Source organism: Blastococcus sp. OS1-29 (genome assembly GCF_057628075.1).
Genome location: NZ_JBXXJK010000002.1, coordinates 343,905 through 400,758, shown reverse-complemented (window position 1 = coordinate 400,758; position 56,854 = coordinate 343,905). Strand labels below are relative to the sequence as shown.

At 73.4% G+C, this 56,854-nt stretch carries 52 protein-coding genes (2 of these 52 only partly in view); 28 read left to right on the top strand and 24 right to left on the bottom strand.

Annotation, left to right across the window (positions count from 1 at the left end):
* From AC2H4J_RS06615 to AC2H4J_RS06590, 6 genes are all read right to left on the bottom strand, one after another.
* On the bottom strand, positions 1-783 hold the 5' portion of the coding sequence (locus tag AC2H4J_RS06615; RefSeq protein WP_487464056.1) for a Rieske 2Fe-2S domain-containing protein. Its footprint begins 474 nt before the window's first position; only the first 783 of its 1,257 coding nucleotides appear in the window; the start codon lies at positions 781-783; the stop codon falls past the left edge of the window.
* Positions 784-873: 90 nt separating this feature from the next.
* The gene (locus AC2H4J_RS06610; protein WP_487464055.1) at positions 874-2,682 is read right to left on the bottom strand and encodes a PEP-utilizing enzyme; all 1,809 of its coding nucleotides are present in this window, start codon (positions 2,680-2,682) and stop codon (positions 874-876) included.
* 88 nt (positions 2,683-2,770) lie between these two features.
* Positions 2,771-3,883: a PEP/pyruvate-binding domain-containing protein gene (locus AC2H4J_RS06605; protein ID WP_487464054.1), complete on the bottom strand. Its 1,113-nt coding sequence runs from the start codon at positions 3,881-3,883 to the stop codon at positions 2,771-2,773.
* A 2-nt stretch (positions 3,884-3,885) separates the two neighbouring features.
* Complete coding sequence (locus tag AC2H4J_RS06600; protein ID WP_487464053.1) at positions 3,886-4,956, bottom strand: histidine phosphatase family protein; 1,071 nt, start codon at positions 4,954-4,956, stop codon at positions 3,886-3,888.
* Positions 4,957-4,966: 10 nt separating this feature from the next.
* Complete coding sequence (locus tag AC2H4J_RS06595; RefSeq protein ID WP_487464052.1) at positions 4,967-5,863, bottom strand: catechol 2,3-dioxygenase; 897 nt, start codon at positions 5,861-5,863, stop codon at positions 4,967-4,969.
* 14 nt (positions 5,864-5,877) lie between these two features.
* On the bottom strand, positions 5,878-6,957 hold the full coding sequence (locus AC2H4J_RS06590) for a catechol 2,3-dioxygenase (protein WP_487464051.1): 1,080 nt from the start codon (positions 6,955-6,957) through the stop codon (positions 5,878-5,880).
* 100 nt (positions 6,958-7,057) lie between these two features.
* On the opposite strand from AC2H4J_RS06590, the gene AC2H4J_RS06585 reads away from it, so the two are divergent.
* From AC2H4J_RS06585 to AC2H4J_RS06565, 5 genes are all read left to right on the top strand, one after another.
* Positions 7,058-7,717 (top strand): hypothetical protein, encoded by a 660-nt coding sequence (locus AC2H4J_RS06585; protein WP_487464050.1) that lies wholly within the window; start codon positions 7,058-7,060, stop codon positions 7,715-7,717.
* A complete protein-coding gene (locus AC2H4J_RS06580; protein ID WP_487464049.1) occupies positions 7,714-8,493 on the top strand; it encodes an IclR family transcriptional regulator in 780 nt (259 codons plus the stop codon). Before AC2H4J_RS06585 ends, AC2H4J_RS06580 begins: the two co-directional genes overlap by 4 nt.
* A complete protein-coding gene (locus AC2H4J_RS06575; RefSeq protein ID WP_487464048.1) occupies positions 8,490-8,897 on the top strand; it encodes a Rieske (2Fe-2S) protein in 408 nt (135 codons plus the stop codon). The genes AC2H4J_RS06580 and AC2H4J_RS06575 overlap by 4 nt, the downstream gene beginning before the upstream one ends.
* A 401-nt stretch (positions 8,898-9,298) precedes the next feature.
* Positions 9,299-9,739, top strand: a complete 441-nt coding sequence (locus AC2H4J_RS06570; protein ID WP_487464047.1) for a MarR family winged helix-turn-helix transcriptional regulator — start codon at positions 9,299-9,301, stop codon at positions 9,737-9,739.
* 107 nt (positions 9,740-9,846) lie between these two features.
* A complete protein-coding gene (locus AC2H4J_RS06565; protein WP_487464046.1) occupies positions 9,847-11,391 on the top strand; it encodes an MFS transporter in 1,545 nt (514 codons plus the stop codon).
* Positions 11,392-11,446: 55 nt separating this feature from the next.
* On the opposite strand, the gene AC2H4J_RS06560 is transcribed toward AC2H4J_RS06565, so the two are convergent.
* Positions 11,447-12,187 carry an IclR family transcriptional regulator gene (locus AC2H4J_RS06560; RefSeq protein ID WP_487464045.1) on the bottom strand — a complete coding sequence of 247 codons (741 nt, stop codon included), beginning with the start codon at positions 12,185-12,187 and terminating at the stop codon, positions 11,447-11,449.
* A gap of 73 nt (positions 12,188-12,260) precedes the next feature.
* On the opposite strand from AC2H4J_RS06560, the gene AC2H4J_RS06555 reads away from it, so the two are divergent.
* The 9 genes from AC2H4J_RS06555 (at position 12,261) to AC2H4J_RS06515 (ending at position 22,605) form a co-directional block, all read left to right on the top strand.
* Positions 12,261-14,156 (top strand): FAD-binding monooxygenase, encoded by a 1,896-nt coding sequence (locus tag AC2H4J_RS06555; RefSeq protein WP_487464044.1) that lies wholly within the window; start codon positions 12,261-12,263, stop codon positions 14,154-14,156.
* 78 nt (positions 14,157-14,234) lie between these two features.
* Positions 14,235-15,308, top strand: coding sequence for an alpha/beta fold hydrolase (locus tag AC2H4J_RS06550; protein WP_487464043.1), 1,074 nt, complete (start codon positions 14,235-14,237; stop codon positions 15,306-15,308).
* A 133-nt stretch (positions 15,309-15,441) separates the two neighbouring features.
* Positions 15,442-16,197: a hypothetical protein gene (locus AC2H4J_RS06545; RefSeq protein ID WP_487464042.1), complete on the top strand. Its 756-nt coding sequence runs from the start codon at positions 15,442-15,444 to the stop codon at positions 16,195-16,197.
* Entirely contained in the window at positions 16,194-17,198 is a 1,005-nt protein-coding gene (locus AC2H4J_RS06540; protein WP_487464041.1) for an LLM class flavin-dependent oxidoreductase, read from the top strand. Before AC2H4J_RS06545 ends, AC2H4J_RS06540 begins: the two co-directional genes overlap by 4 nt.
* A gap of 10 nt (positions 17,199-17,208) precedes the next feature.
* Positions 17,209-17,922, top strand: coding sequence for a class I SAM-dependent methyltransferase (locus tag AC2H4J_RS06535; RefSeq protein ID WP_487464040.1), 714 nt, complete (start codon positions 17,209-17,211; stop codon positions 17,920-17,922).
* A gap of 28 nt (positions 17,923-17,950) precedes the next feature.
* Entirely contained in the window at positions 17,951-19,642 is a 1,692-nt protein-coding gene (locus AC2H4J_RS06530) for an ABC1 kinase family protein (RefSeq protein ID WP_487464039.1), read from the top strand.
* A gap of 90 nt (positions 19,643-19,732) precedes the next feature.
* Complete coding sequence (locus AC2H4J_RS06525; protein ID WP_487464038.1) at positions 19,733-20,374, top strand: trimeric intracellular cation channel family protein; 642 nt, start codon at positions 19,733-19,735, stop codon at positions 20,372-20,374.
* 177 nt (positions 20,375-20,551) lie between these two features.
* Positions 20,552-21,946 (top strand): sensor histidine kinase, encoded by a 1,395-nt coding sequence (locus AC2H4J_RS06520; protein ID WP_487464037.1) that lies wholly within the window; start codon positions 20,552-20,554, stop codon positions 21,944-21,946.
* Positions 21,943-22,605: a response regulator gene (locus AC2H4J_RS06515; protein ID WP_487464036.1), complete on the top strand. Its 663-nt coding sequence runs from the start codon at positions 21,943-21,945 to the stop codon at positions 22,603-22,605. The genes AC2H4J_RS06520 and AC2H4J_RS06515 overlap by 4 nt, the downstream gene beginning before the upstream one ends.
* A gap of 1 nt (position 22,606) precedes the next feature.
* On the opposite strand, the gene AC2H4J_RS06510 is transcribed toward AC2H4J_RS06515, so the two are convergent.
* Positions 22,607-23,467: an EamA family transporter gene (locus AC2H4J_RS06510; protein ID WP_487464354.1), complete on the bottom strand. Its 861-nt coding sequence runs from the start codon at positions 23,465-23,467 to the stop codon at positions 22,607-22,609.
* Positions 23,468-23,654: 187 nt separating this feature from the next.
* On the opposite strand from AC2H4J_RS06510, the gene AC2H4J_RS06505 reads away from it, so the two are divergent.
* Both AC2H4J_RS06505 and AC2H4J_RS06500 read left to right on the top strand, forming a co-directional pair.
* Complete coding sequence (locus AC2H4J_RS06505; RefSeq protein ID WP_487464035.1) at positions 23,655-24,539, top strand: LysR family transcriptional regulator; 885 nt, start codon at positions 23,655-23,657, stop codon at positions 24,537-24,539.
* 10 nt (positions 24,540-24,549) lie between these two features.
* The gene (locus AC2H4J_RS06500; protein WP_487464034.1) at positions 24,550-26,016 is read left to right on the top strand and encodes an MDR family MFS transporter; all 1,467 of its coding nucleotides are present in this window, start codon (positions 24,550-24,552) and stop codon (positions 26,014-26,016) included.
* Here the strand turns inward: AC2H4J_RS06500 and AC2H4J_RS06495 are convergent, their stop codons facing one another.
* The gene (locus AC2H4J_RS06495) at positions 26,017-26,256 is read right to left on the bottom strand and encodes a hypothetical protein (protein ID WP_487464033.1); all 240 of its coding nucleotides are present in this window, start codon (positions 26,254-26,256) and stop codon (positions 26,017-26,019) included.
* Positions 26,257-26,478: 222 nt separating this feature from the next.
* On the opposite strand from AC2H4J_RS06495, the gene AC2H4J_RS06490 reads away from it, so the two are divergent.
* Positions 26,479-27,435: a hypothetical protein gene (locus AC2H4J_RS06490; RefSeq protein WP_487464032.1), complete on the top strand. Its 957-nt coding sequence runs from the start codon at positions 26,479-26,481 to the stop codon at positions 27,433-27,435.
* Positions 27,436-27,438: 3 nt separating this feature from the next.
* Here AC2H4J_RS06490 and AC2H4J_RS06485 read toward each other — a convergent pair whose 3' ends face one another.
* Positions 27,439-29,514 (bottom strand): SpoIIE family protein phosphatase, encoded by a 2,076-nt coding sequence (locus AC2H4J_RS06485; RefSeq protein WP_487464031.1) that lies wholly within the window; start codon positions 29,512-29,514, stop codon positions 27,439-27,441.
* A gap of 294 nt (positions 29,515-29,808) precedes the next feature.
* Between AC2H4J_RS06485 and AC2H4J_RS06480 the strand changes: the two genes are divergently transcribed.
* The 4 genes from AC2H4J_RS06480 to AC2H4J_RS06465 all read left to right on the top strand — a co-directional run bounded on the left by AC2H4J_RS06480 (position 29,809) and on the right by AC2H4J_RS06465 (position 32,754).
* Entirely contained in the window at positions 29,809-30,150 is a 342-nt protein-coding gene (locus AC2H4J_RS06480; RefSeq protein ID WP_487464030.1) for a hypothetical protein, read from the top strand.
* Between the two features lie 104 nt (positions 30,151-30,254).
* Positions 30,255-31,241 (top strand): M12 family metallopeptidase, encoded by a 987-nt coding sequence (locus AC2H4J_RS06475; protein ID WP_487464029.1) that lies wholly within the window; start codon positions 30,255-30,257, stop codon positions 31,239-31,241.
* A 24-nt stretch (positions 31,242-31,265) separates the two neighbouring features.
* Entirely contained in the window at positions 31,266-31,574 is a 309-nt protein-coding gene (locus AC2H4J_RS06470; RefSeq protein ID WP_487464028.1) for a hypothetical protein, read from the top strand.
* Positions 31,575-31,590: 16 nt separating this feature from the next.
* Positions 31,591-32,754 (top strand): hypothetical protein, encoded by a 1,164-nt coding sequence (locus tag AC2H4J_RS06465; RefSeq protein ID WP_487464027.1) that lies wholly within the window; start codon positions 31,591-31,593, stop codon positions 32,752-32,754.
* On the opposite strand, the gene AC2H4J_RS06460 is transcribed toward AC2H4J_RS06465, so the two are convergent.
* Genes AC2H4J_RS06460 through AC2H4J_RS06450 form a run of 3 tightly spaced genes read right to left on the bottom strand, consistent with a single transcriptional unit; the run spans position 32,730 to position 36,528 of the window.
* Positions 32,730-34,193, bottom strand: a complete 1,464-nt coding sequence (locus tag AC2H4J_RS06460) for a protein adenylyltransferase SelO (protein WP_487464026.1) — start codon at positions 34,191-34,193, stop codon at positions 32,730-32,732. The two genes, AC2H4J_RS06465 and AC2H4J_RS06460, sit on opposite strands and share 25 nt — an antisense overlap.
* 38 nt (positions 34,194-34,231) lie before the next feature.
* Positions 34,232-34,900 (bottom strand): response regulator, encoded by a 669-nt coding sequence (locus AC2H4J_RS06455; protein WP_487464025.1) that lies wholly within the window; start codon positions 34,898-34,900, stop codon positions 34,232-34,234.
* Positions 34,897-36,528, bottom strand: coding sequence for a sensor histidine kinase (locus tag AC2H4J_RS06450; protein WP_487464024.1), 1,632 nt, complete (start codon positions 36,526-36,528; stop codon positions 34,897-34,899). Before AC2H4J_RS06450 ends, AC2H4J_RS06455 begins: the two co-directional genes overlap by 4 nt.
* Before the next feature lie 184 nt (positions 36,529-36,712).
* On the opposite strand from AC2H4J_RS06450, the gene AC2H4J_RS06445 reads away from it, so the two are divergent.
* The 3 genes from AC2H4J_RS06445 to AC2H4J_RS06435 all read left to right on the top strand — a co-directional run bounded on the left by AC2H4J_RS06445 (position 36,713) and on the right by AC2H4J_RS06435 (position 39,402).
* Entirely contained in the window at positions 36,713-38,104 is a 1,392-nt protein-coding gene (locus AC2H4J_RS06445) for a cation:dicarboxylate symporter family transporter (RefSeq protein WP_487464023.1), read from the top strand.
* Between the two features lie 270 nt (positions 38,105-38,374).
* The gene (locus AC2H4J_RS06440) at positions 38,375-39,142 is read left to right on the top strand and encodes a ParA family protein (protein ID WP_487464022.1); all 768 of its coding nucleotides are present in this window, start codon (positions 38,375-38,377) and stop codon (positions 39,140-39,142) included.
* The gene (locus tag AC2H4J_RS06435; RefSeq protein ID WP_487464021.1) at positions 39,139-39,402 is read left to right on the top strand and encodes a hypothetical protein; all 264 of its coding nucleotides are present in this window, start codon (positions 39,139-39,141) and stop codon (positions 39,400-39,402) included. Before AC2H4J_RS06440 ends, AC2H4J_RS06435 begins: the two co-directional genes overlap by 4 nt.
* An 18-nt stretch (positions 39,403-39,420) precedes the next feature.
* Here AC2H4J_RS06435 and AC2H4J_RS06430 read toward each other — a convergent pair whose 3' ends face one another.
* From AC2H4J_RS06430 to AC2H4J_RS06410, 5 genes are read right to left on the bottom strand one after another with little or no spacing between them, the layout of a single operon-like run.
* Positions 39,421-40,386, bottom strand: coding sequence for an NAD-dependent epimerase/dehydratase family protein (locus tag AC2H4J_RS06430; RefSeq protein ID WP_487464020.1), 966 nt, complete (start codon positions 40,384-40,386; stop codon positions 39,421-39,423).
* Positions 40,383-41,051: a methyltransferase domain-containing protein gene (locus tag AC2H4J_RS06425; protein WP_487464019.1), complete on the bottom strand. Its 669-nt coding sequence runs from the start codon at positions 41,049-41,051 to the stop codon at positions 40,383-40,385. Before AC2H4J_RS06425 ends, AC2H4J_RS06430 begins: the two co-directional genes overlap by 4 nt.
* A complete protein-coding gene (locus AC2H4J_RS06420) occupies positions 41,048-41,887 on the bottom strand; it encodes a ChbG/HpnK family deacetylase (RefSeq protein ID WP_487464018.1) in 840 nt (279 codons plus the stop codon). The genes AC2H4J_RS06425 and AC2H4J_RS06420 overlap by 4 nt, the downstream gene beginning before the upstream one ends.
* The gene (locus AC2H4J_RS06415) at positions 41,884-42,633 is read right to left on the bottom strand and encodes a glycosyltransferase family 2 protein (protein WP_487464017.1); all 750 of its coding nucleotides are present in this window, start codon (positions 42,631-42,633) and stop codon (positions 41,884-41,886) included. Before AC2H4J_RS06415 ends, AC2H4J_RS06420 begins: the two co-directional genes overlap by 4 nt.
* Positions 42,630-43,928 carry a hypothetical protein gene (locus tag AC2H4J_RS06410; RefSeq protein ID WP_487464016.1) on the bottom strand — a complete coding sequence of 433 codons (1,299 nt, stop codon included), beginning with the start codon at positions 43,926-43,928 and terminating at the stop codon, positions 42,630-42,632. The genes AC2H4J_RS06415 and AC2H4J_RS06410 overlap by 4 nt, the downstream gene beginning before the upstream one ends.
* Positions 43,929-44,105: 177 nt before the next feature.
* Between AC2H4J_RS06410 and AC2H4J_RS06405 the strand changes: the two genes are divergently transcribed.
* The gene (locus tag AC2H4J_RS06405; RefSeq protein ID WP_487464015.1) at positions 44,106-44,933 is read left to right on the top strand and encodes a hypothetical protein; all 828 of its coding nucleotides are present in this window, start codon (positions 44,106-44,108) and stop codon (positions 44,931-44,933) included.
* Positions 44,934-44,939: 6 nt separating this feature from the next.
* Here AC2H4J_RS06405 and AC2H4J_RS06400 read toward each other — a convergent pair whose 3' ends face one another.
* Positions 44,940-46,598, bottom strand: a complete 1,659-nt coding sequence (locus AC2H4J_RS06400; protein WP_487464014.1) for a bifunctional 3'-5' exonuclease/DNA polymerase — start codon at positions 46,596-46,598, stop codon at positions 44,940-44,942.
* Positions 46,599-46,680: 82 nt separating this feature from the next.
* Between AC2H4J_RS06400 and AC2H4J_RS06395 the strand changes: the two genes are divergently transcribed.
* On the top strand, positions 46,681-47,055 hold the full coding sequence (locus AC2H4J_RS06395) for a VOC family protein (protein ID WP_487464013.1): 375 nt from the start codon (positions 46,681-46,683) through the stop codon (positions 47,053-47,055).
* Position 47,056: 1 nt separating this feature from the next.
* On the top strand, positions 47,057-48,667 hold the full coding sequence (locus AC2H4J_RS06390) for an acyl-CoA synthetase (protein WP_487464012.1): 1,611 nt from the start codon (positions 47,057-47,059) through the stop codon (positions 48,665-48,667).
* Here AC2H4J_RS06390 and AC2H4J_RS06385 read toward each other — a convergent pair whose 3' ends face one another.
* Complete coding sequence (locus tag AC2H4J_RS06385; protein ID WP_487464011.1) at positions 48,668-49,516, bottom strand: SGNH/GDSL hydrolase family protein; 849 nt, start codon at positions 49,514-49,516, stop codon at positions 48,668-48,670. It abuts the gene before it with no gap.
* Positions 49,517-49,590: 74 nt separating this feature from the next.
* Positions 49,591-50,310, bottom strand: coding sequence for an SIMPL domain-containing protein (locus AC2H4J_RS06380; protein WP_487464010.1), 720 nt, complete (start codon positions 50,308-50,310; stop codon positions 49,591-49,593).
* 73 nt (positions 50,311-50,383) lie between these two features.
* Here AC2H4J_RS06380 and AC2H4J_RS06375 point away from each other — a divergent pair, with 73 nt between their 5' ends.
* A complete protein-coding gene (locus AC2H4J_RS06375) occupies positions 50,384-51,925 on the top strand; it encodes an ATP-dependent DNA ligase (RefSeq protein ID WP_487464009.1) in 1,542 nt (513 codons plus the stop codon).
* Between the two features lie 62 nt (positions 51,926-51,987).
* Here AC2H4J_RS06375 and AC2H4J_RS06370 read toward each other — a convergent pair whose 3' ends face one another.
* From AC2H4J_RS06370 to AC2H4J_RS06360, 3 genes are all read right to left on the bottom strand, one after another.
* Positions 51,988-52,452, bottom strand: coding sequence for a hypothetical protein (locus AC2H4J_RS06370; RefSeq protein ID WP_487464008.1), 465 nt, complete (start codon positions 52,450-52,452; stop codon positions 51,988-51,990).
* A gap of 99 nt (positions 52,453-52,551) precedes the next feature.
* Positions 52,552-53,787 (bottom strand): HNH endonuclease signature motif containing protein, encoded by a 1,236-nt coding sequence (locus AC2H4J_RS06365; protein WP_487464007.1) that lies wholly within the window; start codon positions 53,785-53,787, stop codon positions 52,552-52,554.
* A 102-nt stretch (positions 53,788-53,889) separates the two neighbouring features.
* A protein-coding gene (locus tag AC2H4J_RS06360) for an ATP-binding protein (protein WP_487464006.1) crosses the window boundary here: on the bottom strand, positions 53,890-56,854 show its 3' portion. The gene runs 2,519 nt beyond the window's last position; the window shows 2,965 of its 5,484 coding nt (coding positions 2,520-5,484); its start codon lies off the right edge, out of view; its stop codon occupies positions 53,890-53,892.

Genomic DNA, 56,854 nt, shown 5'->3' with positions numbered 1-56,854 from the left:
GATCGGCACCCGGATCTGCATCTGGTCGATCCACATGCCGCCGACGCGCATCCCGTACGGGAACATCAGCGGGTGGCCGATGGCCCAGTCGTCGTTGTCCTCGCCATGACCCTCGAGCACGCGGCGCTTGATGATGCCGTACTCGAACTCGTCGAACGCCACCTTGATGTGCTTCTTCTGGAAGGACTTGGGGGCCTCGAAGCCCTGGGTCTGACCGAGGAACTCGAAGTAGTAGCCGTGCAGCCACTCGACGTGGTGCGGGTCCACGGAGTTCTCCATGATCTGCAGCCAGTTGCACGGCAGGGTCGCGGTGCCCACCTCGCGGATGCCGTCGAGGACGTAGACGTCGAACCGCGGCAGTTCCGGCACCGGACCGGGGCCGACGTAGACCCAGACCATCCCGCCCATCGTCTGCGCGGACCCCGCCTTGGCCTTGATCTTGTCGCGGAACGTGGTGTTGTCGTTCTCGGCCGGCTGCTCCACGCACTGGCCGGTGAAGTCGTACTTCCAGCCGTGGTAGCCGCAGCGGATCCCGTCCTCGTGCACGACGCCGTAGGTCAGCGACGCGCGGCGGTGCGGGCAGGACTCGCCGATGATCCCGTACCGACCGGACGGCGTCTTGTAGAGCGTCCAGTTCTCTCCCAGCAGCCGCACCGTCTTGCTGGGCTTGACGTCGAAGTCCGCTTCGAACGCGATGGGGTACCAGTACCGGCGGAGGAGCTCTCCCATCCTGGTGCCCGGGCCGACGCTGGTCAGCTCCTCGTTCTGCTCCACGGTGAGCATCTGTTCGTTCTCCTTCTCTGCCTGGACCCTGGTGACGATCCGGGCGGTCGGGCGGGCCCCGCGACGCCGACGGTCGCGGGGCCTCGAGGGCTACAGGATGGTGACGGTGCCGGTGTTGCCGTCGACCCGGATCATCTGGCCGGTCGTGATGTTCTTCGTCCCGAACGCCGTGCCGGTCACGGCCGGCAGGCCGTACTCCCGGCAGACGATGGCGGCGTGACTCATCATTCCGCCGACATCGGTGACCGTGGCCTTGATCTTGCCGAAGACCGGAGCCCAGGACGGCGCGGTCAGCGGGGCGACGAGGATCTCGCCGTCCTCGATCTGCCCGATCTGGTCGGCGGAGGAGATGACCCGCGCCGGACCCTCCACGAGGCCCGGTGAGGCCGCGAACCCGGTGAGCACGCCGTCCTTCCCCGCGTCCCCCGTGTTGAGCCACGCCGTGACCGAGTCGGAGGTGATGCCCCAGAGCATCACCGTGAACGGCTCGGTCACGACCTCCGGCGGAACGCCGAGCGCGGGCGGCCCCGACCACTGCTTGAGCGCCTCGTGGATGGCACGACGCCGCTCGATCTGCTTCGGCCAGTAAGCGGGACCGCGCGCGGGGGCACCCACGGCCCAGGCGGAATAGAGGTCCCACAGGACGTCGGCCAGCTCGTTGCGCCGGAACATGAAGACGTCGTCGACGTCGACGATGAAGCCCGCGGCCTGCAGCACCCGGCCCAGATCACGCATCTTGCGCCACAGGACCGAGTGCGCCCAGTGCTCGACGTAGAAGTTGTGGTTCTCGACGTACGGGAACACCGTCCGCGACAGACCCAGCTTCGCGTCGAAGGCGGCGCGGTCCTCCTCGGAGTCGAGCAGGTCGCGGTACTCGCCGACGACACGGTCGCGCTCGGCGTGCAGCGCCGCGACCGGCCGGTCGAGGTCGACGCCGTCCTTGACCTTCGCGATGTAGTCGGTGATGTACCCCAGCGGCACCTCGACGTTCTCGATCCAGATCTTGTCCGAGTGGTAGAAGCCGGAACCGGTGGAGAAGTTGAACCAGGGCTCGGCGGACTTCTCCCACTCGGCGATCCACGACCGCCCGACCTCGTCGGACTCGAGCTTCTCCCAGACCTCAGGCACGCCGCCGGCGGTGAACCGGTCGTCGATCCCGCTGCTGACCGCGAGACGCGCGAGCTTCTTGAGCTCGTCGTCGGGGCGGAACAGGTCGACGTCGACGCCGGCGACCATCTTCGCGATCGCCAGGTCCGGGATGGAGGGGAAGGCGGCCTTGCAGAATCCGAAGAAGTCCAGGTAGGCGGCGTACCCGAGGTTCAGGAACTCGAAGTGGTACTGCCAGAGGGTCATCCCGAGGTCGAGCAGCCGGTGGTAGGTGGCCAGGAGATCGTTGCCGGACCCCTTGCCGGCCCCGGACGTGATCACCTCCAGGTCCTCCATCGCCGGCAGCGGGGCGAACCGCAGTTCGGTCATCTCCTTGACGAGGCTCCGGATCTTGACCAGCCAGTCGTCGTAGAGCCGATCCCAGTTCTGGAAGTAGAACCCCGCGCGCTCCATGAAGAGGGGAACCCGAGCCTCGATCTCCTCGGCCGGGGCCGGGACGGGGCTGAGGTACACGTAGCCGTTGAGGATGCGGTAGTCGACGCCGTAGGCCGGCGGTATGATGTAGTGCCGCGTGTTGTACTGCGACAGCCCCCCGAAGGCGAACTCGAGGAACGTGGTGTCCCACGGAGTCAGGGCCTCGGGCCAGTGGACGCCGTCGTGGAACCAGAAGCCGCCGTCCTCGTAGTCGCGGCGCTCCTCGGAGAAGAGCGTGGAGTAGGAGTAGAGCTCGTGCCACCCCTCGGCCCCCGCGGGGGTCTCGATCTCGAAGGGGCTGGGGAATCGGTCGGCCACTGCAGACCTCCTGTTTAGGTCGTGTGACGAGGGACGGGTTGGCTGTGCCGCCCGTGTTCCGCACGGGCGCGGTGTTACCTGACCCGGGTCAGGCCGGCTGGGCCGGCCGACTCCCCCTCCGGGCGTACAGCGGATTGACGAGCGTGTCCACGATCGAGGACACGAGGTCGGACGTGGCGCTCACCTTGTGTGTGCGCTTGCTCCACACCGTTTCGGGCCGGGCCTGGAGCAGCACGACGTCGCGGCCGGCCGGCAGGTCGTCGTCGACGGCCCACTCGATGTCCTGCGGGCAGCCGTAGTGCTTCTCCGCGGTGCGAGCGAGCCGGGCGATCGCGACGATCTCCTCGTCGGTGAGCGACGGCACGTCCACCTGGTGCTCGGGCAGGGGGACGCGCTCGACCCTCGGGCACTCCGGCGTCCCGTCCTCGACGAGCAGGTGCGCATGCGTCTTCGGGCTGATCGTCCGGCGGCTGATCGACCACATGACCTTGTCGACGAGGAAGTTGTCCGGCGTCACGTCACCGGACACCACGCCCTCACCGAACCCCCAGGCGGCGTCGATGCAGATGCCTGAGCGGTCCCCGTTGGTCGGGTCGAGGGTAAACGCCACACCGGCGGTGCGGGGGCGCACCATCTTCTGCACCGCCACGGCCATGTCGACCTTGTCGTGGTCGTACCCCTTGTCGATGCGGTAGGCGATGGCCCGCTCGGTGTAGAGGCTCGCCCAGCAGGCCCGGATCTTGTCGAGGACGGCGTCGGCGCCGCAGACCCACAGGTAGGTGTCGTGTTCACCGGCGAACGAGGCGTCCGGGGAGTCCTCCACGGTGGCCGACGATCGGACCGCCACCGGCACGTCCTCGACCCCGCACTCGGCGCAGAGGTCGGCGTACATGCGCCGGATGCGGCCCTCGTGCACCTCCGGCAGGGGCCAGCTGCGCACCAGCTCCCGGATCTGCTCGGCGATCCTCGACAGGCTCGCCGAGTCGGTCAGGTCGACGTAGTCGAAGAGCTCATGGATCCGGGGCGGTAGGCCCGACGCCTGCTTGGCCTCCGCGAACACCTCGGTGGTCACCGCGAAGCCGGGCGGGACCGGCAGGCCGGCCTGGCTCATCGTGGCGAGCGAGGCGCACTTGCCGCCTACCAGCGTGTGGTGCTCGGTGGTGAGCCGGTCGAAGGGGATGGCGGTGAGGCGATCGGTCATCGTCACTCCTGGAAGCGGGGGTCGGAGTTGGGCGGCAGGGCGTCGAGGTCGGGTACCGCGACCTCCTGGACCCGGTTGCGGTAGAGGACCAGCGCCGTCGCCCCTCCGGCCAGGAGGCGCACACGGACGAACTCGGTGTTGAACGGCTCGCCCGGGTCGTAGCCCATGGCGGCGGTCGCGAAGGCACGGATCGGGCCGGAGTGGGTCGCGACGACGATCTGCTTGGCCCGGGTGTTCTCCCGGATGGTCGCCATCCCGCGCCAGAACCGGCGGACGCAGGAGACCGGCGGCTCGAAGTGGAGCATCGGCATGGTGAGCCAGTGGGTGATCGGATCGCCCCCGCCCTGCTGGATCCCCCAGAAGCGGTCGACGTCGACCAACCAGCCGGGCCGCTCGCCCAGACCGACCCTCTCGTACTTCTCCAGCTCCCGGTGGTAGACCCGGAAGGCGCTGGTCACGTCTCGGGGGCCCGCGGGAGTGGCGACCTCGAAGTTGCGGAAGTTGGAGTCGTCGTGGATGTCGCCGATGGACGCCTCACGACCGAACATGCGCACGTTGTCGAGCAGGCCCCGCCGCAGGTGTTCCGCGGTCTGCCGGGCACGGTTGGTCGGGGCGCAGAGCACCTCGACGGCCGTGCCGTCGGTCACCCGGCGCGCGAGCTCCTGGCCGCGACGGTGCGCCTGCCAGGACCCGAGCGGCGTGAGGCCGGACTCCGAGGAATACCCCTGGGTCTCGCCGTGCCGCACCAGGTAGACGTCGCAGTCGACCGCCGCGATCTGATCCCGCCTCTCGGGCACGATCTCCTTGGTCCGGGTGACCTCGGCCCAGGCGCGGGAGGAGCCCACCACGTCGCCGTCGTACATCACCGGGTCGCTGCGGTGGTCGCGCTCGCGGAACCGCCTCAGGTACAGCGGAACGTCGTCGTCGGTCTCCCCGGCCGGCTGCACCGGCGCCGCGCGGCGGGAGAGATGACGGGTGAGGTAGCCGGGCGGATCAGGACGCTCCGTCCGCGGCAGGGCGGGCGGAAGTCCCTCAGCGGGGACGGGCGGACCCGTACGGTCCTCGACGGTCATCTGCCCGGCCTCAGCTGTGCACCGTGAGGAACTTCTGGTTGACGACGCCGTCGTAGTAGAACATCGCCCGCCCCATCTCGGCCTCGGTCCACGTGATGGGCTCCGAACCGGGGTCGACCCAGTAGCCGCCCGTGAACATCTCGTTCCGGTTGCCGACGGGGTCGAAGAAGTACAGGCACTGACCGCGGGTGGCGCCGTGCCGGGTGGGATTGGTCTCCACGTTCACGCCGTGGTAGACGCACACGTCGGCGGCGTTGCGGAGGTCGTTCCAGCCGTCGACCCAGTAGGCGAAGTGGTGCAGCCCACCGTTGGGTCCGGTGATGAAGGCGATGTCGTGCGACCGGTGGGACACCTCCAGCCAGCTCGCGATCTGGTAGCCGTCGTCGCCGAGAACCTGCTCGGTGAGCCGGAAATCGAGGTTCTCGCAGAGGAACCGGGTGTTGGTGTCCACTTCCTCTGCGGTCAGGAAGACGTGGTCGACGCGGGGCGGAGCGATTCCGACCAGCCCCATCGGGCGCGGCGGGGGGTTGGTCTGCGGCAGCAGGTTGCCGACCTGCTGCATCCCGTGGACGAGTTCCATGTCGTGCCCGCTCGGCAGGGAGAACCGGATCGCCGCGCCGTGACCCGGAGCCCACTCGTCGGGGGCGTACCGGCGCACCTCGACGCCTGCGGTCTTCAGCCGGAGCTCGTAGTGATCGAGGTCTTCTGCGTCGGTGACCTTGAACCCGAAGTGGTTCAGCCCGTGGGTGGGCTCGAGGGTGAGGACGACGCTGTGGTGCTGGTGCTCGTCCCAGCACTTTAGGAAGACGCGCGAGGCGTCGCGGCCCGTCTCCACCATGCCGACCACCTCGGAGTAGTAGGCGGTCGCGAGCTCGAGGTCGGGAACGCGGATCTCGACGTGGGACATGCGCAGGATCGTCATCAGGTGTGCACTCTCATGAAGCGGTCGTTGAGCTCGCCCTCGTAGTAGAAGACGGCTCGGCCGATGTTGTCCTCGGTCCAGGTCAGGGTCGGGAAGTCCGGGTCGGGGCGGTAGCCGCCGGTGAAGACTTCGTTGCGGGTGCCGAGCGGGTCGAAGAAGTAGATGGTGGAACCGCGCGTGACGCCGTGACGGGTCGGTCCGACGTCCACCTGGATGCCGTTGAAGGCCAGGACATCCGCGGCGTCGCGGACGTCGTCCCAGTCGTCGAGCCAGAACGCGAAGTGGTGCAGCCCGCCGTTGGGGCCGTGCACCACGGCCAGGTCGTGCGGCGAGTGCGACCGCTCCAACCACGTGCCGAGCTGGTGCCCGTTCCCGTCGAGGAGCTGCTCGGTGATCCGGAACCCGAGGACGTCCATGTAGAACTGCGTGGAGTCCCCGACCTCCTCGGCCGTGATGAGCATGTGGTCCATGCGCGGCGGCGCGATCCGGTCGCGCGGGGACGAGTCGTGACCTCCGCCGATCGGGTCGCGCCGGCTCGGCCGCGTCGTGCCCACCTTCTCCACGTCCGCCACGAGTTCCATGACGTGCCCGCTCGGTGTGGAGAACCTGATCGACTCACCCTGGCCCAGGCACTCACCGCGACTGACCCGTTCGACGGGGAAGCCGAAGCGGGAGACCTTCCGCTCGAGGTCCGCGAGGTCGTCCTCGTGGTGGACCTTGAAGGACATCAGATCCATGCCGACCCGGGGCGCGTAGCGCAACCGGAGGGAGTGGTGGTCCTCCTCGTCCCAGCACTTGAGGTACACGGAGTCATCGGTGCGAGCCGTGACATCCATGCCCATCACCTCGGTGTAGTACGCCGTGGTGAGGTCCAGGTCGGTCACCGTCACGTCGACGTGGCCGAGACGCAGGATCCCGCGTGGCGGGCCGGCCACCGTGCTGCGGCGCGCCTGACGGGTGTCCGACGGATCGAACCGTGCGCCGTCCGGTGGGGCACCCGGCATCGTCGTCCGGGTGGTGCCGGGCGGTGTGCCCTCAGCCAGGTCACCCTGGGCTGTGACACCGTTCACAGGAGGCATGTGGGAGAACGTAGGGGACGGCCGAGCCGCCGGTGGGACTCTGTTCCGCTGTCCGGAACAGGTTCTTGCGGCGGTGCGATCGACCGGCCACGCTGCACCTGTGCCGGCCCCCGCTGCTCACGACGGTCCCGAGGCGATGCGCGAGATCGTCCGGGACTACGTCCGTGCCGTACACGGGGCGTACCTGGACCAGGCGCGGCAGCTGCCGCCGGCCGAGCAGGGGGCACTGCCGCTGCTGGCCGCGTCCGGTCTCACCGTGGTCGCTGCGGCGGGTCGGCGCCTGCACCTCGTCGCGACGACCGACCGACTCCCGCGGCCCCGGGGCCAGGAGGTCGAGCTCTCCGACGAGTACGAGGGGACGGCCTGGACCGTGCGCTTCTACGACCCGTCCGTGCTTCCCGAGCTCGGCGTCCTCGCCGAGGACACGCCCGAGGCGGTGCGCCGGGCGCTCGGCATCAGCGACGCCGTGTACCACCTGACCCTCGACATCGGCGGTGCGCTCTCCGGGCACCACGCGCAGCACTCGGGAGTCGCCCTCGTCAACCAGCACACCCGGATCGCCCGCGACCTCGCACGCCTGCGGCGGGCGTACCCGGGCCGACTCGCACTGATCGACGAGCTGGCCGTGTGTGCCCGGATCGGCCTGGAGCGCGCGGCGGCTCTCCTGACCCACGAGCTCACGTCGGGCCGGGTCGAGCCGGCGGCCGGGCGGCCGGCGGCGGCGTGCGTCGCGGCCGCGGTCGAGGACATGGGCAGATGACCGCCGCCGCGCGACCGCATCCCGAGACGCTGACGGGCGTGGCCAGCGCCGCCCGGATCCTCCGTGAGTTCGGCAAGCACGACACCCAGCTCGGCGTCAGCCAGCTCGCCCGCCGCGTCGGGGTCGGCAAGAGCACCGCGCATCGCATCATCTGGACACTCGTCGAGGAGGGTCTGCTCGAGAAGGTCCACGAGACCGGGCTCTTCCGGCTGACCGCGACGATGCGCTCGCTCGGGGCCAGCGCCGAGACTGCCCAGCGGTTGCACGAGGCCGCGACGATCCCCCTCGACCACTTGCGCACGCTCACCGATGGCACCCTGCACGTCGGCATCCTCGACGGCGCCGACGTCCTCTACGTCGAGCGGCGTGAGGGCCCGGGCGCGATCTCCGTCTTCCGCTCCGTCGGTGCTCGCAACTCGGCGCACCTGACCTCGAGCGGCAAGGTCCTCCTGGCGTACCTTCCCCCCGACCAGCAGCAGGGCCTGGTGGCCGGCATGCGCCTGACCGCCAAGACGCCGCGGACGATCACCTCGCGGTCGGCCCTGGTCGCCGAGCTCGGCAGGGTCCGTCGCCAGGGATACGGGGAGAACCGCGGAGAGTCGCAGCCCGGGATGTGCTCGATCGCCGCCCCGGCGCGCGACCCGCTGGGCCGGGTCGTCGCCTCGGTCTCGGTGGCGAAATACGTCGACGACGTCGATGCGGGGATCGGGTACCTGGCCCCCACCGTGGTCGAGACCGCCAAGCGCATCTCCGCCGGGCTGGGGTGGCAGGAGTGACCGGCGGGTGGGAACGCGTCTGCCGGGTCGAGGAGGTCGACCCGGGGCATCCGGTCGGACGGATCGTGGGCAGCTCCGGCCAGGACCGCGATCGGGTCTGCGTGGTGCAGCGTCCCGGTGGGGACTACGTCGCTCTGCTCGACCGCTGTCCGCACCGCGACATCCCGCTCTCGCGCGGCACCGTCAAGGACGGAGTGTTGACCTGCGCCGGCCACTTCTGGCGGTTCGACCTCTGCACCGGCGAGCGCACGGACCTGCCCGAGCAGCGCACCACGATGTACCGGACCCGCGTCGTCGACGGCTGGGTGGAGGCGCTGCTGCCGCCAGCGGCAGCGCCGCGCTCGATGCGCCAGTGGTTGCTCGCCGAGGCGAGACGACAATCGGCTCCGGCGGACGACGGTTGACATCGGCCGTCCGTGGTCGCAGCGGCGGAGCCGGCTCCAGCTGCGTTCCGGTGGCCGGGCAGGTTGCCCGAAACTGTCATTGCTCTCCCCCCGGCGTATCCGGTCCGGGAGGTCGGCACGGCAGCAGCCTGTGCGGGACCACCGCGCAGCTCCCCCGGCGACGACGTGCCCACCGGGCGCATCTCGCCGAGGTGCACCGAACCGTCAACGACGGTGGGTGCGGAGCGCCCGGGCGATCCGCAGCGGCAGGCCCGCAACCAACGGAGCGCGGCGGCCCGGGTTGACGTCGCGGCCGGGAGTTGTGCTCACACTCCTCCCCCGACCGCACGCCTTCCTCGCGGCGATCATCACCACACCGCGTCCCCTGGGTTTACCTATGAGGGCATAGCTATATTTTCCCGGTGAGCACACCCGACGAATCGATGGTCCGGCTCGGCCGGGTGCTCGCCGACCTGACCCGCTCCCTGGACCGCTCGATGGACCGGGACTTCCCCCACCCCCGGCCACCGGAGACGCATCTCGCCGTCCTCCGCCTGGTGCGGGACGCGGACGGCGTGACCGTCCGGCAGGTCGCCGACGCCCTGCTCATGCAATCCAGCAACGCCAGCTCGCTCGTCTCGCAGCTCTGCGCTACCGGCCTGCTCCGTCGCGAGCAGGACGACCGCGACCGCCGCGTGGTGCACCTCCACCTCACCGCCGAGGCGCGCAGCCGCGTGACGCAGGCCGACGCCCAGGTCGGCCGCTACCTCACCCAGTCGCTGGCCCGGCTCGACCCGGCCGAGGCCGAGGCGGTCACCCGGGCTGTCCCCGGCCTGGCCGCGCTCCGCCGCGCGCTCTCCTGACCCGCCCCGGCCGGCTCCTCCGGCCGGGACGACTCCTCGAAGGGACTCCCTTGCACGACGCAGCACTCCATCCTGCCCAGCTTCCGGCCGCCGCACCGGCAGCCGCCGTGCCCACCGGCCGACGGGCGAACCCGTGGCTGACCCTGGTCGCCGTCGCCTTCGGGCTGTTCATGGTCGGCCTCGACGCCAGCGTCGTGGCCATCGCCAACCCCTACATCGGCCGCGACCTCGACGCCTCGCTGGCCGAGCTGCAATGGGTGACCAACTCCTACCTGCTGGCGCTGGCCGCGGCACTGATCCTCGGCGGGAAGCTGGGTGACCGGTTCGGGCGGCGCACCTTCTTCCTGGTCGGCCTGGTCGGGTTCACGGTCGCCTCGGTGGCCATCGGTCTGGCCGGCGGCATCGACGGAGTCATCGCCTTCCGCGCGCTGCAGGGCCTGTTCGGTGCCCTGATGCTGCCCAACACCCTGGGCCTGATCCGCGCCGTCTTCCCGCCGCAGAAGTTCGGCATGGCCGTCGGCATCTGGGCGGCGGTCAACTCCGTCGCCACCGCCGCCGGGCCGATCGTCGGCGGGCTGCTGGTCGAGCACGTGAGCTGGGAGTCGGTGTTCCTGATCAATGCCCCGGTCGGCGCCATCGGCCTGGTGTTCGGCCTGGTGGTCCTCCCCGGCAGCAAGGACAGCACCGGGCACCACCGGTTCGACGTGGTCGGCGTGCTGCTGCTCGCCGTCGCCATGGTGACCCTCGTCTACCCCATCGTGCAGAGCGAGGCGTGGGGCTGGGGCTCGCCGAAGACCCTCGGCATGATCGCCGCCGGGGTCGTCCTGCTCGTCCTGTTCGGCCTGCTGGAGACCCGGGTGGCGCACCCGCTGCTGCCGATGCGGTTGTTCGCCAACCCGTCCCTGACCGCGGCCACGGTGGTCACCGCGATCAACTTCTTCGTGCTGCTCGGGTCGATCTTCTACGTGATGCTCTACCTGCAGAACGTCCGCGGGTACACGCCGGTCGAGGCCGGCGTGCTGACCCTTCCGCTGAGCCTCACGTCGATGGTCGCCAGCCCGCTGGGCGCGTTCCTCACCGACAGGTTCGGCCCACGGGCGGGCATGACGCTGGGCATGCTCCTGCAGGGCGGGGCGTCGTTCGGGCTGTTGACCCTGTCCCCCGACTCGGGCTACCTCTCCATGTGGCCGTCGTTCGTCGCCCTGGGGCTGGGGGTCGGCATGGTGATGGCCTCGTCGTCGGAAGCGATCCTCGGCAATGCGCCGGTCAAGGACGGCGGCGTCGCCGGCGGCCTGCAGTCGACCGCGCTGCAGGTGGGGGGCGCCCTGGGCACCGCGGTGCTCATCTCCGTCCTGGGCGCCCGGGTCGCCTCCGGCCTGCACGAGAAGCTGCTGACCGCCGGGGTGCCGGGCGACCTGTCGGAGTCCCTCGCCGGCACCCGGCACGGCATCGCCCAGGGCGTCGCGCCCGTCCTCGAGGGGGTGCCTGCCGCCGTGCAGGCGGCCGTGCACCGGGGCGTGGCCGAGGCCTTCGTCTCCGGCGCCCACCTCGCCGCGTCGGTGACCGGAGTGCTCTGCCTGCTGGGGGCGCTGCTGTCCTGGACGGTCGTGCGCCGCGGGGTCAGCGCGGTGGGGGTCCACGCGAGCCACTGACGAGCCGTCGGCCGGCGGCTGCCCACGGGCGTGGGTGGCCACCGGCTGCGGTCGATCAGGCGGCGTCCAGGTCGCGCGCGATGGCGGCGGCGGCGCGGCCCAGCGCGGCCGCCCACACCGGCAGCAGCTCCCGGGAACTGCGGGCGGTGGGCGCCGCCAGCGAGATCGCCGCACCGGTGACCCCGCCCGCCGGGGGGACGGCCACCCCCACGGCGGTCAGCCCCGCCTCGGTGGCCTGGTCGTTGACCGCGAACCCCCGGCGGCGGATGGCGCGCAGGTCCCGCTGGAACCTCGCCGCGCCGGCCTCGTCCAGTGCACCCATGGCGGCCGCGAGCTGCTCGGGCGTGGCCTGGGCGAGCACCGCCTTGCCGCCCGAGCTCAGGTGCGCCGGCAGCACGCGCCCGGTGCGGTCGCCGACGCGCAGCACGTGGTCGCACTCGACGGTGGCGACGAACCGGACGTCGGCGCCGGTGAGGACCATGACGTTGGCCGTCTCGCCGAGCGTCTCGACGACGTCCCGCAGGTGGGGCAGGGCGACGGCGCGCAGCCGCGGAACGGAGCCGTCCGGGGCGGCCGCCCCCCGCAGCACCGGGCCGCAGCCGTACCGCCGATCGGGCAACTGCTCGGCGAAGTCGCGGTAGACCAGCATGCCGAGCAGCCGGTGCGCGGTCGACACCGAGACCTCGAGCCGCGCGGCGACGTCGGTCACCCGCATCGGGCCTTCCTGCTGGAGGAGGCTCGCCAGCAGCAGAGCAGAGTCGACCGAGGCGATCGCATAGGCCGGCTTGTTCTTCACGACAGAAAAGCCTATCCCCCGGTGCGGAACGGGGGCACTGTCAGTGGAAAGGCCACCCACCGCAGGAGGACCGATGGCGCAGTTCTACCTCGACGGCTACCGGCCGGGAGACCCGTTTCTCGCCGACCCCCACCCCGCGGTGGCCGAGCGGCCGACCGGCCTGCCCGACGAGGTCGACGTGCTGATCGTCGGCTGCGGCCCCGCCGGCATGGTGCTGGCCGCGCAGCTCGCCCGGTTCCCGGAGATCCGGACGGCGATCGTCGACCGGCGCGACGGCCCTCTCGAGGTCGGCCAGGCAGACGGCGTGGCCTGTCGCACCGTGGAGATGTTCGAGGCGTTCGGACTGGCGAGCCGGCTGGTGGACGAGGCCTACTGGGTCAACGAGGTCACCTTCTGGCGCCCCGACGAGGACGACCGCACGCAGATCGTGCGGACCGGGCGCGTGCAGGACGTCGAGGACGACCTGTCGGAGTTCCCGCACGTGATCGTCAACCAGGCGCGGATGCTGGCCTACCTGCGCGAGGACATGGAGCGCTCCCCCAGCCGGCTGCGGCCGCACTACGGGCTGCAGACCACCGACGTGCAGGTGGACGACGACGGGGCGACGGTGACGCTGCAGCGGACCGGCGGCGGTGTCGAGACGATCCGCGCCCGGTACGTCGTCGGCTGCGACGGCGCCCGCAGCGCGGTCCGGACGGCGATCGGCCGGGAGCTGACCGGGGACCCGATGAACCAGACCTGGGGCGTCATGGACGTCCTGGCGGTCACCGACTTCCCCGACATCCGCCTCAAGTGCGCCATCCACTCGGCCAACCAGGGCAACCTGCTGGTCATCCCGCGCGAGGGCGGATACCTGGTCCGGCTCTACATCGAGCTCGACGCCCTCCACGACCGGGAACTGCTCGAGGACCGGCGCAGCGTCACGCCGGAGAAGCTGGCCGCGGTCGCCGCCCGGATCCTGCACCCGTACACGCTCGACGTGAAGTCGGTCGGCTGGTGGTCGGTCTACGAGATCGGCCAGCGCCTGTGCGACCGGTTCGACGACGTGCCGGCCGCCGAGGTGGGCGCCCGTCTCCCCCGGGTCTTCATCGCCGGCGACGCCTGCCACACGCACAGCGCCAAGGCCGGGCAGGGCATGAACGTCTCCATGGCCGACGCCTGGAACCTGGGCTGGAAGCTGGCCGCCGTCCTGAGCGGGACGGCGCGGCCCGAGCTGCTGCACACCTACAACGACGAGCGCCAGGCGGTCGCCAAGGAGCTCATCGACTTCGACCGCGAGTTCGCCCGGATGTTCAGCGCCCCGCCGAAGGAGTCGGCCGACGCCGACGGCGACGGCGTGGACCCCGAGGAGTTCCAGCGGTACTTCGTCCAGCAGGGTCGCTTCACCGCGGGGGTCGCCACCCGGTACGCCCCGTCGATGATCACCGGCGAGCCGACGTCCCAGCACCTGGCGGAGGGCCTGCCGATCGGCATGCGCTTCCACTCCGCGCCGGTCGTCCGGCTGGCCGACGCGAGGCCGATGCACCTGGGGCACGTGGCCCGCGCCGACGGCGCGTGGCGGCTCTACGTCTTCGCCGACCGCGCCGGAACGCGGGCGCGCCGGCTGTGCGAGTTCCTGGCGTCGGAGAAGTCCCCGCTCGCCCGTTTCACCCCGGCCGGCGCCGACCCGGACACCGTGATCGACGTCCGGGCGGTGTTCCAGCAGGGCCACCGCGACCTGGCCGTCGAGTCGATGCCGGCGGTCCTGCGGCCCCGGAAGGGACGCTTCGGCCTCATCGACCAGGAGAAGGTCTTCAGCCCCGACCCGAGGGCAGGCGACGTGTTCGACCTGCGCGGTATCGACCGCGAGGAGGGCTGCCTGGTCGTCGTCCGTCCGGACCAGTACGTGGCGCACGTCCTGCCCCTGGACGCGCGCGACGAGCTGACCGACTTCCTGGCCCGCACCCTGGTGGAGGCGGCTCGCCCCTAGGTACGGCGCTTGCGTCCGGCGCCGACGGCCGGGCAGGCTGACGGCCGCGTCGAGCCGAGCGAGCCAGTGGAGGCTCCCATGGGCCAGCCGTCGTCCCTGCGGGTGGGCGAGACCCGGTGGGACGGTGTCCGCCACATCCGGTTCTGCTCGGCCCCGTCGGGCACCCGGGTCGCCTACGCCTGCGTGGGCAGCGGACCGGCGCTCCTCGTCCCGGCCGCGTGGATCAGCTCCCTCGAGCTGCTCTGGCAGGACCCTGCCTACCGCAGCTTCCTCGCCCCGCTGGCCGCCGTCCGCACCGTCGTCCAGTACGACCGGCCGGGCTGCGGGCTGTCCGAGCCGTGGCCGGGGCCCCAGGACCTCGACACCGACCTCGCGGTGCTCCAGGCCGTCACCGACGAGCTCGGTCTGGAGCGCTTCGACGTGCTGGGCATCTCCCTCGGCGCGCCGGTGTCGGTGGCCGTCGCGGCCCGGTACCCCGAACGGGTCGACCGGTTGATGCTCTACGGCGGCTTCGCCGAGGGCCCGCGGATCGCCTCGCCGGCGGTCCGCGCCGCCATGCTGGACCTCGTCCGGGCCCACTGGGGGCTGGGGTCGGACGTGCTCGCGGACATCTTCCTGCCCGACGGCAGCGCGGAGACCAGGTCGCTGTTCGCGCGGCTGCAGCGCGAGGCCGCGACGGCCCACGCCGCTGTCGAGGCGCTCGCCCAGTGCTACGCGGTGGACGTCTCCGGGCTGCTCGGCCGCGTGCAGGCGCCGACGCTGGTGCTGCACCGCCGCGACGACCGGGCGATCCCGCACCGGGCCGGCCGCGAGCTCGCCGAACGGATTCCGGGCGCCCGGCTGGTGTCCCTGGCGGGCAGGAGCCACTTCCCCCACGTCGGCGACTCCGCCGTCGTCGTCCGCGCGATCCTCGAATTCCTCGGCAGCGCCGGCGGTCCGGCACCGCCGAACCGCGACGGCGAGCTGACCCCGCGGCAACTGCAGGTCGCCGCCCTGGTCGCCGAGGGCATGACCAACCGCCAGATCGCCGTGCGACTGGGCATCGAGGAACGCTCGGCCGAGGGACACGTCGAAAGGATCCGGCTCCGGCTCGGCGTCACGACGCGGGCCCAGGTCGCCGCCTGGTGGGCCGCCCGGGCCGTTCCCCGCTGACCTGCCTGCTGACCCGCGCAGGTGAGGTACCGGATCGAGGTACCGGGTGGGGGAATTCCCCCCTTTCCGGCGGCACCGGGCTCTTCCCATGCTTGCGGCCACACCGGCCGAAGCGCGGAGAGGGAGCCCCCAGATGGCGTCCAGGGACGGCGAGTTGTTCTTCGAACCGCGGTTCTGCGGCCCCCCGGGCACGGCGAACGGCGGCTTCGCGTGCGGCGCGCTGGCCGCCTCCCTCGGGGGCGCCGTCGAGGTGACCCTGCGCCATCCGATCCCCCTCGAGCGGGTACTGGCGGTGCAGGACGCCGGTGACGGGACGCTGGCCCTGCTCGACGGCGACATCCGCCTCGCCGAGGCTCGCGCGCCCGCCGCCGTTCCCGCCGCCGGGCCGGCCGTGCCCGCGGTCCCGGCCGAGGCCGCGCGGGCGGCGGCCGGCAGCGCCCGGTACTACGACGATCCGGCGTTTCCCGGCTGCTTCGTCTGCGGGCCGGCACGAGCCCCCGGCGACGGACTGCGCATCTTCCCCGGCCCGGTGGCCGGCCGTTCGGTGTGGGCGGCCCCGTGGACGCCCGACCCCTCGGTGGCCGAGGCCGACGGCAGGGTGGCGACGGCGGTGGTCTGGGCCGCCCTGGACTGCCCCTCCGGCATCGCCGCCGGCGAGGCGGCCGACCTGCCTGCGGACACGACCGCCCTGCTCGGCCGGATGAGCGCGCAGATCACCGACCGGCCGCGAACCGGCCGGCCGTGCCGGGTCGTCGCCTGGCCCCTCACGCGGGACGGACGCCGGATCGCCGCCGGCAGCGCGTTGCTCGACGCCGACGGCGCCGTCCTCGCGACCGCCCGCACGGTCTGGATCACCGTCGCCCGCCCGGTCGCCGGAGCGCCCTCGTGACCGGCGGGCGCCGCGCCGTCGGGCTCACCCCCATGGAGACGCGGCGGGATGTCATCGTGGCCATCGCGCGGTTGGCCGACGAACTGGGTTACGAGCTGATCGCGGTGCCCGAGGGCTGGGGGCTGGACTCCACCGCGGTGCTTACCGAGATCGCGCTGGCCACCGGGAGGATCCGGCTGCTCTCGGGCATCCTCTCCGTCTGGGGACGCACGCCCGGCACGCTGGCGATGACGGCCGCGACGCTCGACCAGATCTCGGGCGGCCGGTACGTGCTGGGCCTGGGCGCGAGCACCCGCGCGTTGGCCGAAGGCTTCCACGACGCCCCGTTCCTCCGGCCCGCCGAGACGCTGGCCGCCACGGTGACCGCCGTCCGGGCGCTGCTGGCCGGCGAGACCGCCGGCCTCCGACACACCGACGCCCGCCCCCTGCGGCTCGGCCTGCCACCCGCGCCCGGCGTCCCGATCTGGCTCGCCGCCCTGGGCCCGCGCGCCCTGCGGGTCGTGGCGGAACTCGCCGACGGCTGGTTCCCCGCCCTCGTCGCCCGGGACCGGCTGGCCGGGCTGGTCGACGGCCTGCGGAGCGGCACCGCCGCCCGCCCCGAGCCGCTCACGGTGGCGGCGGGTCCGCTCGTGGTCGCCTCCGACGATCCGGCGGTGGCCCGTGCCATGGCGGGCGCCTGCATCGCCTGGTACGTCGGCGCGATGGGCGACGTCTACGCGCGCTCGCTCACCGGGCAGGGATTCGGCGCCGAGGTGGCGGCCATCCGCGCCGCGAACCCTCGCCCGTCGCTGCGGGGCGGCCTCCTCCCCGCCGAGGCGGCCGCCGTCCTGGAGCAGCTCGCCGTCACCGGCACCGCCGAGCAGGTCCGCGCCGGACTGGCCGGGTGGACGGACCTGGTCGACGTGCTGGTGATCGGCCTCCCACCCGGCCTGCCCTGGCCGGTCATCGAGTCCACCCTGCGCGCCGCGGCCCCGGTGCCCGCAGCCGCCGCGCGTCCCTGAGGAGTCCGCCGTGCCCACCTCCCCCGCCGTCGAGCCGCAGCCCGTTCCCCCCTACCGGCGGCATCCGGTCCGGGGGCCGCTCAACGCCCTGTTCTTCACCGCGGTCGACGGGTACGCCGACCATCTCCTCCGGCCGCACAAGCAGGCGCTCTTCGGCGACCTGCCGGCCACCGTGGTCGAGCTGGGGCCGGGCGTCGGCGCGAATCTCCGCTATCTGCGCCCCGGCAGCCGGCTGATCGCCGTCGAACCCAACCCGGCGATGCATGCCGCGCTGCGGGCGCGGGCGGCCCGGGCGCGGATCGGGCTGGACCTGCGCGCGACCGGCGCCGAGCAGATCGACCTGCCGGACGGGTCGGCGGACGCGGTCATCTCCACGCTCGTGCTCTGCACCGTGCCCGATCCTGCGCGGGTCGTCGCGGAGGTGCTCCGGATCCTGCGGCCCGGCGGCCGATACGCCTTCCTGGAACACGTCGCCGCCGACGACGGCACCGCGCTGCGCCGGCTCCAGCGGACGGTGCGCCGGCCCTGGGGCTGGTTCTTCGAGGGCTGCTCCTGCGAGCGCGACCTGCGTGCGGTCATCGAGACCGCCGGATTCGACCGGACGCAGATCGCGGGCCACCGCATGCGCGGTCCCTTCCTGCCCCCGGCCCCGCAGATCTCCGGCGTGGTCACGAAGGCCCCGCGTTCACCCGTTCCAGCGTTTCCGCAGGCCGAGGGGTCGTAACCGCGGCGCGCGGGGGTAGAGCAGGGCGGTGAGTTCTTCGCTCAAGGCCGGCCACGCCACCCGCTACCTCGCCCTGGCCCGGCTGCTCCTCAAGCATCGCGACGCCTCCCTCGGCGGGACCGCCCCCGACGAGGAGCTGGACCTCGAGGGCTTCGACCGCGACGGGAACGCCGCCACCGCCGACGACGCGGACCGCCTCGTCGACGAGCTGGTCCGCATGGGACCGACCTTCGTCAAGCTGGGCCAGTTGCTCTCCACCCGCGCCGACCTGCTGCCGCCGGTGTACCTGGAGGCCCTGTCCCGGCTCCGGGACGACGTCGAGCCCCTCGAGCCCGGCGTCGCCGAGCAGGTGGTCGAGGACGAGCTCGGGGTACGGATCTCCTCGGCATTCGGCAGCTTCGAGCCCACCCCCGTCGGCTCCGCCTCCCTCGGCCAGGTGCACCGGGCGACGTTGCGCGACGGCCGGCCGGTCGCGGTGAAGGTCCAGCGCCCCGGCATCCGCCGGCGGGCGCTGGAGGACCTGGAGGTGATCGCCGAGCTGGCCGAGTTCGTGGACTCCCACTCCGACCGCGCGTCCCGCCTGGGGCTGGGCGCCATGGTCGCGGAGTTCCGGCGGTCGTTGCTCGACGAGCTCGACTACCGCCGCGAGGCCGAGCACCAGAAGGTGTTCGGCGAGATCCTCGCGGACTTCGACCGAATCTCCGTCCCGCAGCCGGTGGACGACTACACCACGTCCCGGGTGCTGACGATGGACTTCGTCGACGGGCGCAGCATCGATGCGCTCGGGCCGCTGGGGCGGACCGAACTGGACTGCGAGGGCCTCGCCGACCAGCTGATCGGGGCGTACCTCCAGCAAGTGCTGGTCCACGGCTTCTTCCACGCGGATCCGCATCCCGGCAACGTCCTCCTGACGACGGACCACGGGCTCGTGCTGATCGACGTCGGCATGGTCGCCCGGCTGTCGCCGGAGGCGCAGGAACAACTGCTCCGCCTGCTGCTCGCCATCTCCGACGGCGACGCATCGGCGGCGGTCGACGCGCTGGAGCGGCTGGGCGAGCGCCTCGAGGGCTACGACGCCGACGCCCTGCGGGCCCGGGTGGCCGAACTGCTGCTCCGCTACGGCAGCAGCACCGTGGGCCGGCTGGCCGCCGGGCGGAGCCTTGCGGAGCTGGCCACCGCCGCCTCGTCCTGCGGTCTGCGGCCCGGACCTCCGCTGAGCATGCTCGCCAAGTCGCTGCTCAACCTCGACCAGGTCGCCCGCACCCTCGACCCGGATGCGCGCATCGACGAGCTGATCGAGAAGCACGTGGCGGCCGTGATGCGCTCCCGCATGCTGGAGAGGGCGCGCCCGGCGAAGGTGCTGCGGTCCGCCCTCGACGCCGCCGCGTTCGCCGAGGAGCTCCCGCACCGCCTGAACAACGTCCTGGAGTCGCTGTCGGAAGGGCGGTTCACGCTCCGGCTGGAGGGGCTGGACGAGGCCTCGGTCATCCGGGGCGCCCAGAAGATGGCCAACCGGGTCGTCGCGGGCGTGATGATCGCGGCATTCGTGGTCGCGGCGGCGCTGTTCTCCTGGGCGCCGCACGGCGCGACCGTCTGGGGCTATCCGCTGCTGACCGTCGTGTTCCTCGGGCTGGCCCTGCTCACCGCCGCCTGGGTGGCGATCGGCATGCTCCGCCGCGACCTGCCGCAACGACGGACGGCGCCCCGCGACGGTCGCTAGGGCGCCGGCCGGCCCAGCGCGGCGCCAGGGGTTCCGCCGATGGGCCCTGCCGCGGCCCGGCAGCCCAGCATCGGCTGGTAGAACCGCGCCATGACCTTCCAGGGACAGGCCCTGCTCGCCCTGGACCTCACCGGCACGTTCGCCTTCGCCCTGAACGGCGCGCTGACGGCGCTGCGAGTGGCCCGGCTGGACATCGTGGGCGTCATCACGCTGGGCATGATCACGGCGATCGGCGGCGGGATCATCCGCGATGTCATGCTGGACGCCCTGCCCCCGGCCACCTTCCGCGACTGGCGCTACCTGGCCGTGGCCGCCACCGGCGGTCTGATCGCCTTCATCTTCGGTAGGCACCTGGAGCGGCTGAACACGCCCATCAACATCCTGGACGCCGTGGGCCTGAGCCTGTTCGCGGTCACCGGGGCCAACAAGGCGCTGCTCCTGGGGCTCGGTCCCGCGCAGGCAGTCATCCTGGGCGCCATCACGGCCGTCGGCGGCGGCACGCTGCGCGACGTGCTGGTCCGTCAGATCCCCTCGGTGCTGAGCAGCGGCCTGTACGCGATCCCGGCCCTGATCGGCGCCACAGGCACCGTCGTATTGACCGAGCTCCACGTCTACGGCGCCACGGTGTCGGTCGGTGCGGCTGCGTTGTGCTTCCTCATCCGCATGGTCGGCGTGCACTTCGACATCGACGCGCCCCGGCCGCGGCGGGCCGGCGATCCCGCCGACGAGTGACCTCGGTCGTACGACCAACGTCGCATTGCCGGTCCCACCAGACCGCCCGGAGAGTCGGTCGGCGCAGGGACGGCGCGTCTCGCCCGCACGAGGACGCGGGACCCGTGTCCCCTTGCGCACCGGAGCGTCGGCATGGAACAACCACCACAGCAGGTGAGGGACGGGGAACGGGGAGCCGTGGACCAGGCACGGACGACGACCGGCTCCGCGCCGCCCTGGGTCAGCCTGGTCAACCGGCCTACCGCGGCCACCGCCCGTCGCTCCCCGCCGTCGGTGGGGCGGGTCGTCGCCCGGTTCGTCGCCGCCAACCTGGTGGGCGTCGTCCTGCTGCTGGCCGCGAGTGTCTGGGCGAGCCGGCAGGCGGCCCAGGACGAGGCGCTCAGCGGCGCCCGGCACACCACCGACCTGATGGCCACGCTGCTCGTCGAGCCCAACGTCCGGGACGATCTCCTGACCGGTGAGCAGCAGGCCATCGACCGGCTCGACGCCGTCCTCTGGGACCGGATCGCCACCGCCGAGGTCATGCGGGTCAAGATCTGGGCCGCCGACGGGCGGATCGTGTACTCCGACGAACCCCGGCTGATCGGCGCGCAGTACACGCTCAGCGCCGACGACCAGGAGGCGCTCGAGGACGGCGTGACGCGCGCGGAGCTCAGCGACCTCACCCGCCCCGAGAACCGCTACGAGCGCTCCGCGGGCCCCGTGCTCGAGGTGTACCGGCGGATCCACACGCCCCAGGGCGAGCCGCTGCTGTTCGAGACCTACTCCTCCTACCAGGACGCGACCTCGCGGGAGACCGCCATCTGGTTCCGCTTCGCGCCCATCTCGGCCGGCGCCCTCCTCCTGCTCCTGCTCCTGCAGATCCCGCTGGCCCGGCGCATGGTCACCCAGCTGCGGGCCACCCAGCGGGAGCGGGAGCTGCTGCAGGCCCGGGCCCTGGACACCTCCGACGAGGAGCGCCGGCGGATCGCCGGGAGCCTGCACGACGGCATCGTCCAGGACGTGTCGGCGTCGGCGCTGCTGGTCGCCGGCGCCGCCGACCGGCTGCGAGGCAACCGCGACGGGCCGTCCGACGGCGAGGTCGCCGACGTGCTGGGGCAGGCGTCCACCGCGCTGCGGGAGTCGGTCGGCACGCTGCGCTCCCTGCTCGTCGAGATCTACCCGCCGAACCTCGAACGCGCGGGTCTGGCCGCGGCGCTGGCGGACCTCGCGGCCCGGCTGCGCCCCCGCGGGGTCGACGTCCGCATCGACGCCCCCGGCTCGCTCGACCTGCCGCCGGACACCGCGGCGCTGTTCTTCCGCGTGGCGCAGGAGGCGCTGCGCAACGTCGCCAAGCACGCCGGCGCGTCGGTCGTGGAGGTCACCGTCACCGAGACCGAGGACTGCCACTGCATGGAGATCAGCGACGACGGTGCCGGCTTCGATCTCGGCTCGGTCCGGGCGCGCCCGCGGCGGGGCCACCTCGGTCTCAGCGTGCTGACCGACCTCGCCGCCTCGGGCGGCGCAGACCTGTCCGTCCGGACCGCCCCCGGACGGGGAACGAGCCTGCGACTGGAGGTGCCGCGACGATGACCGACACGAGGACCGAGGTGGCCGCGATCGACGTCGTCGTGGTCGACGACCACGCCATGATGCGCGCGGGGCTGAGCGGGCTGATCGAGAGCGCTCCCGACATGCGCGTCGTGGGCCTGGCCGCCGACGGGGCCGAGGCGCTCGAGCTGATCCGGACGGTGGCCCCGCACGTCGTCCTCATGGACCTGTCGATGCCCGGGATGGACGGGGTCACCGCGACCGGCCGGATCAGCCGGGAGTTCCCCGACACCGCCGTGCTGGTGCTCACCTCGTTCTCCGACCGGCAGCGGGTCACCGACGCACTCGACGCCGGGGCGGTCGGATATGTGCTCAAGGACAGCGAACCTGCGAGTCTCCTGGAGGCCATCCGGGCGGTCGCCCGGGGACTGTCCCCGCTCGACCCGCGGGTGGCCCGGATGGTGCTCGACGGACGACGGGCCGCCACCGCCGCACCGTCGGAGCTCACCGATCGCGAGCAGGAGGTCCTCGCCCTGGTCGGCCGCGGGCACGCCAACAAGCAGATCGCCCGTGCGCTCGGCATCCGCGAGAGCACCGTCAAGGCGCACCTGACCAGCGTGTTCCAGCGGATCGGCGTCCGGGACCGCACCTCCGCGGCGCTCTGGGCACAGAAGAACCTGCCCCGCACCGGAGCGCGGTAGATCAGGCGGGCGCCGGGACGGTGCCCTCGGACGCATGTTCCGGCAGCGGCCCGCGCGGACGTCGGGACGAGGCCGCCACGGCGCCGGCGTTGGCCAGCACGACCACGGTGATGCCGGCCCACTCGTGCAGGCCCAGCACCTGCCGGAGGAGCACGGTGCCGACCAGGGCGGCCAGCACCGGGTGGACGCTCATGAAGACACCGAAGAAGCGCGGCGGCACGAACCGCAACGCGATCAGGTCCGCGGCGTACGGCACCACCGAGGCCAGCACCCCGGCCGACACCGCGTAACCGGCGGCGGCCCAGGTCAGCCGCCCGGTGAACGCGACCACGAGCAGCACCGGTAGGTAGGCCAGGGCGCACAGCCCCGTGGCGACCGCCGGCGCCTGCAGACCGGGCAGCCGGGCGCCGGCGACGCGGTTGAGCAGGATGTACGCCGCCCAGCAGACGCCGGCCAGCATCCCCACGCCGATGCCCAGGTAGTCGCTCGAGGGACCGGGCAGGACCAGCACGTAGACACCGACGGCGGCCGCGACCGCGATCAGCAGGTCACGCCGCGACCGCGAGCCGGCCAGCGCGACGGCGAGCGGGCCCAGGAACTCGAGGGTGACCGCGAGTCCGAGGCCGAGGCGGTCGATGGCCGTGTACAGCGAGAGGTTCATGCAGCCGAACACCGCAGCCAGCAGCAGCACGGGCCACCACTGCGGCCACGTCATGCGGCGCAGCGGCGGACGGGCGGCCGGCAGCAGCACCGAGGCCGCGACGACCTGCCTGATGGCGACGACGCCCGGCGGCCCGATGGCATCGAACGCGTGCGCGCCGAGCGCGGCCCCGACCTGGTTGCTGAGCGCGCTGCCCAGCATGGTCGCCACCCCGCGCAACCCCGGACGATCACCAGCCCCCTGGACGCCGGAGCGGACTTTCTGTACAGAAAGTCCCACGGGTTCGTCCCCGGCAGGCGACCCGCTCGACCTCGACACCCGCCCGAGTATCGGCACGAGCAGCACATGAGGGAAATGCCTGACTCGCACCCGGCCATACGCTGGGCGCATGGATCCCGAGGTGCGCCAGTTGCGCGCCCTGCTCGCCGTGGTCGACGCCGGCACGTTCACCGGGGCGGCCGACGTCCTCGGCGTCACGCAGGCCTCGGTCTCGCGCACCGTCGCGGCGCTGGAGCGCGCCCTCGGGGCGCGCGTGCTGCAGCGCACCACGCGAGAGACCTCCCTGACCCCGGTCGGCGCCCAGGTCGTGCGGCACGCCCGGCGGGTCCTCGAGGAGGTCGCGGCCATCCGGCGGGCCGCCGAGCACCGGCGCGGCGAGCGCCGGGTCGGTTACGCCTGGTCGGCGCTGGGCCGGCACACCACGACGGTGCAGCGCCGCTGGTCCGAGGCCCACCCCGGCTCGGCGCTGGTCTTCGTGCAGTCCAGCAGCGCGACCGCGGGCCTGACCGAGGGGCTCGCGGACGTGAGCGTGCTGCGCCGGCCGGTCGACGACCCACGGATGCGCACCGCGCTGCTCGGCACCGAGCGGCGCTACGCCGCAGTGGCCGCGGACGACGTCCTCGCCGGCCGTCGCAGCCTCAGCCTGAACGACTTCGGTGGCCGGACGGTCGCGGTCGACACCCTCACCGGCACCACCTCCGAGCAGCTGTGGTCGTCCGCCGGCGGGCCGGCCGCCACGCAGCTGGTGCGCGGCATCGAGGACTGGCTCACCGTGATCGCGGCCGGTCAGGCGGTGGGCATGTCCTCGGAGGCGACGGCCGCCCAGCACCGCCGTCCCGGGGTGGTCTACCGGCCGGTCCGCGACGCGCCCCCGGTCCCGGTCTGGCTGGCCTGGTGGAGCGACAGCCCTCCCCCGGACCTCGACGCGCTGCTCCAGCTGATCTGCGAGGAATACGGCCGCCCCGCCCGCCCCGTCCGGGCCTCGCCGTCCTAGCGTCGTGCCGGTGAGCAGGGAGCGGCCCACGGTGTCGTCGGGCGTCGGATTCCGGTCCGAGCGGGGCCCGGTCCTGATCGGGATCATGCTGTCCACGGCCCTGGTCGCCATCGACGCGACCGTCATCGCCACCGCGGTCCCCTCGGTCGTGTCCGAGCTGGGCGGCTTCGCCGAGTTCCCCTGGCTGTTCTCGGTCTACCTGCTCGCCCAGGCCGTCACGGTGCCCGTCTACGGCAAGCTCGCCGACCTGTTCGGGCGCAAGCCCGTGATGCTCTTCGGCATCGGCCTGTTCCTCGCCGGCTCCATCCTCTGCGGCACCGCGTGGAGCATGGGCGCGCTGATCGCCTTCCGCGCGGTGCAGGGCCTGGGCGCCGGGGCCGTGCAGCCGATGGCGATGACGATCGTGGGCGACCTGTACTCCCTCGAGGAGCGGGCAAAGGTGCAGGGGTACATCGCCAGCGTCTGGGGCGTGTCGTCGGTCGTCGGTCCCACGCTCGGTGGCGTCTTCTCCGAGTACGTCAGCTGGCGATGGATCTTCTTCGTCAACATCCCGCTGTGCCTGATCGCGGCGGCCACCATCGGCCTGCGGTTCAGCGAGCGCGTCGAGCGCCGCCGTCCGCGGATCGACTACGCGGGGGCGGCTGTGCTCACCGTCGCCCTCACCCTGGTGATCCTCGGCGTGCTCGAGGGGGGTCAGGCCTGGGCCTGGGGCTCGCCGCAGAGCGTCGCCGTCCTGGGCGGGGGCGCCGTCCTGCTGGTGGGGTTCGTCCTGATCGAGCGCTGGGCGGCCGACCCCGTCGTCCCGCTGCGGCTGCTGCGGCGGCGGCTGCTCGTCGCGACCAACGTGGTGGCGGCCTGCGTCGGCGCCGTCCTGCTCGGGTTGACCTCGTACGTGCCGACGTTCGTGCAGGACGTGCTCGGCACCGGGCCGCTGGTCGCCGGGTTCGCGCTGGCCGCCATGACGTTCGGCTGGCCGCTGTCGGCGTCGCAGTCGGGCCGGTCCTACCTGCGCATCGGCTTCCGGTGGACCGCCTGCATCGGCGCGGCCGTCGTCGTCCTCGGCTCGGCGCTGCTGCTCCTGCTCGACGGGAACTCGTCGGTGTTCCAGGTGGGCGCGACGTCGTTCCTCATCGGCCTGGGCATGGGCTTCTCCGCCGCGCCGACGCTGATCGCCGCGCAGTCGGCCGTCGGATGGCGGGAACGCGGCGTCGTCACCGGCGCCAACATGTTCTTCCGCTCCGCGGGCAGCGCGATCGGCGTCGCGGTCTTCGGTGCGATCGCCAACGCCACACTGGGGCGGTCGGTCGCCGCGGGCGGCCGGGTCGCGCCGCAGGCGCTCACCACCGCCGTCCACCACATCTTCTGGACGACGACGCTGCTGGCGATCGCGATGCTCGCCGCTGTGCTGGCCATGCCGCGTGACCGCAACCCGGCACCGGCGCCGACCCCGCTGCCCATCGAGATCGCCGGAGGCTGACTACCGGGGCTGCGACTCGTTCTCGTCGTCCCGGCCGGCCGGGAGCTCCTCGTGCCGGCGCGACCGCGCCGCGAGGCCGGCCTGCCACTCGGCGCGGCTGCCCCGGCCCGCGGCCAGGACCAGGCCGAACAGCACGGCGAGGGCCAGCAGCAGGAGCAGGCCGGTGAGGATGTGCTGCCAGCCGAACAGGAACGACACGGTCATGCTGCCCGGCTCCCGCACGGGCGTCGCTGGCGCCATGCGACCAGCGTGCGGGACGCCGCGCGCCGGTGCACCCGCGACCGCGCGGGCGCTCACCCTCGCGAGCGAGTGACGCAGTGCGAGCACCGGCGGGGCGCCGCCCCGGATCGGGTGTCCCGCCTCCCCCTCCGAGTGAGGCACACCCGCCGCCCCCGGGCCTTCCCCGATCTTCCGCCGTAGCGTCTGCATGCCTGGGATCCGGATCACAGGGGGCAGGCAAGCATGAGCATCGAGTTGGAGACCGGTGACGACGGCGCGCGGGAGGACCGGCGTCCGAACGTCTCCGGCGACCTCCCCAGCATGCTGGAGGCCCCGCCGATGTTCCGCCGGAGCGTCGTCGGCTACGACCGGTTCCAGGTCGACACCTACGTCCGCTGGGCCGAGGACGAGCTCGCCACCGCCGATCGCGAACGCGAGCACCTGATCGCGCGACAGGTCCGGACGCAGGCCGAGCTCGAGGAGACGCGGCAGCTGCTGCCGCACTCCGCCACCGCCGGTGAGTTCCTGCAGGTGTCCCGCCGGATCGGCTCGCTGCTGGCGGCCGCGGCCGACGAGGCCGAGAGCCTGCGCGCCGACGCCGAGGCCGACCGCGCCGCGGCCTCGGCCGCCACCGAGCAGGCCACCCGCGCCGCCGAGCAGCTCCGCGCCGACGCCGGGACCGAGGCCGGGCGCGTGCTCGCCGAGGCGACCGCGGCCGCGGCCCGCACCACCGACGAGGCACACCGCGTCGCCGCCGAGGCCGCCGCCGAGGTCGAGCGGCTGCGTCTCGCCGCCCGCGCGGAGGCCGAGACCCACCTGCAGCAGGTGCAGGAGCTCGAGCACCGCGCCACCGAGCGGGCCGACGAGCTCCGCCGGCAGGCGTCGTCCGAGGCCGCCGCCGCCGTGCTCCAGGCCCGGGCGGAGGTCCTGCGCATGCTGGCCACCGGCCGCGAGCAGCGCCGCCGGGCGGACGCCGCCGCCGAGGCCGACCGGGCACGACGGGAGCAGGAGACGCTGGCCCGCACGGCGTTCCTCCGCGCCGAGGTCGCCGCGCTCGAGCGGCGGCGCACCGCACTGCGGAGCGAGGTGCGACGGCTGTCCGCCGCCGCGGCCGACCGCGCGGTCGCCCGGGTCCAGCGTCCCCTCCCCCGGGTCCTCGACGCCCTCCACTGGCGCTCGCGCTCGCTGCGGGCGCCCTGACGATCAGCCCCCGGTCGTCCAGCGCAGGCCGAGGATGACCGTGTCGTCGCGGCCGCCCTGGGCGGTCGTGGCGTCCATCAGGCGGTCCAGGACCGCCGGGAGCTCCTGGCCGTCGGCCGCGGCCGCGGTGGACCGCAGCCGCTCCAGGCCGGTGTCGATGACCTCGCCGCGGCGCTCCACGGCGCCGTCGGTGAAGGCCAGGAGCGTCGCCGGCCCGGAGATCCGCAGCTCCGCCACCTCCGGGGCCGCGTCCGTCGGGACGCCGACCGGCGGCGCGACCGGGCACTCCAGCATCCCGGTCCGGTCGCCGTTGAGCAGCAGCGGCGGGAAGTGGCCGGCCGACACGAGCTGCACCGTTCCCGTCGAGGGATCCAGCTCGCCGAGCAGCACGGTGGCGAACTGGTGGTCGACGGTGATGTCGAGCAACGCCCGCAGCTTGGTCAGGACGGTCCCGATGTCGTCGTCCTGCGCCAGGTACGCGCGGACGGCGAACCGGAGCGCGGCCATCGTCGTCGCCGCCGGCAGGCCCTGACCGGAGACGTCGCCCACGACGAACACGCAGTTCCCCGACGGCCGGGTGATGACGTCGTACCAGTCCCCGCCGACCTCGAGCTCGTCGACGCCGGCCACGTACCGCGCGGCCACCTCGACGCGAGCCACCCGGGGCACCTCGGGCAGCAGGGCGTGCTGCAGGGTGCGGGCGATGCCGCGCTGCTCCTGGTACAGCCGCTGGTTCTCCGCGGCGAGGCCCTCGGCGACCGCCCGGCGCCGGGACAGCGTCTCCACGGTGGCCCCGATGGCGACCGCGAGCGCACTCCCGACGCCGAGCACGATCCAGGGCAGCGACGCCGACAGCGGCCCCGTCAGGCCCGTCGGTGAGGCGGCGACCAGCGTGAAGGAGGTGTTGGCGAAGGGCACGTGCACGGTGGCCCGGTCGCCGCGGATCGGCAGCGGCGCCGTCGTCTGGATGAGCTGGTCGGGATCCGCCCGACGGCCGAGGTACGCCGCCAGCTCGAGGCCGCCGAAGGCCGCGCCGGCCTCGACGGACACCCGCCGGTTCAGCGGCGTCTCGGCGTAGACCACCAGCCCGGTGTCGCCGGGGGGCATCAGGGCGTAGGCCAGGCGCGGCTCGGGGCCCACGATGCCGGCGATGGTGAGCCGGCCGTCCGGCTTCAGCGTGCTGAAGAACGCCGCGGGGCCGCCCGACGGCAGCTGCGGCTCGGACCCGTGCAGGGCCAGTCGCTGCGGCGGGTCGCCGCCCACCCGCCACAGCGAGAGGGAGGCACGCGGGTTCGGGATCGCCGCGTCGGCGAATCGGGTGAACGGGCCGGGCTGGCCACCGGTCGCGATCGCCACCTGCCCGGCATCGGCCATCTGGACCTGACCGGCGGCCAGCTGGGTGGTGAGCAGGGTGGCCACCTGGACCACCTGCTGGCGCAGCAGGCGCTCGCTGTTGCGCGCGTTCACCACCGCGGCGAGCCAGGACAGGCCGAGGACGAGCGCGAGCACGGCCGCGGTCACCGCGAGGCTGAACCGCCGGGGCGCGCGCCGGGTGCGCGGGCCACCGGCCGGGGCGGGGGCCGGGCTCCGGCGCTCGGCGGAGACGACGGCCGGCGTCCCGGACCGGGCCCTGTTTCCCGCGCCCTCGACGTCCACCCGTGCCCAGACGACCTTCCGGCCGTCCTCGGCCGCGGTCCAGCCGTGGGCAGCGGACAGCTGCGCCACCAGGTACAGGCCCAGCCCGCCGAGCGCGGCGTCCCGGCCGACCGCGGGCACCGGGGGCGCGTCGCCCGCGGCGTCGCTGACCTCCAGCAGCCAACCGGAGGCCGTCGTGCGAACGGTCGCCTGCACCGGCGCACCGCCGTGCCGCAGGGCGTTGCTCACCAGCTCCTCGACGGCCAGCAGCAGCCGGTCGACGTCGTCGTCGGCGGCCCCGGACGGCCGCCCGCGCGTGCGCAGCAGGTCGCGCAGGGCCATGCGCATGGCCCGGAGCTCGGCGAGCGTCGTCGGCTCGCCGCGCCACAGGACGGTGTCGGGGCTCTCCGGCCGCGGCCGGGTCGCCCACAGGGCCTCGCTCATGAGCCTCATTCCGGCAGCGGTGCGGATCGGGCGCCGGTGCACATCGATGGTCCAGGACATGGGCGGCGGCTGCGCTGCCCGGCCGTCCGGGGGTCACGCACGCTCCGCGACCCGTCCGTACCGCACGTTACCGACCCGATACCCGGCGTCGGAACCAGCCACGCCCGGAGGCGTCGACGCCGGCGCCCGGGGCCCCTAGCGTCGAGCGCAGCGGGGGCGCGAGAAGGCGACGACGCCGGGCAGGAGACTCAGCAACTGCTCGATGGAGAGGCCACCTTCTCCGACAGCGAGGACGTGTCGGTCGACCTCCGCGGGGACCCCGACCGGGCCGGCTTCGTCCAGGTCATGCACGGCCGGGTCTCCGATCCCGCGCGCGCCAGGGAACTGCTGGCAGCGGTGCCGTCGGACCAGATGGCGGCCTACCGGCCAGACGTGATCGGCAGGCTCTCGATCGGGCACGACGACGGCCAGTGGACGCAGGTCCTCTATTTCACCTCGGAGGCGGCTGCCCGTGCGGGGCAAGGCAAGGAGCCACCGCCGGAGATGAAGGCCGTGATGGACGACATGATGGAGATCAGCTCGGGCCCGCCCGACTTCTTCGACCTGCGGCAGCCGCTGCTCCACTCCCCCGCCTGAGGATCCCGGCAGCGTGGTGACGCGCCGGTGACGCCCACCGTCCCACGCTGGGCCCACTGACGAGCCCCGCCCGGAGGAGCTCCCTTCCCGAAGGTTCGAGAGCCATGGACGACAGCCGCTACACGACCGCGCTGCAGCAGATCGCCCGCCTGGCGGGGGACGCGCTGGCGGGCCAGGCGCCCTCCCCGAACGGCGCTGACGCGCCGGCCGCCTTCGACCCGGGGGCGGGCTGCCGGATCATGTCGGTCCCGCCGCGACTGCTGGCCGCCGCCGCCGCGCACGCCACGCGGCTCAATCCGGTGAACGCCCCGCTGCGCGAGTTCGCCGCCGTGGGCGACGCCGGGCCCGAGGACCCGCTGAGCCTCACCCTGCGGACGACGAAGTACTGGGGGCCGGCGCCGCGGTCGCTCACGGTCAGCTTCCTGGAGACGACCGCCGCGGACCTGCGGGCGCGGATCGTCGGCCACATGAACGCCTGGGCCCAGTACTGCGGCGTCTCCTTCACCGAGACGGCGAGCGACGCCGACGTCCGCATCTCCCGCGGACCCGGTGGCTACTGGTCCTACCTCGGCACCGACATCCACCTCATCCCCGCCAACCGGCAGACGATGAACCTGCAGGGCTTCACCATGAGCACCCGCGACTCGGAGTTCTTCCGGGTCGTCCGGCACGAGACGGGTCACACCCTGGGGTTCCCGCACGAGCACATGCGCAAGGCACTCGTCGACCGCATCGACCCGCAGAAGGCCTACGTCTACTTCCAGCGGACCCAGGGATGGGACAAGCAGACCGTCGACCAGCAGGTGCTCACCCCGCTGGACCCGACCGAGATCATCGGCACGGAGGCCGACCAGGACTCCATCATGTGCTACCAGCTGCCGGCCGAGATCACGACGGATGGCCAGCCGATCCACGGGGGGGTGGACATCAACGACAGCGACGCGCGGTTCGCCGGCATCGTCTACCCGAAGAGCCTGGGTGCTCCGGCCGGTGCCCCGGCCGCCGCCGTCGCGGGGGAGGTCCCCGTTCCCCGGGCGGCCGGCGTCGTCGACTGGGATCCCCGGGAGGACCGGCCGCTCGTCCCGCGATGAGCCCGGCCCTCGCCGGGGTCCGCCGTGGGTCGCTACATCGACATCCGGCCCGACGACGAGGGTCTGCCGGCCGAGCTCGTGCTCGCCGTCGGTGACGTCGTCCGGGTCGCCGCAACCGGAGGCAGTGTCCGGTCCGGCTCCGGGGTCGAGCTGCTGGGCATCCTCACCGACAGCGTCGTCGGTTCCGACGGCTCCGTCCGCACCCCGCTCGGGCCGCCCGGCGCCGTCCTGTTCCGTGCGCGGGAGCCCGGTCGCGCCGTCGTCGACCTCGTGTCCGGCGACCCGTTCCGGGAACCACTCACCCGGACCCTGGTGGTCCGGGTGGAGCCATGACAGAGAGGGCGGCCCGATGACGTCCAGCGAGAAGGTCAGCCGGTTCCGCCGGCACGGCGGGCGCAGCTGGTCCCAGGAGATCGAGACGACGGTCGCGGCACTGGGCACGCGGATCCACATGATCCGGCAACGTCCTGTCCTGCCGTCGATGGGCGAGGGCGAACGCGATGCCATCCTCGCCGGCGTGCAGTTCCTCCTGGACGGGGCACTGCAGGCGGCGCAGGGTGCCGATCCGGAGTACCGGACCATCAAGAGCTGGTGGCGCGGCACCAGCATCGAGGCGGCCTTCCGGAAATCTCATCAGGCCGAGGCGGAGCTGGCCCGGCTGTACGACGACGCCGAGCTCAAGGCAGAAGCCCCGGCCGCGGTGGCACGCACCGACCTGGCGCTCAACCGCGACGACCCCATGCGAGCCGAGGCGACCCGGCTGCTCACGCTCGACGCGGGGCCGGAGAAGCGGGCGTTGCTCGCGAAGGTCATCCAGGTCGGGCACGAGGCCGCCGACGGGTCGCACGCCCGGGTCCGGAGTTTCCGCAACATCCTGCTGGCCACCGCCTGCTGCATCGCGTTCCTCGTCCTGGTGTTCGCGATCGTGGTGTTCGGCCACCCGTCGGCGGTCCCGTTCTGCTTCCGACCGCTCGCGACGGCCGGTGGCGGTGGCCCCACGGTGGCCTGCCCGAGCGGGGCCGGTGCCCGCCAGCAGCCCGCCGGTCTCGACGTCGTCGTCGTCGCCCTGCTCGGGCTCCTGGGCGGCGCCCTGTCGGCGGCGGTGTCGATCCGCAACGTGCGGGGCACGTCCACGCCCTACGACCTGCCGATCGCGCTGGCGCTGCTGAAGGTGCCCGCGGGCGCCCTCACCGCGCTCGGCGCGCTCATCGCCATCCGCGGCGAGTTCGTCCCCGGGCTGAGCGCGCTGGACACCCAGGAGCAGATCCTCGCCTATGCCCTGGTGTTCGGGTACGCGCAGCAGCTGCTGACCGGGTTGATCGACCGGCGGGCGCACGGCCTGCTCGACTCCGTACCGAGCAAGGACGTAGCACAGGCGCGTCCTCAGCTCTCGGTCCTCCCCCCACGCCCGCCATCACCGCCGCCCGGCGCTGGTGGGGGCGACGCGGGCCTCGGCGACGGTCAACCGCGCACGGGTGCGACGGTCGCTCAGGTGCCGCAGAACGTTCGGTAGGCACCGAAGTCCTCGGGTGCCGGCGCCGCGTACCGCTCGAGACCCGGCCGCACGTCGTAGGGACGCGTCACCGCGTCCAGCAGGCGCCGGAGGGGGTCCAGATCGCCGCCGGTGGCCGCCTCGAGAGCCTCCTCGACCAGGTGGTTGCGCGGGATGTAGACGGGGTTGACCCGGTCCATGCGCTCCGGATCGGGGCCCAGTCCCCGCCACACCTCCAGCCAGGCATCCAGGGCGGCGAGGTCCAGGACGACGCGCCGCGCGGGCTCGGCGTCCCCGCGAGCCGCCGTCCCCAGGTGCCGGAAGAACGACGTGTGGTCGACGTGGTTGTCCCTGAGCAGGCCCAGCAGGTCCTCGACCAGGGGGACGACGACGGCCTCGTCCAGCCCGTCCGGGAGCCCGAGCTTCGCCCGCATCCCCGCCGACCACGCGGCGTTGTACTCCCGGCGGAAACCGCCGAGCGACTCCACCGCGAGGGCAACCGCCTGCTCCTGGTCGTCGGCCAGCAGCGGCAGCAGGGCCTCGGCCAGGCGCGCGAGGTTCCACTCGGCCACGAGCGGCTGGTTGCCGTAGGCGTAGCGGCCGCCGCTGTCGATCGAGCTGTACACGGTGGCCGGGTCGAACACGTCCAGGAAGGCGCAGGGCCCGTAGTCGATCGTCTCGCCCGAGATCGTCATGTTGTCGGTGTTCATGACCCCGTGGACGAAGCCGACCTCCATCCAGCGGGCCACCAGCGAGGCCTGCGCCGCGACCACCGCCTCGAAGAGGGCGCGGTAGGGCTCGTCGGCCTGGGCCGCCGCGGGGTGGTGCCGGTCGATCGCGTGGTCGGCCAGCCGCCGCAGCAGGTCGACGTCCCCGGTCGCGGCCGCGTACTGGAAGCTCCCGACCCGCAGGTGACTCGCGGCCACCCGGGCGAGGACGGCGCCCGGCAGGGCGGTCTCGCGCTGCACCGTCCGGCCCGTCGCCACGACGGCGAGCGAACGGGTGGTCGGGACGCCGAGGGCGTGCATGGCCTCGCTGATCACGTACTCGCGGAGCATCGGCCCGACCGCGGCCAGCCCGTCGCCGCCGCGCGCGAACGGGGTGCGACCCGAGCCCTTGAGGTGCAGGTCGCGCAGCCCCCCGTCGGCGTCGACCAGCTCCCCGAGCAGCAGCGCGCGCCCGTCGCCCAACCGCGGCGAGTAGCCGCCGAACTGGTGGCCGGCGTACGCCTGGGCCACCGGCGTCGCCCCCGCGGGCAGGGAGACGCCGGTCAGCAGCCGGACGCCGTCGGCGCTGCGCAGCGCGGCGGCGTCGAGGCCGAGGTCGGCGGCGAGTGCCTCGTTGAGGACCAGGAGCTGCGGGTCCGGCGGCTCCTCGGCACGCCACGGACGGGCCAGTTCCGGCAGCTCGCGGGCGAACCGGTCGCCCAGGACGACGGTCGGTGCCGGTGCGACGCTCACCTCGTCGAGGGTACGTGGGGAGGCACCGGGGCGGCCGCTCAACGCCACCGGTACTCGTGCTCGGGACGCCCCGCGCCGCCGTACCGGGGCAACCTGTCGACGAGCCCCGTCTCGGCCAGGTACTCCAGGTAGCGACGTGCGGTGATGCGCGACGCGCCGATCTGCGCGGCGACCTCGGCTGCGGAGCGGCCGTCGTGCCCGCGCACCGCGGACACGACCGCGTCGAGGGTGTCCCGGCCCATCCCCTTCGGCAGCGGTGCCGGACCCCCGGGGCGCCGGGGGCGCAGCGCCCGCTCCACCTCGGCCTGGCCGGCGGCGTCTCCCCCGCCCGTGAGCCGCGCCCGGTAGTCGGCGTAGGCGACGAGCCGGTCCCGCAGGGCCGGATATGTGAACGGCTTGAGGAGGTAACCGACGACGCCGTGCGCCGCCGCCGCCCGAACCGTGGTCAGCTCCCGGGCCGAGGTGACCGCGAGGACGTCGACGTCCACGCCCGCGCCGCGGATCCGGCGGCACAGCTCGATGCCGTGCGCGTCGGGCAGGTTCATGTCCAGCAGGATGAGGTCGACCGGGGTGCGGCGCAGCGCCTCGAGGGCGGCTGCGCCGGTTGGGGCCACGGCGGCGGTGACGAAGCCCGGCGTCCGGTCCACGTAGGCCTGGTGCGCCTCAGCGGTCACCGCCTCGTCCTCCACCACCAGGACGCGGATCACCGCGCGGCCCGCGCGGGGGTGCGCAGCGGCAACGTCACCTGGAATTCCGCGCCCGGTCCCGGTCGGCAGGTCAGCGTCCCCCCGTTGCGGCGTACCGCCTGGTCCACCAGTGCCAGGCCGAGGCCACGGCCGAGCCCACGGGGATGCGCGCCGGACTCCTTCGTCGTCCAGCCGCGGTCGAAGATCCGGGACAGGTCCTCCTCGGCGAGGCCCGGCCCGGTGTCCTCGACGCGGATCTGCAGGCCGTCGCCGGAGGTCCACAGGGCGACCTGGACCTCGCGTGGCGGCTCACCGGACAGCGCCGCGTCGATCGCGTTGTCCACGAGGTTGCCCACGATGGTCACCAGGTCGCCACCCGGTATCCCCGTACTGCCCACGGCCGAGGAGGGATCGATCTCCAGCAGGACCCCGCGTTCGTGCGCGGTGGCGGCCTTGCCCAGCAGCAGAGCGGCGAGGACCGGCTCGCCGACGGCAGCCACCACCCGGTCGGTCAGCCGCTGTGCGGACTCCAGCTCGGCGGTGGCGAAGTCCACCGCGTCCTGGGCGCGCCCCAGCTCGACGAGGGACACCGTGGTGTGCAGTCGGTTGGCGGCCTCGTGCGCCTGCGCCCGGAGGGCCTCGGCGAACGCACGCACGCTGTCGAGTTCGCCGGTCAGAGCCTGCAGCTCGGTGTGGTCCCGCAGCGTCACCACGGTGCCGGCCGACGTGTCCCCCGGCCGCGCAGCCGCCTGGTTGACGACCAGCACGCGCGTCCCCGTCACGTGCACCTCGTCCACCGCGGGCTCCTGCCGGCGCAGGGTCTCGGTGAGATCGCGGGGCAGGTCGAGGTCGGCGACCGACCGCCCGACCGGGTCCTCCTCGAGGGACAGCAACCGGCGGCCCTCGTCGTTGACCAGCAGGACGCGCTGCTCGCCGTCCACGAGGAGCAGCCCCTCCCGGACGGCGTGCAGCACCGCCTCGTGGTACTCGACCATGCTGCTCAACGCGGCCGGCGACAGCCCTCGCGTCTGCCGGCGCAGGCGCCGGCTGAGCACCCAGCTGCCCGCCGCGCCGACGACGAACGCGGCCAGCGCCGTCCCGGCGATACCGGGCAGCGCCGCGGTGAGGTCGTGCCCGATGGTGCTCAGCGTGATGCCGGCGGACACGACCGCGAGGACGCGGCCGTCGGCATCCAGGACCGGACCGGTCGTCCGCAGCGACGCCCCGAGCGTGCCGGTGTAGGTCTCGGTGAACGTCCGCCCGGCCAGCGCGGGCGCGATCGTCCCGCGGTACGGGAGGCCGATCTGGGCCGGGTCCGGGTGCGTGAACCGGGTTCGGTCAGGGGCGAACACGGTGATGAAGGACAGCCCGGTGTGGTGGCGGACGTCCTCGACGTAGGGCTGGAGGACGGCTGTCGGGTCCGGGCCGGTGACCGCCTGCCGGACGAGCGGTGACCGGGCGAGGCTCTCGACGACCGCCGTCGTCCGCTGGGTCGCCGTCCGGTCGACCGTCGAGCGCGCGTCCACGTACGCCACCACGGACGACGTCAGGACGACGGCGACCACCACGAGGCCCTGCAGCAGCAGGAGCTGGGCGGCCAGGCTGGTCTTCCCCGGCGACCGCGGTCGACGGGCTCCGGGGGTGCGCACGCCCCAGAGTGTCCGCCCGATACCCACCACGTCCCATCCGTGCCCGATCGGGCTCCGTGCACGAAATGAACGAATCAGTGACCACGGTCACGACGAACCGCACTGTGAGCTGCGTCGCCCGCACGGGGGCGACCCGCACCCCGGGCGGACCGCACCGTCCCGGCCGACTCCACAGGAGCAGTCAATGGCAGGCACCACCTCAGCGGCACCCGGAACGCGGCGGGCCGACCGCACCCACCGGCTCTACATGGCGGTCATCGCCGCCGTGGGCCTCGGCATCGCCGTCGGATTCCTCTTCCCCGACGTCGCGGTCGAGCTCAAGTGGATCGGCACCGCCTTCGTGAGCCTGATCAAGATGCTGATCGCCCCGGTCATCTTCTGCACGATCGTCCTCGGCATCGGATCCATCCGGAGCGCCGCGAAGGTCGGCCGGGTGGGTGGCCTGGCTCTGGGCTACTTCCTGGTGATGTCCACCGTGGCCCTGGCCATCGGCCTGGTGGTCGGCAACGTGCTGCACCCGGGGTCCGGTCTGCACCTGACCGAGGCGCTGCGCGGCCAGGGCGCCACGCTCGCGGCGACCGGTGCGGAGGCAGGCGGGACGACGGACTTCCTCCTCGGCCTCATCCCGACGACCCTGCTGTCGGCACTCACCTCGGGTTCGGTGCTGCAGGCTCTGCTCATCGCGCTGCTCGTCGGCTTTGCCATCCAGGCGATGGGCCGGTCCGGCGAGCCGCTGCTGCGCGGCATCGGTCACCTGCAGAAGCTCGTCTTCCGGATCCTCGGCATGGTGATGTGGCTGGCGCCGATCGGTGCGTTCGGGGCGATCGCCGCGGTGGTCGGCGCGACCGGCATCGACGCCCTCAAGAGCCTCGCGTACCTGATGCTGGGCTTCTACGCCGCGTGCGCGATCTTCGTCCTCGTCGTCCTCGGCGGCCTGCTCCGTGTCGTGGCCGGCGTCAACGTGTTCTCGCTGCTCCGCTACCTCGGCCGGGAGTTCCTGCTGATCTTCTCGACGTCCTCGTCGGAGACCGCACTGCCGCGGCTGATCGCCAAGATGGAGCACGCCGGCGTCAGCAAGCCGGTCGCCGGCATCGTCGTCCCGACCGGGTACTCGTTCAACCTCGACGGCACCGCGATCTACCTGACCATGGCCTCGCTGTTCATCGCGCAGGCGCTGGGCACGCCGCTGTCGCTCAGCGCCCAGATGGGGCTGCTGGTCTTCATGGTCGTCGCCTCCAAGGGGGCGGCCGGGGTCACCGGCGCGGGCCTGGCCACCCTCGCCGGTGGGCTCTCCACGCACCGTCCCGACCTGCTCGACGGCGTGGGACTCATCGTCGGGATCGACCGCTTCATGTCCGAGGCGCGCGCGGTGACCAACTTCGCCGGCAACGCCGTCGCGACCGTGCTCATCGCCACCTGGACCAAGGAGCTGGACCGCGTCCAGTTCGATGCCGCGCTCTCGGGTCGCCTGCCGTTCGACGAGGCGACGATGATCGACGACGCGGCGGACGACGGCGGCGCTCCGCCGTCGGCTGCGGCGACTCCCGCACTCCGGGGCGAGCCGGTCCCCGTCTGACGTCCCCCGACGGTCCCCGGTGCCCGGCTCCCCCTCGGGGGGCCGGGCACCGGCCTTTCGTCAATCCCGACCGTGGTGGCCCAGCCGTCCGCGGAGTGGTCGACGACTGCTACTCGCGGGTACGTGAGCGCAGGTCGGAGTTCGATCTTGAAGGAGGCGCGCCGGACCGGATGGGAGCCCTGAGCAGGGTGCGCCGGATGTGACTCCGAACCTGCGAAACAGCGGCACGGCGTCCCTGTGTCCACGGTCCCCGCCCGCACACTTCCGGCCATGCGGCTGGCGGTGTGCTCGTCCAAAGGTGGAGTCGGTAAAACGACGACCGCGGCGAATCTCGCGGTGGCCCTGGGCCGCCACGGTCGCGTCCTGGCCGTCGACGTCGACCCGCAGGAGAGCCTCGGCCGGGCGTTCGGCGTCGTCGCCAAGGGGCGCTACGACAGCCTCGCCGCGCTGGTGGAGGACCCCAGCGAGGAAGCGCGCGGGATGATCCGCTTCGACGTCGCCCCGGGGCTGGACCTGTTGCCCGCGCATCCCTCCCTGGAGACGGCCGCGATCCAGCTGGCCACCTCCGGGGGGCTGACCACCAGCGTGCGGCGGGTCCTCAAGCCGCTGCTGGCCGACTACGACCACGTCGTCCTGGACACCCGCGGCGACCTGTCGGGCCTGACGCTCGCCGCGGTCTGCGCCGTCGACTCGGTGCTGACCGTGTTCACCAGCGACCCTGGCTCAGCGCTCGGCGCGGCCCGCGTCGCCGCGTTCCTGGAGCAGCACCGCGACTACGAGAACACCCGGGCGGTCCTCGTGGGGGTCGCCTGCGCCGTGTGGGACGCGCAGGGCCGGGCCGCGCGCGAGGTGGCCGGCGCACTGGAGCACTCGGACCTCCCGCTGCTGTCGACCCGCATCCCGCTGTCCCGGCGGGTGCCGACCAGCACGCTCGCCAAGCAACCCGTCGTCCTGTCCGCCCCCACCAGTCCCGTGACGACCGCCTACCTGGCGCTCGCCGACGAAGTGCTCGCCGCCGCCGAAAGGGCCACCGCATGACCGCCACCGCGAACTCCCGGACGCTGCAGGACGATCTTCTCCAGGACCTCCGGCAGACCGCCCCCATGCCCGACCCCCGTCCGGGCGCCGCACGGTCCCGGCCGAAGCGCAATCCGATGGAGTCCTCCGCGGCCCCGCCGGCGGTGGAGCTGCGGGTCACCCGGACCCGCTGGCTCGCGCCGAGCATGCGGCTGGCCTCGAAGGGCCTGGTCGTGAACGCGGGTCCGATCTCGGTGTCGGTGGGCTTCTCCGGCCGTTGACGGGCTCGGAGGTGGCGATCAGCCCGCCGCCGCGCGTGCACTCGCGCGCACCCACTGGACCGTCTCGGTCAGGCCGTCCCGGAGGCCGGTCCTCGGCTCCCAGCCCAGGTGCTCCTTGGCGCGGGCGGCCGCCAGCGCCGACCGCTGCAGTTCCCCGAGCCGGGCGGGCCCGGTCCGCGGCTCGTCGGGCACGCCGCACAGTCGCGCCAGTTCGGTGTGCAGTTGACGGACGGTCGTCTCGATCCCGGTGCCGATGTTGACCCGCAGCCCGTCGGCCCGGGACCCGCACGCGGCCACGAACGCGTCGGCGACGTCCCCCACGTAGACGAAGTCCCGCGTCTGCGCCCCGTCGCCGTAAATGGTCGTCGGCAACCCGGCGAGCATCCGCCCGGTGAACAGCGAGATCACCCCGGCCTGCCCGCGGGGGTCCTGCCGGGGGCCGTAGACGTTCGCCATCGCCAACGCCGTCCACCGCAGGCCGTACAGCCGCTGGAAGGTCTGCAACCACAGCTCGGCGGCGGCCTTGCTCGCGGCGTACGGCGATTCCGGGGCGACGACCGCGTCCTCCCCGACCGGGGGCGGCGTGGCCGAGCCGTAGATGGAGCCGCCGGAGGAGGCGAAGACGACCTTCTCGACCCCTGCCTGACGGGCCGCCTCCAGCACGGCGACTGTGCCGACGACGTTGCGCAGGGCGTCGTTGACCGGGTCGGCCACCGACGCCCGGACGTCGATCGCGGCGGCGAGGTGGCAGACGGCACGGACTCCTGCCGAGCGCAGGGTGTCGGTGAGGCCGGGCCCGGCGACGTCGGACCGCACGAGCTCGACGTCCCCACGGACGGCGGCCAGGTTGGCGGCCGATCCGGCGGACAGGTCGTCGATCACGAGCACCCGGTGCCCGGCGGCGGCCAGCGCCGCGGTGACGTGGGATCCGATGAAACCGGCGCCCCCCGTGACCGCCACGACCGCGGGTCGGTCGCTCGTCATCGGGCCCGGCCGACCAGCAGGTGGTGCGGGTGCAGGCGGCCCCGGTCCAGCCGGAGGGAGCGGATCTCCCGGAGGCCCGCAGCGGCCAGCCAGCGGGCCCGCTCGTCGGGATCGGTGAACGCGAACTCCGGGGAGCCGGCGGTGATCTTCAGGACGCGCACGGCCAGAGCCTCCTGCAGGGCGTTCCACCGCGCCTTCCACCGCGGGCGGGTCGCCATGTCCTTGACCACCAGCAGCCCGCCGGGTGCCAGTGCCGCGGCGCAGGACGTCAGCAGCGCCCGCTGGGCCTTCTCGTCGAGCAGGTAGAGGACGTCGACGAGGACCACGGCGTCCCACGGGCCTTCCGGCACCGCGCCGGACTCGCTGACCGCGAAGTCGAGGCGCCCGCCGGCGGCCGGCGCGGACGCGGCGGCGACGGCGATCTTGTCGACGTCGATGTCCACCCCGTGCACCCGGAGCCGGGGCGACCGGCGGACCAGGTAGCCGCTGAAGAGTCCGTGCCCGCAGCCGACCTCGAGCACCCGGCCCTCGTCGGGCAGCGCCTCGACGATGGGCGGGAACGGGCAGGTCAGCCAGCGCACCAGGACGTGCAACCGCGCGCCGAGCGGCTCCGCGCGGTACGCCCGCATCGCCGCCCGTGCGGCGGCGTCCGGCCAGCGGGTCATGCGCTCGCCGCCACGTCGGCGAAAGTCGCCAACCGCCAGCCGGCGTCATCCACCAGCGAGCGGGTCGAGGGCGCGGTGAGCATGTCCAGCTCGTCGCCCCAGCGGTACCCCCACTCGAACCGGGACAGCTCGGGCTCGCCCGCCTCGCCGGGATGGGTGTTGATCTCGGCCGTCGGCGCGCCGCCGTCGGTCAGCGTCCGCAGCGCGGTCGCGAACCTTTCGCCGTCCAGGTGTCCCGCCTCGTCCAGCCCGGCGTACGCCCCGGTCGTGACCAGCCCGGCCCGGTCGAGCCGGCGTCGGAGCCGCCCGGCCAGGATCCGGACGCCGGCTCCCAGCGGCCCGCGCCGCCGGCTCCCCGGCAGCCGCACGCAGGCGATGCCGGCCGAGCGGGCCAGCTCGACGACGACGGCGGCTACCCCCGGCCACAGGTGGGTGTGCTGGTGGGTGTCCAGGTGTGTGACGGGCACGCCGATGCCCCGCACGCGTTCCAGCTGGGCACGGAACTCGCGAGCGACGTCGTCGGAGTCGATCCGGCCGGCCGCGCCGCGGGCGACCACGGTTCGGTACGACAGCGGGAATCGCCCCTCCCGGTCGACGAGCGTGGGCACCTCCCGGGCCGAGAGCAGGGGGCGGTCCTCGCCCACGATGGCCAGATGGGCGCCGAGGCCGAGCCCGTCGGCCGACCGCACGGCCGCGGCGGCCTGGTCGAACGCCGTGCCCACGGCCAGCACCGACGTCGAGGTCACGATGCCGCCGGAGTGCGCGCGCTGGACGGCGCGGCAGATCCCGGGGGTCAGGCCCATGTCGTCGGCGTTCACCACCAGCAGGCGGCTCACCCGGCGACCGGGGCCAGGTGCGACAGCTCGGCCCGCAGCTGGCGCATCTCCTTCAGCATCCGCCGGATGACCGCCGGCGAGGACAGCGTCGAGACCCCGCGGGTGCGCGGGAAGTAGTCGACGCCGATCTGCACGATGTGGAAGCCGAGCCGCTGGGCGCGGATGACCAGCTCGGCGTCGATGAAGGAGCCCTCGCTGACCGGCTGCGCGACGTCGAGCACCCGCCGGCGCACCAGCTTGAAGGCGAAGTTCACGTCGCGGACCCGCGTGCCGAAGGCGAGCTGGACCAGCCAGTTGTAGACGAACGAGTACACGGCCCGCCGCGGTCCCTCACCGGTGCGGTCCAGGCGGTAGGCGCTCACCATGTCCGCGTCGTAGTGGCGCAGCACCCGCAGCGCCCGGCCGAGCTCGAGCATCTCGAACGGCAGGTCGGCGTCGGTGTAGAGGACGACGTCACCGCGGACGGACGCGAACCCCGTCTTGATGCCGCCGCCCAGCCCGCGGTTCACCGGGTGGTGCACGACCCTGATGCGGGAGTCCGCGGCCGCCAGGGCATCGGCGATCTCCGGGGTGCGGTCGGTCGAGCAGTCGTCGACGATCACCAGCTCGTAGGCGGCGATCTCACCGATCCCGACCAGCCGCTGGCACTCCTCCTCGGCGGCTCGGACGGCGCGCTCGACGTAGTCCTCCTCGTTCCACATGGGGAAGAAGATCGACAGCAGCTCGACCTTGCCGGGCGAGTTCACGAGACCTCCACGCCGTTGACGAATGCGATCAGGGCGGTGCACAACCCGAGGAACAGCAACGGGAGCACCACCGGGGCCAGCCACCTCGGACGCCGGTCCCCGGCGAGCACCACGCCTGCCGCCGCCAGGACCGGATAGGCATCCAGAACGTACCTGCCGATCCCCATGAAGTCCTTCGTGCCGATCAGCGGGATCCCCAGCGACACCACCGCGTAGGCGGCATAGCCCCAGCCGAACCGGCGCCACACGGTGACCAGCAGGAGGACCGCGATGAGGGCGGCCAGCGCCTGCGGAGCGACCAGGACGACGTCGTGCCAGCGGCCGTAGTAGAGGGCACCGAAGAAGGGGATCTTGAACCAGGTGCGCGGGCCGCCCTCCTGGTTCCAGCCGGGGGCCCCCTGGACGGTGGCGAAGGCGACCGGGTCGTCGAACCGGAGCCAGAGGTAGACCATCCAGGCGAGCAGCCCCGCCCCGGAGATCAGGACGGTCGCCTGACGCCACCGCAGGTGCGGGACCGCCCGGACCAGCTCCCGGAACGGCATCGGCCGGCGGACCACCGCGGGGAGGTCTCCCTCCGGTCCGGCCGGGGCGCCGCCGGCGTGTGCGCGCGCGTCCACCAGCACCGGAGTGTTCACGCGGGCGGCGCGGTCCTCGGCGAGCAGCTCCGTGGCCCGGACGACCAGGCCCACGGCCACGGCGACCCCCACCGGGCGCCCCGCCGTCGCCAGGGCGCCGACCAGCCCGGCGAGCACGTAGTGGCGACGCTCGAGCAGGGCGAAGGACCCCATCGCGGTCAGCAGGAACAGTGCGTCGCTGTACCCGCTGCCGTAGAGGAAGAGGCTGTAGGGGTAGACGAGCAGCAGGGCCACCGCGACGACGGCGGCGCGGGGGTCCAACCGCGACCGCACCCAGTCGGCGAACAGCATCACCGCGGCCGCCGCGCAGATCAGGGTCAGCAGTCCCGCGGCCGTGGAGTAGTCGCCGCCGAGGAGCACGCCGAGCCCGTGGACCAGCAGCGGGAACGCGGGGAAGAAGGCGATCGAGGACTGCTGGCCGGGGGTGTAGGCGTACCCCTCCGAGGCGATCCGGTAGTACCAGCCCGAATCGCCCTGGAAGAGCGCGTCGAGCCATTGCGGGCCGTCCAGGTGGCCGTGCCCCGGGGTGGGGCCGACCACCTGGAAGGTGGACCAGCCGATGACGGCCGCCACCACGGTCATGACGACGAAGGCGCCGAGGGCGTAGAGAGGCAGGCGGCGGACGATCGCGTCCAGGCCCCCGCTGCGCTGCTGCGGCACGTCCCAGAATCTATGTCGGGCTCTCGACGGCAGCCGCAGCGACACCCCTGCGCGCGCCAGATCCCGGGCCTCGCGCGGCCGCCCGGCCACCATGGGTCGTCCGTCCGGCGGGTACGGCCGGTCGCACGCCACAGGAACACGCAGCCACAGGAACACGCAGAGGGAACGGAGGTCGGAGTGCTGCTCGCCGTGCTGGCCGTTGCCGGGGCGGCCCTCTGCTACGGCGCGAGCGCCGTGCTCCAGGCGGCAGCGGTCGCCCGACCGGGCCGTGCCGACCTGACCGGCCTGCTGGCCCGGCTGGCCGGCGACCCGCGCTATCTGGGCGGCCTGCTGCTCGTGGCCATGGGCTTCCTGTTCTCCGTCGTGGCGATCCGGGCGCTCCCGTTGTTCGTCGTGCAGGCCGGGCGCGCCTCCAGCCTCGGGGTCACCGCCGCGCTGGCCACGGTGGTCCTCGGCACCCGGTTGCTCCGGCGCGAGCTGCTCGCCCTCGGTGGGGTCGCCGTCGGGCTGGTCGCCGTGGCGCTGGCCGCGCGTCCGCAGGGACCGGCGCAGGTGCCCGAGGCGGTCCGGTGGGTGGTGCTCGCCGCGGCCGCGGTGCTGGCCGGTCTCGTGGTCACCGCGGCCCGCACCCGTCCGTCACCCCGTGCGGCCACGCTCCTGGCCGTGCTCGGGGGCAGCTGCTTCGGGATGCTCGCCCTGGCGGCCCGTGTCCTGGGCCCGATCGCGCTGCCCGGCGTGCTGACCGATCCCAGCGCGTACGCCGTCGGGGTGGCTGCTGCGGCCGGCCTGGTCGCCAACGCCCTCGCCCTGCACCGGGGCACCGTGGTCGCGGTGACGACGACGATGGTCGCGACCGAAGCCGCGCTCGGGTCGCTGCTCGGCCTCGCGGTGGGCGACCGTCCGGCGCACGGGCTGGCGCTGCTGGCGGTCGCGGGCTTCGTCGTCACCGTCGGGAGCGCGCTGTCCCTGGCCCGCTTCGGCGCCCCCGAGCTCGACGGCGCCTGAGCCGGCTCAGCCGGCGTCTGCCCAGGACCCGACGACCGAAACGTCGAGCGGGAAGTCGACGGGGAAGCCGCCGAACAGCAGGCGACCGGCCTCCGCGGCCGAGCGGCGCACCTGCTCGGCCACGTCCTCCGCGAGGGCCTCCGGGGTGTGCACCACCACCTCGTCGTGCAGGAAGAAGACCAGGTGCGGCCGCTCGTGCAGCTCGCCGTCCCCCAGTGTCCACAGGCGGTTGCGCAGGTCGGCCAGCCAGCACAGCGCCCACTCGGCCGCGGTCCCCTGGACGACGAAGTTGCGGGTGAACCGGCCCCAGGCCCGGCGGTGGCGGTCGCGGTCCTCGCGCGAGCCCCCGTCGTCGGCCGGCTCCCCCAGCTCGCCGCCGCTCTGCGCCCAGGCCCCCGTCGGCGCCGGGGACCCCCGCCCGAGCAGGGTGTGCACCACCCCGCCCCGCTCCCCCGTCCGCGCCGCCTGTTCGACCAGCTCGATCGCGCGCGGGTACCGGCGGGTCAGCCGCGGGAGCATCCGGCCGCTCTCGCCGCGGGTGCCGCCGTACATCGCGCCGAGGATGCCCACCTTGGCCTCGGCGCGGGTTGCCACCGCGCCGCTGGCCACCATGCCCTGGTACAGGTCCGTCGCCCGCGCCGCCTCGGCCATGGCCAGGTCGCCGCTCATGGCGGCGAGCACCCGCGGTTCCAGCTGGGCGACGTCGGCGACGACGAACCGCCAGCCCTCGTCGGCGACGGCCGCGGGACGCACCTGGACCGGAACGGACAGCGCTCCCCCGCCGGTCGACGCCCAACGGCCGGTCACGACGCCGCCGGGGAGGAAGTTCGGCCGGAAGCGGCCGTCGCGGGCCCAGGCGTCCAGCCAGGTCCAGCCGTTCGCCGTCATCAGCCGCGCGAGCTTCTTGTACTCGAGCAGCGCCGGGATGCCCGCATGCTCGAGCTGCTCGAGGGTCCACGAGCGCGTGTCGGTGACCGGCAGGCCCGCCGCCTGCAGGGCGCGCAGCAGCTCCGCGGGCGAATCCGGGTTCAGGCCCGGCGCCGGGAAGGCGGCTCGGATCTCCCCGGCCAGCCGTTCCAGCACGGCGGGGCGCGCGCCGGCGGCCGGTCGCGGGCCGAGCAGCTCGGTGAGCAACCGGTCGTGCACGTCGGCCCGCCACGGCAGCCCTGCGTGTGTCATCTCGGCGGCGACCAGCGCGCCGGAGGTCTCCGCGGCGAGCAGCAGCGCCAGCCGCCCGCGCTCGGGCGAGGCCTCCACCGCCGCCTGCTGCCGGTCGTGCTCGGCGAGCGGATCCAGCCGGTCGGCCGGGTCCGCCAGAGGGAACAGCGCGGGGTCGGCCGCGGTGACCGGTTGCAGCTCGTCCCAGCCGGCCGTCCCGTCGGCGGCGAGCAGCGACTGGTCCACGAACGGCGAACGCCGGAGGACGGCGTGGCACAGCCGCAGGTCGGTGCAGCGGGCCACCCGCACGCCGGCGGCGAGCAGCGCGGGGTACCAGCGGGTGGTGTCGTCCCACACCCAGCGCACGGGGTGCTGCTCGCGCTCGGCGACGAACGACGGCAGCGCGTCGGTCGGCAGCACGACGGGCCGCGGCGCCGTCCCGTCGTGCCGGCACTCGCGCGCCTCCACGAGGTCCCCGCCGCGGCGCAGCAGGACCACCCGGTTCACCGGCCCAGTCTCGCCGAGGAGTCCGACAACCTCCCGAACCGGCCGCCGACGTGCTTGGCTCGCCGGTCATGGAGCAGCGCTGATGGCCGTCCGGCTGAACCACACGATCGTCGCCGCGCGGGACCGGCACGAGTCGGCCGGCTTCCTCGCCGACGTGCTCGGCCTGGCGCCGCCGCAGACCTACGGGCCGTTCGACGTCGTCCACCTGGACAACGACGTGTCCCTGGACTTCATGGACGAGGAACAGGTGGACCAGCGGCATTACGCCTTCCTGGTGGGCGAGGCGGAGTTCGACGCGATCTTCGACCGCATCCGTGCTCGCGGGCTGACGTTCTGGGCCGATCCGTTCGAGCAGCAGCCGGGCGAGATCAACACCCACGACGGCGGCCGGGGGCTGTACTGGCAGGACCCGAGCGGCCACAAGCTGGAGATCATCACCCGCCCGTACGGTGGCTGACATGGACGACGCTCCCACGATGTTCGGCCCCGCGACCACCGCCTCGATCGCCCGGGCGCGCCGGCACTCCGTCGGCGACCTGCTGCACCGCACCGCCCGCCGGTACCCGGACAAGCTCGCCGTCGTCGCCGGCGAGCGCCGGGTCACCTACCGGGAGTTCGACGACGCGGTGAACCGGGCCGCGCACGCGCTGACCACCCGGGGCCTGGCCACGGGCGACCGGCTCGCGCTGCTCTCGCACAACTCGTTGCAGTTCGCCGTCCTCGCGTTCGCGACCGCGCGGCTGGGCGTCGTGCTCGTGCCGGTCAACTTCATGCTCGGCCCCGACGAGATCGCCTACATCCTCCGGCACTCCGGCGCCGTCGGGATGGTCGCCGAGGACGCGCTGGCGCCGACCGCGGAGAAGGCGCTGTCGACCGCCGGCGTCGACGGCGGCGTGCGCGGCTGGATCCCGCTGTCCGGCGCGGCCCCCACCCAGGGCTGGGAGGACGTTGACGGCTGGTGGCAGGAGGGCCCGACGGAGGCGCCGGACGTGCCGGTCGGCGACGACGACCCGCTCCGCCTGATGTACACCTCGGGTACGGAGTCACGGCCGAAGGGCGTGATGCTGTCCAGCCGGTCGCTGATCGCCCAGTACGTCGGCTGCGCGATCGACGGCGGCATGAGCGAGGACGACGTCGAGCTGCACTCGCTGCCGATGTACCACTGCGCCCAGCTGGACTGCTTCTTCTCCGTCGACGTCTACCTGGGCGCGACGAGCATCATCCTGCCCGGCCCCGATCCCGCGGCCATCCTCGCGACGATCGCCCGGGAGCAGGTCACGAAGCTGTTCTGCCCGCCGACCGTGTGGATCTCCCTGCTGCGGCACCCCGACTTCGACACCACCGACCTGTCGAGCCTGCGCAAGGGCTACTACGGCGCCTCGGCGATGCCGGTCGAGGTGCTGCGGGAGCTGCAGCGGCGGCTGCCCGACGTCCGATTCTGGAACTTCTACGGGCAGACCGAGATGGCGCCGCTGGCCACCATCCTGCGTCCGGACGAGCAGCTGCCCCGCGCCGGATCGGCCGGCCGGGCGTCGTTGAACGTCGAGACGATGCTGGTCGACGACGACGGCACCCCGGTCCCGCCCGGCTCGGTCGGCGAGATCGTGCACCGCAGCCCGCACGCGGCGCTCGGTTACTACAACGACGAGGAGAAGACGGCCGAGGCCTTCGCCGGGGGCTGGTTCCACTCCGGCGACCTCGGCGTCATGACCGAGGACGGCTACCTCTCCGTCGTGGACCGCAAGAAGGACATGATCAAGACCGGCGGGGAGAACGTGGCCAGCCGGGAGATCGAGGAGGCGATCTACGCGCTCGACGGTGTGGCCGAGGTGGCCGTCTTCGGCATCAGCCACCCGCGCTGGATCGAGGCCGTCACCGCGGTGGTCGTCCCGAAGCCGGGCGCCTCGATCACCGCGGACGACGTCACCGCCCACGCGCGGGCGACGCTGGCCGGCTACAAGCGGCCGAAGTACGTCGTCCTCACCGGCGCGCTGCCCAAGAACCCGAGCGGGAAGATCCTCAAGCGGGAGCTCCGCAAGATGCACGCGGAGCTCGCCGGCGAGGACTGATCACAACAGGTGCAGGGTCGCCATCGCCTGGGCGGCCATCTGCGACTCCCCGAGGGCGTTCGGGTGCACGATCACCGGGTTGGTGCCCTGCAGCACCGGCTCGATCCAGCGGGTGCCGATCGGCTGGCAGGCGTCGTGGCCCTCGGACACGGTGCTCATGTCGACGTACTTGGCCCCGGTCGCGGCGGCGGCACGCCTGACGGCGTCGTTGAGCGTGGCCTGCTCGCTGCGGAGGTACGGGACGTCGCCCTTGGCGACCGGCATCTTGTCGAAGCAGCCCTCGGTGGGCGGAAGGATCCACGGGTAGCCGAGGATGGCGACCTTCGCGTGCGGCGCCTTCGCCCGCACGGCCTGCAGCGCCTTCACCAGGGCGGGGTAGGTGGTGGTGCGGATCGTGTCCTCGAACGACGAGCCGTACTTGTCCTTGCAGGGGCTGCCCTGGCCGGCGGTCGACGCGCCGGCGATCCCGCACTCGACGATCGAGTTGATGAAGACGCCGCTGTCGTTCCCGCCGATGGTCATGGTGACCAGCTGGGTGTCCTTCTGGACCGCGTCGAGCTGGGGCGCCACCCCGGGCTGCTGCGACTCGAAGAAGTCCTTGGTCTCGGCGGCCCCGCAGGTCACGTCGGTGAGCTGGGCGCCGATCGCCGCGGCGATGTCATGGGGGTAGTTCACCAGCGACCGGGTGCAGGAGATCCCCGTCGGGTCGGCGGGCAGGACGCCCGAGGCGGAGCTGTAGGAGTCACCCATCGCCACGTACCGGACCGTTGTGGCGGCCTGGGAGGAGGCGGGGGCGCCCACGAGGGCGAAGCCGAGGGCGGCCAGAGCACAAGCAGCAAGACGTCGCATGGACTTCTCCGTCGCAGCCGGGGGAACTGTGACGGGTGCAACGATCCGCGGTACCGACGGTTACGGGTACCGCGCTACCTCAGCGACCAGCGCACCTGGGCGGTCACGGTGACCTCGCTCGCCCCGGATGCGATCGGCACGGCCGACGCGGTGGACATCGCCGAGTCGGCCGCCGCCATCGGCATCGGGCCGGACGGAGTCACCTGTTCCCTCACCAGGACGACGTCGCCGAGCTCCCGGCCGGCCAGCTTCGCGTACTGCTCCGCCGTGGCTCGGGCGTCGGCGTACGCCAGCTCGCGCGCCTTCGCCCGCAGCGCGGCGTCGTCGTCAAGCTCGAAGGCGACGCCCTGAAGCCGAGCCGCGTCGCCGCCGGCCGCGACCACGTCGCTGACGGTCGCACCGGCCTTCCCGAGGTCGCGCAGGGTGACGGCGGTGTCCTGCCCGGCGGTGTAGCCGGTGATCTGCTGCCCGTTGCCGTCGTAGCGCGGGTAGAGATGCACGTTCTGCGTCTGCACGTCGGCCTCGGCGACTCCCGCCCGTCGCAGGGCGTCGAGCACCTTCCCGGCCGCGACGTTGGCGGTGTCGAGCGCGTCGGCCACCGTTGCGCCGCCCGCCTCCACGCCGATGGTCACGTGCAGGACGTCGGGGGTGCCGGTCGCCGTCCCGACTCCCTGCACGTCGACGCCTCCGTCCTCCGGCGCGGCGGCCCGGACCGGCACCGGGCCCCCGCCCACGACAGCGGCCACCACCGCGAGGACGGCGGCGAGCGGCGCGAACCTGCGGACGACGGACATGAGGCCCCCTGCATCGGAGTGGCGGATGCGTCCAGGACGCCGTGACCCGTCCCGGGGTTCCACGCCTGGCACGATGATTCCCGTGCTGCTCGCCGACGTCGTCGCCACGTCGGCCGCCGTCGCCGCGACCCGCGCGCGCACGGTGAAGGCGACGGCGATCGCGGAGCTGCTGCGCCGGGCGGACCCGGACGAGGTCGAGCCGGTCACGGCGTGGCTGGCCGGCGAACCGCGTCAGGGCCGCACGGGTGTCGGCTGGCGGACGCTGGCGAAGCCGGCGCACGACCCGGCTCCCGAGCCCACGCTGACCGTGACCGCCGTCGACCAGGCGCTGACCGCGCTCGCCACGACCAGCGGCGCGGGCTCCACCGCCCGCCGCGACGCCCTCCTCGCCTCGCTGATGGCGGCGGCGACCGGCGAGGAGCAGCGGTTCCTCGCCCGACTGCTCACCGGGGAGCTGCGGCAGGGTGCGCTCGAAGGAGTCGTGCTCGATGCCGTCGCCGCCGCGGCCGACGTCCCGGCCACGGCCGTCCGCCGGGCGTTCATGCTGTCGGGCCGTCTTCCGGAGACCGCGGCTCTCGCGCTGACCGGCGGGGTCGCGGCACTGGCGGCCGTGCGGCTGGAGGTCGGGCGGCCGCTGCGGCCGATGCTGGCCAGCCCCGGCTCGTCGCTCGACGCCGCGCTCGCGGCGCTCGGCAGTGACGTCACGGTGGAGTTCAAGCTGGACGGCGCCCGGATCCAGGTGCACCGGGACGGCGACGACGTCCGCGTGTGGACCCGGACCTTGCGCGAGGTGACCGACGGCGTGCCCGAACTCGTCGAGCGGGTGCGGGCTCTCCCCTGCCGCACCGCCGTGCTCGACGGCGAGACGCTGGCGCTGGACGACGACGGCCGCCCGCGCGCGTTCCAGGACACGATGAGCCGCTTCGGCAGCGACGTGTCGGACGCCGGGGTGCTGCTCAGCCCGTTCTTCTTCGACCTGCTGCATCTCGACGGCCGCGATCTGCTCGACGAGCCGCTGCACGTGCGGCTCGACGCACTCGCCGAGCTGCTCGCCGACGAGGAGCACGCCGCGCTCCGGATGCCCGGCGTGCGCTCCCCCGCCCCGGAGGAAGCGGCGGACGTGCTGGCCGAGGCCCTCGACGCCGGGCACGAGGGCGTCGTCGTCAAGGCCCTGGATGCCGCCTACGCGGCGGGCCGCCGCGGGGCGGCGTGGCAGAAGGTCAAGCCGGTGCACACCCTCGACCTGGTGGTGATCGGTGCCGAGTGGGGCTACGGACGGCGGACCGGCAAGCTCTCGAACATCCACCTCGGCGCTCGGGACCCCGACGGCGGCGAGCCGATCATGGTCGGCAAGACGTTCAAGGGCATGACCGACGAGCTGCTGGAGTGGCAGACGGCAACCTTCCCCGAGCACGCCCGGGCCCGGCCCGACTGGGGTGTCGAACTGCGGCCCGAGCTCGTGGTCGAGATCGCCCTCGACGGCGCCCAGCGCAGCACCCGCTATCCCGGCGGCGTCGCCCTGCGCTTCGCCCGCGTGCTGCGCTACCGCCCGGACAAGACGCCGGCCGAGGCGGACACGATCGACGCCGTCCGCGCACTCCTCGCCGGCTCCTGACCGACGCCGAGACCCCGCGACACCTCACCCTGTCTGGGGCCTCCGTATCCTTGAGTTGCCCTTCATGGCGACTCCGATTCATCGCCCCGGCTGAGTACTCGCCCCAGTGGAGGGCTCAGCAGAGCACGTGGAGATCGTGTACCGACAAGCACAACTCCCGCGGCAGGCGTCGCCGAACTGGTGATAGAGCCGACCGCGACAAGGCCAACCGCGACGATGCCGAGGGCCACGACGCCCACGGCGAGCACCCCGAGCGATACCCCGCCCAGGGCGATCGCGGCCACTGCCACGCCACCGACGGCCGCGAACAGACCCAGGCTGACGCCGCCGGCGCTCACCAGGCCGACAGCGACCCCACCGACGGCGACGAACCCGACGGCGATGCCACCCACGGCGATCACTCCTCGAGCCCGACCGACTTGATAGCGACCGTCGATGTCCCGCCCTCCCAGGGCCACGTGCACGAGCGGCACGCCCCTCCAGGTCCGGATCGAGCGGTATTCCCTCACGGTGCCTGGCACGGTCACGGCAGTCCTCCAAGAAGCGTCAGGCCTCTCTTGAAGCGTTCACGGCTTGCGAGGACCAGAGGTTCAAGGACGCGCGTCTCCCCCCGTCCGATGGGCGGGTCAGGCTGCGAGTACTGGTTCGGGCATGAGGATTTCGGTGCCGTCGGGGCGGTAGGTGCGCCATCGGCCGTCGGGTTGCAGCTCGATGCGGAACCCGTGGTGGACCTTGGTGTGGTGCCGCTCGCAGAGCAGCGCCCCGTTCTCCACCGAGGTCTCTCCGCCGTCGAGCCAGTGCAGGACATGATGGGCGTCGCACCAGTGGGTGGGGGCATGGCAGCCGGCGAACACGCAGCCCCGGTCGCGGGCATCGAGGGCCCGGCGGAGGTGCGGGGGGAAGAACCGGTTCTCCCGGCCGACGTCACGGGGTTGGCCGTCGGGGCCGAACACGATCCGGGCGATGCCGCCGTCGCAGGCCAGCATCCGGGCCCGGGCGGCGGAGATGATCGCCCCGAAGCCGGTGCGCGCGGCGCCGTGCCCGGGATGCGGGTCGACCAGGTCGTCGAGGTCGATGGTGACCACCACGCGCGGCTTGACGGTGCGCAGGAACGGCAGATTGCCGGCGGCCAGCGCGTTGTCGGCCAGCTGCACCAGGGCGTCGGCCTGCTGCTGGCTGCGGCCGCGGGTGTCCCCGGCCGGCCGGTGGGCCTGCACGATCGACTCGAGCGCGGCCTGCACCTTCTCCCCGCCGATCGCGTCGAGGTCGAACCGGCCGGACACGCTGCCGTCGGCGTGCCGGACGAGGGTGAACCGGCGGCCCTCGGTGGGGTCGGGTTCGGTGCCGTCGGGGTCGAGGTTGGCCAGGTAGTGGTGCACCACCTGCGCCAGGTCGTTGTGCGGGCGGGTGGCGGCGGCGTCGGCCAGCACCGCATCCACCGCGGCCAGCTCCACCCCGGCCGCGGCGGCCGCGGCCCGGTGCTCGTCGCGGGCGACCGGCGCGATCGCGGCGACCGCCTCGGCGGTCACCCGCCCGGCGGCGAACGCCGCCGCCACGGCGGGCAGGTGTTCCAGCGCCCGCCCGGAGACCACCAGCCGGTGCGCCGCTGTCGAGGACAACAGGCCGTGCCCGCGCAGCCAGGCCTGCATCGTCTTCGCCCCGTCGTGCTCGGACGCCTGGGTCAGCTCCCCCTCCCGCACGGTGGAGGCGACCTGGGCGGCGAGCCGGTTCGTCGCGGCCAGCAGCCGCCGGGACCGCTCCAGCACCTGCGGGCCGAACATGCCCGTCAGGTTCTCGGCGGTCACCCGGTCCAGGGCGCGCTCCAGGTCGGCGAGCGCGCCACCCGAATCGTCCGAACACATGTACGAAGAATACCGGAAGAATGGGTCTCCCGCAGCATAAATCCCCAGGTCAGCGGCCTGTCCACAGTCCCGGGCAGGCCCTTGACAGGGTCCAGAGAGTGGTCAGCCGCCTGCGCGCGACATCCCCATCTCCACCGCGGCGATGAGCCGCGGTCGCAGCTCGGCGGCCGGCACGATGTCGTGCACCGACCCGACCCGGCGGGCCCGCTCGATGTCGTGGATGGCCTCGAACTCCGCCGCGACCTCGCCCAGCTTCTCCGAGCGGACGGCGGCCCGCAGCGTCGCCAGCTCCGCCCGCAGCTGCGCCTGGTCGACGCCCTCGGCGGCAGCCGCCGCGGCCTCCAGCTCGTGAATGCGGGCGTCGGCCGCCGTCCGCTTGTCGACCTCGCGCGTGAACACGACGGCGGCCGCGGGAGCTCCGCCCAGCACCGAGGCGTAGGACCCCTCCACGGCCAGCACCTGCATGTTGTCGTTGAGCACGCCGGAGAAGACGACGAACGCACCGCCGTGGTAGCGGGAGATCAGGCAGAACACGATCGGGCCGTCGAAGTTCACGATGGCCCGGCCGATCTCCGCGCCGTACTCCAGCTGCAGCTGGCGCAGCGACTCCGGCGACCCGTCGAAGCCCGACAGGTTAGCCAGCACCACGAGCGGCCGGTTGCCGCTCGCCGCGTTGATCGCGCGCGCGGTCTTCTTCGACGAGCGCGGGAACAGCGTCCCCGCCGTCCACAGGTCGGGGCCGTCGGCCGGGAACGTCCCGCGCCGCGGGATCGGCCGGGACTCGATGCCGATGACGGTCACCGGGTGGCCGCCGAGGTGCGCGTCGTAGACGACGGACGTGTCGGCGTCGGCCATGCCGGCCCACCGCTCGAGCACCGGATGGTCCTGATCGGACACCGCCCGCATGACCGTGCGGATGTCGAAGGCCTTCTTGCGCTCCGGATTGGCGGTCGCCGAGAAGATGTCTCCGACGGTGGTGAAGTCGCTGGCCGGGTGCACGTGCGGGAACGCCTGGACGTCGCGGTCCCGCGGGTCAGTGGTGTCGGCCGACCGTGGCCGGCGCTCGCCGGGCGCGATGTAGCTGTGCTCGTAGTGCGTCAGCAGCAGCTCGCCGGCGGCCAGCAGGTCCGGCGCCCAGTACTGCGCCTGGCCGTTCGGACCCATGATCCGGTCGTAGCCGCCGATGCCGAAGTTGTCCTCGGCCGACACCCCGCCCGCGTAGTCCAGCGAGTGCTTGCCGGTGAGCACCATCGCGCTGTCCGGCGTCATCACGAGGATGCCCTTGGTGTGCATCAGCATCGTCGCCTCGGCGTTCCAGTACGGCTGGGCGCCCACGTTGATGCCGGCCACGACGACGTTGATCTCACCGCCGCCCTGGGTGAAGTCGATGATGCGGCGCAAGGCCCGGGCCACCCAGTCCATGTTCTCGGTGCCGCTGTGCATCGAGATGGTGGCCCCGGAGGACAGCGCGAACCACTCGACCGGGATGCCGCGTTCCTCGGCGAGGTCGAGCGCGGCGATCACCCGCGCGCACTCCGCCTCGGCGACCGTGCCCAGCGCCTTGGTCGGGTCGCCGAAGAGCGCCACGCGGGTCATGCCCTCGGGGTAGCGCCGGGTCGGCGTCGTCACCAGGCCGGCGATGATCCCGGCCCGGTTCTGTCCGGCCGGCCGGTCCACCGGCACCAGCCGGCCGGACTCGTCGAGGTCGTGCTCCACGAACGACCCGCCGGGACCGGCCAGGACCGGCGCCAGCTCGTAGGGGTAGACGGCGCCGCGGGCCCGGGAGCTGAGCACCTTCTCCGTGTACTCGTCGAGCGGCGCCAGCGGCTCGGTCGGCCGGTCGGTCACCTGCAGCTGCACGCCGGTGCCCGGTCGGTTGGAGAAGCGGATCGCCACCTCCCGCGGCTGCTGGCCGGCCTCCTGCAGCCGGGCGAGCAGCATGATCTGGTCGATCCCGGCGCCGACCGTCAGCGGAGCCACGTTGAGGGCGAACGTGGCGACGTCCGACAGCGGCACCTCGATCGAGGGCCAGGCGTACAGGAACACACGGTTGTGTTCCAGCGGCCGGCGCGAGCGCCGTCTCGACTGCGCCCGTCGAAGGCTGTCCAGGCAGGCGGTGAGCTGCCGCTCGACGGTCGGGTACCCGACGATCTCCCCGGCGTCGTCGCGCAGCGGCGCGAGGTCGCGCACCTCGGCCATCGCGATGAAGCGCTCGTCGTTCGGGTTGTCCTTGGCCGTCAGGTGGAACAGGTAGGTGTCCTCGGCCGCGGGCGCCCGCTCGCCGTCGAAGTTCTTCAGCCGCCAGAGGTTGAGCCGCTGCGCGGTCAGCGGGTGCATGCCGCGGATGATCCGGTCCTCGGCCAGCCCGTCCGGTGAGGCACGGAAGGTGACGGTCTCCACGTCGCGGCCCTCGGCGCAGACGGTCACGGTGACCCGGCGCATCGCGGCCAGCGACTCGAGCGGAGTGAGCATCTCGTGCAGGCGCACGGCCAACTCGTCGGCGTCCGTCGGCCGGTCGGGCCAGGAGACGTAGAGGTCCAGCAGCCGGGTGTTCGGCTCGAGGACGTCGGCCGAACGCCGCGCCACCTCGGCCAGGGCTGCGGCCAGGTCCCGGACCGGCCCCATCCAGGCGAGCAGGTGCAGCCGCAGCCCGCGCAGGTCGTAGTCGGCGAACACGGCAGAGCGGCCGGCGAACATCTCCGCGTGCACGTTCTGCAGGTCGCGACTGCGGTAGTAGCGGCGGGTCAGCACCTCCAGGATCGGGTCGGGGATGGTGGCCTCCCGCTCCGCCCGCTGGGCGAGCAGGCGGATCAGCGGCTCCGGGCTCTCCACCAGCGCCTCGACCCGGCGCATCGCCTCGTCGTCGTCGCTGCTGACCCCGGTGGCCTCGAGCTCGGCCAGCAGGCCGGAAGCCTGGTCGAGGATGACCTCCCGGTTCGCCCGGACCACCGGCTCCTCGAAGTAGCGGTAGCGCACCGCCCGCGCCAGATCCCCGACGGCCGGGTAGCGCAGCTGGGTGGCGACGACGAGCCGGTCGAGCAGGTCAGCGACCTCCGCGCGGGCGGGC

Coding starts and splice junctions, on each gene's coding strand:
- AC2H4J_RS06605 (WP_487464054.1), bottom strand. CDS start 3,883: ATGACCGATCGCCTCACCGCCATCCCCTTCGACCGGCTCACCACCGAG.
- AC2H4J_RS06600 (WP_487464053.1), bottom strand. CDS start 4,956: ATGACCGTCGAGGACCGTACGGGTCCGCCCGTCCCCGCTGAGGGACTT.
- AC2H4J_RS06595 (WP_487464052.1), bottom strand. CDS start 5,863: ATGTCCCACGTCGAGATCCGCGTTCCCGACCTCGAGCTCGCGACCGCC.
- AC2H4J_RS06590 (WP_487464051.1), bottom strand. CDS start 6,957: ATGCCTCCTGTGAACGGTGTCACAGCCCAGGGTGACCTGGCTGAGGGC.
- AC2H4J_RS06580 (WP_487464049.1), top strand. CDS start 7,714: ATGACCGCCGCCGCGCGACCGCATCCCGAGACGCTGACGGGCGTGGCC.
- AC2H4J_RS06555 (WP_487464044.1), top strand. CDS start 12,261: ATGGCGCAGTTCTACCTCGACGGCTACCGGCCGGGAGACCCGTTTCTC.
- AC2H4J_RS06550 (WP_487464043.1), top strand. CDS start 14,235: ATGGGCCAGCCGTCGTCCCTGCGGGTGGGCGAGACCCGGTGGGACGGT.
- AC2H4J_RS06545 (WP_487464042.1), top strand. CDS start 15,442: ATGGCGTCCAGGGACGGCGAGTTGTTCTTCGAACCGCGGTTCTGCGGC.
- AC2H4J_RS06525 (WP_487464038.1), top strand. CDS start 19,733: ATGACCTTCCAGGGACAGGCCCTGCTCGCCCTGGACCTCACCGGCACG.
- AC2H4J_RS06515 (WP_487464036.1), top strand. CDS start 21,943: ATGACCGACACGAGGACCGAGGTGGCCGCGATCGACGTCGTCGTGGTC.
- AC2H4J_RS06510 (WP_487464354.1), bottom strand. CDS start 23,467: ATGCTGGGCAGCGCGCTCAGCAACCAGGTCGGGGCCGCGCTCGGCGCG.
- AC2H4J_RS06505 (WP_487464035.1), top strand. CDS start 23,655: ATGGATCCCGAGGTGCGCCAGTTGCGCGCCCTGCTCGCCGTGGTCGAC.
- AC2H4J_RS06495 (WP_487464033.1), bottom strand. CDS start 26,256: ATGGCGCCAGCGACGCCCGTGCGGGAGCCGGGCAGCATGACCGTGTCG.
- AC2H4J_RS06490 (WP_487464032.1), top strand. CDS start 26,479: ATGAGCATCGAGTTGGAGACCGGTGACGACGGCGCGCGGGAGGACCGG.
- AC2H4J_RS06485 (WP_487464031.1), bottom strand. CDS start 29,514: ATGAGCGAGGCCCTGTGGGCGACCCGGCCGCGGCCGGAGAGCCCCGAC.
- AC2H4J_RS06475 (WP_487464029.1), top strand. CDS start 30,255: ATGGACGACAGCCGCTACACGACCGCGCTGCAGCAGATCGCCCGCCTG.
- AC2H4J_RS06465 (WP_487464027.1), top strand. CDS start 31,591: ATGACGTCCAGCGAGAAGGTCAGCCGGTTCCGCCGGCACGGCGGGCGC.
- AC2H4J_RS06445 (WP_487464023.1), top strand. CDS start 36,713: ATGGCAGGCACCACCTCAGCGGCACCCGGAACGCGGCGGGCCGACCGC.
- AC2H4J_RS06440 (WP_487464022.1), top strand. CDS start 38,375: ATGCGGCTGGCGGTGTGCTCGTCCAAAGGTGGAGTCGGTAAAACGACG.
- AC2H4J_RS06435 (WP_487464021.1), top strand. CDS start 39,139: ATGACCGCCACCGCGAACTCCCGGACGCTGCAGGACGATCTTCTCCAG.
- AC2H4J_RS06430 (WP_487464020.1), bottom strand. CDS start 40,386: ATGACGAGCGACCGACCCGCGGTCGTGGCGGTCACGGGGGGCGCCGGT.
- AC2H4J_RS06425 (WP_487464019.1), bottom strand. CDS start 41,051: ATGACCCGCTGGCCGGACGCCGCCGCACGGGCGGCGATGCGGGCGTAC.
- AC2H4J_RS06395 (WP_487464013.1), top strand. CDS start 46,681: ATGGCCGTCCGGCTGAACCACACGATCGTCGCCGCGCGGGACCGGCAC.
- AC2H4J_RS06390 (WP_487464012.1), top strand. CDS start 47,057: ATGGACGACGCTCCCACGATGTTCGGCCCCGCGACCACCGCCTCGATC.
- AC2H4J_RS06385 (WP_487464011.1), bottom strand. CDS start 49,516: ATGCGACGTCTTGCTGCTTGTGCTCTGGCCGCCCTCGGCTTCGCCCTC.
- AC2H4J_RS06380 (WP_487464010.1), bottom strand. CDS start 50,310: ATGTCCGTCGTCCGCAGGTTCGCGCCGCTCGCCGCCGTCCTCGCGGTG.
- AC2H4J_RS06375 (WP_487464009.1), top strand. CDS start 50,384: ATGATTCCCGTGCTGCTCGCCGACGTCGTCGCCACGTCGGCCGCCGTC.
- AC2H4J_RS06365 (WP_487464007.1), bottom strand. CDS start 53,787: ATGTGTTCGGACGATTCGGGTGGCGCGCTCGCCGACCTGGAGCGCGCC.